Here is a 47355-nt window from a genome sequence, read left to right as displayed (position 1 = left end):
GCCGCCACCGGACCTGAGTCTCGACCACGTGGAGGGATGTCGGCGATGACATCGAAGATCCTGCTCGTCACCGGGGACGCCGCCGAGTCAGTGCGCGGCGAAGGCCGAGGAGATCTGCGCGGCGGCGTCAGCCGAGGCCTTGGCCACGTCCGCCTTGCCGGTGACGACCTGCTGGAGCATCGTCGGGATCACCGACTGGGCGTCGATCTGCGCCCACCCCTGGTCGAGCGGGACGAACTTGGTGCCGGCCGCGATGGTGTCGGTGAAGGGCTTCAGGAACGCGTCCTTCGCCGCGACCTTGCCGCTGACGGACGTCAGCGTCGGCAGGTTGCCCATCGCGTCGTACATCTGCTCCTGGTAGCCGGGGCTCGCCAGCAGCTCGGCGAACTCGACGGCCAGCGTGCGGTGCTTGGCCGCCTTCATCACGCCCAGGTTGTTGCCGCCGGCGAACGCCGGGGCGATCGAGCCGGGCTTCTCCCCGGGCAGCGGCACCACGCCGTACTTGCCCTTGGCGGCGCCCGCTTCGACCTTGCCGCGGTTGGAGTTGAGCAGCACCGCCATCGCGGACTTGCCGGCCGCGAACAGGTCGACGGTCTTGCCGCCGGTCAGGTCCGCGCACTGCTGGGCCGGACAGCCGTCCGCGCCGAAGAGGTCGGTGTAGCGCTTGATCCCGGCCTGCGAGGCGGGAGAGTCGATCGCCGCCTTGAACTTGGCGCCGTCCTTGGTGGCGATGTCGCCGCCCGCGTCCCAGACGAAGGGCAGCGCGGCGAAGGTGTACTTGCCGCCGACGGCGATGCCGAAGGTGTCCGGGTGCGCCGCGTGGATCTTCTGGTTGGCGGCGACCAGTTCGGCGTACGAGGTCGGCGGGGCGAGGCCCGCCTCGGTGAACAGGTCGGTGCGGTAGTACAGCGCGCGCACGCCGACCCACCAGGGCAGGCCGTAGGTCTTTCCGTCGACCACGGCGGTCTTGGCGATCGCAGGGTCGAGGTCGCCCTTGTCCTTCCACTTGTCCAGTTCGGCCGTGATGTCGGCGAGGCCTCCGGCGGCGACGTAGCCGGGCAGGTCGGTGTTGCCGAATTCGACCAGGTCGGGGGCGCTGTTCGGGTCGTTGAACGCGCCCTTCATCTTGGCCGCGCGGGCCGAGGCGTCGGTGTCGATGTAGCTGACGTTGACGGTGACGCCCTGGTGGGAGGCCTGGAACTCGGTCACGGCCTTGGCGATCACGGCCTCCTTGGCCGCGTTGCCCGCCTCGTTGTACAGCCAGACCTGCAGGGTGCCGGTCCGGTCGTCGGCGGCCTTGTCGCCGGCCGGCGAGGCGGTGCCGGGGGCGCAGGCGGTGGCGGCCAGGCAGCCGGCGGCGAGCACGACGGCTGCGGCGGTCCGTCCGATGAGTCGCATGGTGGAGACCTCCCCTCCCGACAGCTGCCGCCGAGACGTCCGCCGCCGGGGCGGGCACGTCGAAGCAGGCCCTGACCGGGGCCGATGGTGGGTGAAGTGGTGGGGGTACGGCAGGGCGCAGCGCTCGGGTGGGGCGACGTCGCCTGCTCGATGGCAGGGACGTTAGGCGGGGGCGATCGGCGCCAACAAGGGGGACTTGGGGAAAGTTTTGCACTGCACAACGTTGTATCGAAGATGCGGCGATCCGGCTTCGAACGGGTACGTTCTGACAACCGCCGCCGACCTGCGGGGGAACACCGGCAGAACAGGACCAGGGAACGGACCCATGACGGAGACGGCGCCCAAGAAACCCGCGACCGAACGCAACCAGTCCTCCTCTCTGCGCCGCGCACTCGCCGTCCTCGGCTACGTCCGCGACCACGGCGACGGACGCGGCGTGCCCCTCGCCCAACTCGCCGACGGCCTCGGCCTGAACAAGAGCACCGTGCTGCGGCTGGCCGGTCCCCTCCTGGACGAGCACCTCCTCGACCGGGACCGCGAGACCGGCTGGTTCCGGCTCGGCCACGGCTCACTGCGGCTCGGCCAGGCCTACCTGACCACCCTCGACCTGCGCAGCGTCGCCGCCGAGCACCTGCGCCGGCTCCAGCGCGAGGCGGGCGAGACCGTCCACCTGACCGTCTGGCAGGCCCCCGGGATCGTCTACCTGGACAAGGTCGAGGACGAGACCAACGTCCGGATGGCCTCCCGGGTCGGCAGCCGGGCACCCGCCTACTGCACCGCCACCGGGAAGGCGATCCTCGCCTGGCTCCCCGAGGAGGCCGTCACCGAGGTGGTCGCGGCCGGCCTGCGGCCGGTGACCGCCTGGACCATCGCCGACGAGCCCCGGCTCCGCGCCGACCTCGCCCGGATCCGCGCCCGCGGCTACTCGATCGACGACCGCGAGAACGAGCCCGAGGTCCGCTGCGTCGCCGCCCCGATCTTCGACCACACCGGCGAGGTCACCGCCGCCCTGTCCGTCTCCGGCCTCACCTCGCGGATGACCGCGGCCAGGGTCCGCGCGCTCGGCCCGGTGGTCGCCCAGGTCGGCCTGCGGATCTCCCGCGAACTGGGCTCCGACCGCCAGCCGTCCTGACCGTCCCCGGAAACGCGGAACGGGTCCGATGCCGTGTCGACGGCACCGGACCCGTTCCGGATCGGAGCGCCAGGCCCGGGTCGCACGGACTCTTCCTACTGAAAGTAGGACGTGCTCTGGTAGCACCACTGACGCGTGAGGAGGAATCACTCCCTCGCAACGGGAAGTACGGTACCAGCTTCGTGATCATCCGCCGAATCGGAGGGGAACCCCCGGTGACGCGCTATCGGCGCCGCACCGTCCGGAGCCGTTCCGCACACCGCCGGGCCTGCCGCGGTCACGGGCAGCGGAGCAGGGCCGGGCGATCCCTGGTACGGACGGCGGGGAGCCAGGCGGTGGCCGGACCCGGCAGGCGGACGCGGTACCAGAGCGTGGAGGTGAGGTCCTCCTCGTTGATGACCGGAAGGCCGGTGGGGAGCTGGCAGTCGGCGTCGAGGGTGTCGTTGTGCCAGACCCGCACGGGAACCACGTTGTCGGCGGTGTAGGGGCGCAGGGGGTCGACGGCGAGGCCGAGGCTGCACCGGGGGTCACGGTCGGTGCGGTCCTGGCAGCCGCGTTCGGCGTTGAAGACCCGGACGTGGGCGGGCTGCCCCGAGGCTCCCGGATGCGGCCAGAGCGCGGTGACGGTCACGGCGGCCGTGGCGCAGGAGGCCAGGGCCAGCAGGGCGGTCCGCGGGCGGGGACGCGGGTACGGGCGGCGCGGGCGCCGACCGGAGCGGTGGGCACGGATGCGGGCGAGCAGGCTCTCCGCGGTGTGCGGGGCGCGGGCGGCGTGGGTCGGGGCGAGGCAGTCCGCGGCCAGGGCGCGCCAGAACGGCGGGACGGCGGCGGCCAGCCGCAGAGCGGCGCGGCCCTCCGCGTACTGCTGGGCGGCGGCGCTGCGGGCGGTGGGGGTGGCGCCGGGGAACGGCCGGCTCCCGGCGGCGAAGACCTCGTGGATCACGATGCCGAGCGCCCAGATGTCGGCGGTGGTCCGGACCTTGACGCCGTGCCGCCCGAGCGGCTCCTTCCAGCGCTCCGGCGGGAGGTAGTCGGGGGTGCCCATCGGGGCGCAGTGGCCGTGGGTACCGGTGAGCTCGATGGCGAGGCCGAAGTCGGAGAGGCGGACCTCGCCGTCCGCGCCGATCAGGACGTTCTCCGGCTTGAGGTCGGTGTGGACCCAGCCGGAGCGGTGCAGGTGGGCCAGGCCCTCGCAGATGCCGGTGACGATCCGGGCGCCCTCGGCCTCGTCGACACCTGTGGCGAGCAGGTCGCGCAGGGTGCCCCGGGCGCGTTCCATCACCAGGACGATCGCGCCGTCGAGCGAGGGCTGGTCGGGGGCGGCCAGGACGAGGGTGTCGAGCAGCCTGACCAGCCGGGGGTGCGGGGCGGTCCGGCCCAACTCGGCCTCGCGCCGGGCGGCTTCGGCGACCTGACGGGCCTGGCGGGGGGCGAGTCCGGCGGTCGGCAGCACCTTGAGGGCGACCGTGCCGTCCGCTCCGTCCCCGTCCCCGGCCCCGTCCCCGTCCCCGGCCTCGGCCTCGGCCTCGGGCCGACCGCCCACCCGGACGTCGGCCCGTTCATCGACCTGGCCGTCGGCCCGGCGGGCGGCGTAGACCGTCGCCCAGCCACCCTCGCCGATCGGCCCGGTGACGGTCCACTCGCCGACCCGGTGGCCGGCCGGCAGCAGTTCCTCGCCGTCCCCGGGGAAGGCCTGGTCCTCCAGCGCCACCGGCCCTCCCTAGCGTCCGGACCGGCCGGGTCGGGGGCCCGGCAGGAGCGCGAGGTGCTCCTCGCGGACGATGCCGAACTTCAGGGCGAGCCCCACCACGGCCTCGCGCTTGCCGCCGCGGCGGTCGGCGCGGTCGCCGCCGGGCAGGTCGATGCGGAGCTTCTCGTCGGCGAGGTAGTCGAGGTGCGAGCTGACCGCGCGGGCGGTGAGCCGGGCACAGGCGGGGTGGCCGCGCAGCCGCTCCACCACCTGCGGGGTGGTCGGCACGGCGGCGGGCGAACGGTCGCGCAGCCACGGTTCGCAGAGCGCGACCAGGACCAGGAAGTAGGTCGCGGTCTCGTCCAGCGAGTACGCCGTCATGGTGCGGCTCTCCCGGGAACCGCCGCGGGCGTCCGGGTCCAGGTAGACGTGGTCGGGCGCGAACACCTGGAAGGACAGCGGGATTTCCCGCCGGGAGGGCAGCACCACCCGGGAGAACTCGAAGGGGATCGGCGCGCCGATCCGCCGCGGCGGGACCCGCAGGTACTCGCCCGCGCCCTCCGGATTCTCCACCAGGTAGGCGTGGGTGCCGCTGAGGTTGCTCAACTGCCAGTGGTCGTCCGTCGCGTGGATCTCACCGGCCAGCCGGGACACCGACTCGTCCCCGAGACGCAGCTCCACCGGGGTGCGGACCGAGCCGCGACCGAAGCGCACCCGCTCCCCCGGGCCGAGCCGCAAGGTCACCGTGTCGTCGCCGTTCCCCTCCGGCAGGTGGACGACAATCCCGCTCACCGCTCCTCCGTCCCGCGCACCGCTCCCCCGTCTCGCGCACCGGCTCTTGCCGGACGGACGAACGGTACCTCTTCGCGTACGACAGTAAACCGGATGCCGCACGGTACTTGACAAGGTGGCGGTGCAGGGTACAGGCGTTCGGTGGGAGCGCCGGCGTGCCCGGACGCGGCGACGACACGGGCGGGGCGGCCGGTGAACGGGAGTAGTCGTGCTCCCGCTCGCCGGCCGCCCCGCCCGCCGCAGGCGCGGTCAGCCGGACGAGGGCCCGGGGGTGGCGTTCAGCCAGGCCCACTCCGACCAGGTGGAGAACCCGGTCTGCCAACGGTGGTGCACACCATCGGTGTTGGAACCGAACACCTCGATCCGCCCGTCCGCGTTGGCGGCGGCGGCGATCTCGCTACCGCCGCCGCCGAAGGTGTCCCACTGGCCGTACGGGGCGTTCAGGCCGGTCTGCCAGATGTGCTGCGCCGTACTGCCGTTGATGGCGAAGACCTCGGCCCGGCCGTCCGCGGTCATCTGGCTGGTCAGCCGGGAGTCGGCGGGCCCTCCGGTAGCCTCCCAACCGGACCAACCGGTGGGACTGGTCTGGTACTTGTGGTAGACACCGGCCGGCCCGGACGCGAAGACCTCGAGGCGGCCGTCCTGGTTGTGGCTGACGGTGACATCGTGCCCGCCACCACCGAAGTCCTCCCAGCCGGACCAGCCCCCGTTGACCGCCGTCTGCCACTGGTGCCGGAACGTCGCACCGTTGAGCGCGAACACCTCCAACCGGCCGTCCGATGCCTTTCCGAGCTCGATCTCACTGCCGGCAGGACCACCACCGGTGGCCTCCCACCCGGACCAACCGCCATTGGCCGCGGTCTGGTACCGGTGGAAGACCGCGGCGGGCCCCGAAGCGAAGACCTCCAGACGACCGTCCTGGTTCGCACCGACGGCGATGTCATGACCCCCACCGCCGAAGTCCTCCCAACCGGACCACCCGCCCGAAGGCTGAAGCTGGTAACGGTGCTGGAGCGTAACGCCGTTGATCGCGAACACCTCCAAGCGGCCGTCCGCATCCGACCCGATCGCCAACTCCGCACCACCCGCACCACCCGGACCACCCGGACCACCGAGACTCTCCCACTCGGACCAGGCACCGTTCACCACCGTCTGCCACGCATGGGAGACCCCGCCCGCCCCGGCCGCGAACACCTCCAGACGACCGTCCGCCGACCGTGCCGACACCACCCGCCCCGACTCCGCCGGATACACCAACGGGGCGGGACGGGGGCCGCTTCCGGGGACGCAGGGCACGATGACGCCGCGCTCCGCCAGGTAGGGCTCCGGGTCGGTGCGCACGGACGCGTTCGGGTCGGCCCAGACCCGTAGGTGCAGGTGCGGACCGGTGGAGTTGCCCTCGCTGCCCATCAGCGCGATCTGTTGGCCCGCCGTCACGTCCTCGCCCTCGAAGACGTCCCGCCGCTGCATGTGCCCGTACTCGGTGATGCTCCCGTCCGGGTGCAGGATGCGGATCCACTGGCCGTATCCGGGCTCCGTTCCGGAGAGGATGACCCTGCCGTCGCCGACCGCGTGGATCGGGGTGCCGTAGTCGTTGGCGATGTCGATGCCGTTGTGCTCCGCCGAGTAGTGCTGGGAGACCTGGCCGCGGGCCGGGCAGGCCGCCGCGAACCCGGCGGCCTGGGCGGGAGCGGTCACAGTGGGAGCGGCCACGGCGGGGGCGGCCACGGCGGGGGCGGCGGGCACGGTGACCGGCAGCAGCAGGGCGACCACCGCCAGGGCCGACCGCGAGACGCGGCGGACCACCCGGGCGCCCCTCACGCCTTGCGGAGGCGGTCGATGATGCCGTCGATGTCGCGCTGCATCATGTCGGGCCGGATGAAGTGGCCGCCCGACTCCTCGTGGGCCTCGTACGGGATGCCGGCGCCGTCGAGCAGGGAGCGGAACTCCCGCTGCTCGGCCAGCACTTCGGACTCGTTGAACTGGTCGAAGGGGTTGGTCGGGTCGGGGCTGGTGCCGGCGACCAGGAAGATCCGCTTGTTGCGGTAGCTCTCCAGGCGCTCGACCGGGTTGTCCGCGGTGACCCGGGCCTGGTCCCACAGGGGCGCGCCGTAGATCGTGCCGCCGGCCAGGTCCTTGACCGCGGAGGAGACGTTGGCCCAGTGCACGACCGCGCCGTTGTTGTGGCGGATGCTGGCCGGGCCGGAGTGGGCGCTGACGGAGGCGAAGTGGCCCCAGTACTTGGCGGCGTACTTCAGGGCGCCGAAGCCGCCCATGGAGAAACCGGAGACCGCGCGGCCCTCGGGCTCGGCGTAGGTGCGGAAGTTGGCGTCGACCCAGGGGATCAGCTGGTTGATGTGGAAGGTCTCCCAGTTGCGGGGGCCGACGTTGGTGCTGACCGGGTTGGAGTACCAGCCGGCCTGGCCACCGTCGGGCATGACGACGATCAGCGGCTTGCCGATCGTCCACTCCCGGACGCCCCGGCGGTCGAACTCGATGAAGTCCTGGAGGCCGCCGTGCAGGAGGTAGAGGACGGGGTAGGTGCGACCGCTGGTGTGGTAGTCGTCGGGGAGCAGCACGTTGACGGCCGGGTCCCAGCCGATCTCGGCGGTCCGGAAGCGGTAGTACCACATCCGGGCGTCGCCCTCGTTGCGGTCGGTGATGTGCAGCCCGAAGCCGTCGTCGGCGGCACGGGCGGCCGAGGCCGTCGCGAGGATGCTCGCGCCGCCGAGCGCCAGCGCGGCGCCGAGCCCGCCGGCGGACTTGAGGATGCTCCTGCGGGTGGGGTGGTTCGCGGTCACCGTGACCTCCGGAAGGCGCGTGGCGGCGGCCCCGTCCGGACCGCCGGATGTCCGACGGTTCGGACGGTAGCCACCCGCCGCGGGGCGCGGAATCCGGAACCATACGGACTGACAGCAGCCGGGCCGGGCGCGGAGACTGATGCGTTTGCGACACCTCCGACGCTCCCGACACCTCCGACGCTTCCGGCCTCGGCCGGTGGCGGTGGCGGTGGCGGTGACGATGGCCGCTGGGCATGCGCGACTGGGGCGGACTGGTCCGGTCGGCCCGGCACGGGACAGGACGGGACAGGACGGGACAGGCTCAGCTGCCGCTGCCCGCCGCCGGCCCGCACAGCCCGACGCCCCGCTCCAGGGCCTCCAGGTCGCGCTGCAGCGGTGGCCGCGGGACGGCCAGGACGGGGCAGGTGGCGTGCCGGACGCAGTAGGCGGCGACCGAGGGGTGCACCAGACGGGCGAGTCGGCCGCGTTCCCGTCCGGCGCCGAGGACGAGCAGGTCGCCGGGCCGGTCGGCGCAGCGCACCAGGGTGTGGCCGGTGTCGCCGCGTACGGTCTGGCAGCGCAGCCGGACGCCCGCGTAGCGGCCGGCGAAGGCCTCGTCGAGGGCTTGCCTCAGCCGGGCCACGGCGGCGTCACGGCCGGCGTCGATCACCGGCGGGCAGGGGGTCCTGCGGTAGCCGAGCTCGTCGCCGGGCGGGGTCCAGCAGAGCACCGCGAGCACCTCGACGTCCGTCCGGCGGGCCTCGGCGACCGCGTGGTGCAGTGCGGCGAGGCTGCCGAGCGAGCCGCTGACGCCGACCACGATCCGGCCCTCGTCCGCACCACTGTCCGTCATGGTCCCGCCCCTGCCTCTCCGTCCGCCCGCGGTCCCCGGTGCCGGCGCACCGGACCGGTGCCGATTCCACCTCAGCAAAGCGGCCCGTACCCGGACGGCCCGCTCCCGTTGACGCGGTTCTGACGCGGAGCCCGTCCTTCCGTACGCGCCCCTGATACCGCGCCCGCGGACGGGGGTGCGCGGGGCGCGGGACGCACGGGCGCGGGGAGGCACGGCGCGGGGACGCACGGCGCGGGGACGGCGTTCGACGCGGGCGGACCGCTCAGCTCTGCGGTGGCTCCGCCTCCCAGAGGTCCGCGAACATCCGGTCCAGGTGCTCCTCCCCGATCGGGGGGACCGGCAGCGGGTGGGCGGCCCGGGCCCGGAAGCCGTCGAGCAGCAGGGCGAGGTAGCGCCGCCAGAGGTCGGGGCGCAGCTCGGTGGCGGCCGGCAGGGCGCGGCAGAGCGGGCCGAGCAGGAAGAGCAGGTCCATGGTGGCCACGTCGCGGCGCATGGTGCCCTGTTCCTGGGCGCGGGCGATCAGGGCTCCCACGGTGGCGGCGTGCCGACGGCTGATCTCGATCATGCCGGGGATGGTCGGGATGGCCTGGGTGACCAGGTCGTTGATGCCCCGGTCGGCGGCGACCAGTTCGAAGATACGCTCGAAGTACCGTTCGAGGCCGCTCCAGGCGTCGTCGGCGGCGAGCGCCTCGTCGCCCGCGGTGGCCAGGCCGTTCCCGGCGTCCGCGAACACCTCGCCGATCAGCGCCTCGCGGGTCGGGAAGTGCCGGTAGAGGGTGGCGTTGCCGACGCCGGCTTCCTTGGCGATCTGGTCCAGCGGCACGTCCAGGCCCTGCCGGGAGTACATGTCGCGGGCGGCGGCGAGCAGGAGGTCGCGATTGCGCTGCGCGTCCCGCCGGAGCCGTCCAGGGGGGTTCGCGCTGCTCGATGGTGCCATGCCCTCGACCCTAGCAAGCGCCGGCGGTCTCCACCCGGCGCCGCCCTCCGGTCCGGTCGGTGCGCTCAACCACACTGCGGGGCGGGCGAGATGGGCGACGCGTGGGCACGCGAACGGTTCGGCCGCGTCCGGCGGGGCGACGGGGACGTGGCCGCCGCGGCCGCACGGCGGTGGCCTCGGCGGGGAAGCGTGCCGGGGTCACCGTCGTGTGGGGAGCGCCCCCGGGGTGGTCCCGGGGTGGCCTGCGGACGCCGGCCTGCGGACGCTCAGCGGGTGGTCAGGGGGCGGTCAGGGGCGGTCAGGGGCGGTCAGCAGGTCTGGTCGATGAGGGAGAACGTGGCGTAGTGGTCGCCGGTGTAGTAGTCCTCCTGGTAGGCCTGCCCGGTCACGATCCGGCGCGCGCCGCGGGTCGGGGAGCCCGGGGTGATGACGGTGTACTCGTGGTAGTAGCCGTAGGACTCACTGGGCAGGACGCCTTCCCGGTTCTGGAAGACCACGCCGTCCTGGGAGTAGGGGAACGGCCCTCCGGAGGCGATCAGGCCGAGGGTGTCGGAGGCCTGGGGCGGGAGGGCGGAGAGGCAGACCGAGCCGCTCACCTCGGCGTGCGCCTCGGTGGCGACGGCGACCGGGGCGAGGGTCATCAGGGCGACGGCGGTGGCGGCGGCAGCGCGGGACTTCCACGCGCGTAGAGTGCGAGTCATGTCCACCAGTGTGACGAGACGCCGTCAACTCCGGAAGCCTCCCGGGAAAGTATTAACCAGTGAGTAACTCCCCTTTACCTGCGACGACTTGAGCCGTACGCAGCACCCCGCACCGCTCCGCCGGAGCCTCCGGCGCCACGTCCACGAACCGCCCGTCCGGAGCAAGGGTCGACCGTCATCGAACTCATGTCGGAACTGTCCCGCCCGCACCGTGCCGCATAGAGTGCCGCGTAGCCGCACGGCGCCGGCGGCGGATCACCGCGAGGCCGGAACGATCTCTGACGGGGTGGGCATGGGTACGGGCTCGAGCACAGCACTGACGGCCCACCAGCTGATCGGCCTGCTGGTCGATCCGGGCGGCTTCCGCAGCTGGGACGAACCGCCCGCCGTCGACCGGCCCGACCCCGGCTACCGCGCATCCCTCGACCGCGCCCGCGAACGCACCGGCCTGGACGAGGCCGTCCTCACCGGCGCCGGCCGGGTCGACGGCCGTCCGGTCGCCCTGATCGCCTCCGAGTTCGGCTTCCTCGGCGGCTCGATCGGCGTCGCCACCGCCGAACGGATCACCCGCGCCGTCGAGCGCGCCACCGCCGAACGGCTGCCGCTGCTGGCCCTGCCGGTCTCCGGCGGGACGCGGATGCAGGAGGGGTCGGCGGCCTTCCTCTGCATGCTGCGGATCACCGCCGCCGTCCAGGCCCACCGCGCGGCCGGCCTCCCCTATCTCACCTATCTGCGCAACCCCACCATGGGCGGGGTCTTCGCCTCCTGGGGCACGCTCGGCCAACTCGTCCTCGCCGAGCCGGGCGCCAGGCTCGGCTTCCTCGGCCCGCGCGTGTACGAGGAGCTGCGCGGCGTGGAGCTGCCGCCGGACGTCCAGCGGGCCGAGACGCTCGCCGGTCAGGGGCTGGTGGACGCCGTCGTGCCGCCGGGGGAACTGCGCGAACTGCTCCGCCGCACCCTCACCGTCCTCGCCACGACACCGCCACCCTCCTCCACTACGGGGACCGCCTTTCCCCCGGACCCCGCCGCGCCCGTCGGAACCGCCGCGCCCACCGGGTCCGCCGCGCCCACGAGGTCCGCCTCGCCCGCCGAGCCCACCCCGGCCGTTCCCGGGCACCCCGACGCCTGGGACTCCGTCCGCCGCACCCGCCGCCCGGACCGCCCGGGCGCCCGCGAGCTGCTGCGCCGCACCGCCGAGGAGCTGGTGCTGCTGGACGCCCCCGGCGGGCGCGGCGGGGCACTGGTCCGGGCACTGGCCGTGCTCGGCGGGCACCCCGTCCTGGTCGTCGGCCAGCAGCGGCAGACCCCCGAGCACGAGCGCCCCTTCACCGCCGCCGACCTGCGGGCCGTACGGCGCACCGCCCGCCTGGCCGAGCAGCTCGGGCTGCCCCTGGTCACCGTGGTGGACACGGCCGGCGCCGAGTTGTCCGCCCGGGCCGAGCTGGACGGCATCGCGGTGGAGATCGCCCACTGCCTGACCACCCTGCTCGCGCTGCGCACCCCCGTCCTGGCCGTCCTGCTCGGCCAGGGCTCGGGCGGCGGGGCTCTCGCGCTGCTCCCGGCGGACCGGGTGATCGCCGCCGAGCACGCCTGGCTGGCACCGCTGCCGCCGGAGGGCGCCTCGGCGATCGTCCACCGGGACGGCGCGCACGCCGCCGAGCTGGCCCGCTCCCAGGGGATCGGGGCGCACCACCTGGCCGGGGTCGGGCTGGTCGACGAGGTGGTCCCGGAACTGCCGGACGCCGCCGAGGAGCCGGAGGCCTTCTGCGCCCGGCTCGGGCGGGCGGTCGGCGCGGCGCTCGGCGACCTGTCCGCGGCCACCCCGCCGGACCTCCTCGCGGCCCGGGCCCTCCGGCACCGGCGGTTGGGCGACCTCCGCTAGCCGCCGACCCAGTGATGCGGCCCCGGTCTCACGGTCACCGTGTGGCGCCGGTCTCAGCACGGGGTTGATCGTCTGTACCCACCGTGCCGCGCCCGGGCCGGCGCGTGACACCCACCAGGGCCCGCACGGTGAGTGCGCTCACACGTGATCAACCACAACGACGGACGGTAGTAGACGATCCCGGACCGCCTTCGCCGTCCCCGTGCTCCCCGCGTTCGCGCAGTTCACACCCGGTCGGCGCGCTCCGGGCGGCCACTCCTTCGAATCCACGGCAGCCCGCTCCGTACGACCGGGAGTCGTACCGAGGGGGGCTTGGCGACGGCCGATCCGGTCTGCCAACAATGGCTCAGTCGTCAGCCGCACCGGCTCCTGTCCCTCCGGTGAACGGCTTGCCGCCGAAGTCACTCCCCGCGACCGTTCCGGCCCCTGTCCGGCCGTGGTCCTGGGCGGGGAGTGACCCGGCCCAACCCGATTGAGGTCCTGTTCTTCATGCCCGCTTTCAAGCTCCGCATGCGTACTTCCGCCGCGATCCTCGCCGGCACCGCCGGTCTGACCGCCCTGGGCGCGGGTGTCCTGCCCGCCACCGCGAACGCCGCCAGTGCCTCCCCGCAGGCCATCGCCGCCCAGATCGTCCCGGCCAACCAGCTGGCGTCCTTCAGCCAGATCATCTCCCACGAGTCCAGCTGGAACGTGACCGCGACCAACGCGAGCTCGGGTGCGTACGGCCTGGCCCAGGCGCTGCCGGGCTCCAAGATGGCCTCCGCGGGTGCGGACTGGAAGACCAACCCGGCCACCCAGATCAAGTGGGCGCTGGACTACATGAACACCCGCTACGGCAGCCCGAACGCCGCCTGGACCTTCTGGCAGGCCAACCACTGGTACTAAGCCGACCCCATCGGCCCAGCAGGCTCCGTCCGTCACCTGACCACTCCCCCCTCACCCCGGGGGTCGGACAGGGACCACCGGGGTGCCCGAGAGGGCCCGGACCCGCGCGATCCGCGTGGTCCGGGCCCTCTCCTGGTTCTCCCGGGCCGGCTGCCGGCTCGCAGACCGCCACGTGGTTCTCCGGCCGGCGCCGTCGCGCACGGCCCGCGGCCCACGGCCCTCGATCTACGGTCTACGGTCTACGGTCTACGGTCTACGGTCTACGGTCTACGGCTCGCCGATGAGCCCGAGCAGCTCGCGCATCCGCGCGTACTTGGCGGCCAGCCGCTCGGCGGTGGGCCGGTCCAGCGCGGCGAGGCGGGCCGGGTCGGAGTTGTGCGCCAGGTCCGCGCGCTTGACCAGCAGCGCGCCCGGCGTGGCCAGGATGCGCGCGGTGTACTCCTCGACCGGCTCGTCCGGACGCCGGGTGAGCGCGTCCACGATCGCCTTGGTCTCCGCCGGCAGCGCGGCCCCGGCCAGCCACTCCCGGCTCAGCCGGTCGTCCTCGACGGTGTCGTGCAGCCAGCCCGCCGCGATCTGGGCCGAGCTGCCGCCGCGGGCCGCCGTTCCGCGGGCGACCGCCGCGATGTGCTCGGCGTAGGGGTGGCCGTTCTTGTCGACCTGCCCCCGGTGGGCCCGGCGCGCGATCGCCTCCACCTCGGACAGGCTCAGGTACTGGTCCTCCATCGGCTCATCCATCGGCTCATCGTAGGCCCCGGGTGATCGGCCGCGCTCCGGACGGCCGGGCGGGCTCGGGACGGTCGGCCGCGCTCCGGACGGCCGGGTGGGCTCCGGACGGTCGGCCGCGCTCCGGACGGCCGGGTGCGCGCAGGTGTGCGGGTGCGCGCAGGCGCGCGGGTGTGCCCGTCACGGCCGGGTGCGGTCATGACAGGCCCGTCGTCCGCCCCGCCGATGGCCGCTGGTTTACTGCCCCGGGGGTTCATGGGCTTCGGGGGGTCACCGCGCTCGGGAGTCGACGCCCCCGACGGGAGACCCCCGTCGCACCGGCAGATCCACCCGAGCGATCCGAGGAACCATGCCAGCCCTGCACCCCCTCCTGTCCGCCTTCGCGCCGATCTGGGCGCTCACCGGCGTCGGCTACGTCGTCGGCCGTACCGGGCTGCTCGGGCCGCAGGCCGAGACGGTGCTCAACCGGTTCGTCTTCCACGTGGCGATGCCGGCCTCACTGTTCCTGATGATCTCCCGCACCCCTCTGGACCGCTTCGCCAACGCCTCGATGCTCGCCTTCGCGGCGGGCACCGTGGTCACGATCGGTCTCGGGCTGCTCGCCGGGCGGCTGCTGTTCCACCGCGGACCCGGCGAGCTGGCCGTCGGCGCGATGGCCTCCGGCTACGTCAACTCCGCGAACCTCGGCATCCCGGTGACCATGCAGGTCCTCGGCGACGCCTCCTTCGTGGCACCCGTGGTGCTGTTCCAGATCCTGGTGGTCACCCCCGCCGTGCTGGCCGTCCTGGACGGCGGCGCGGCCGGCCGGCGGGCGCTGCTGACCCTGCCCGTCCGCAACCCGATCCTGCTGGCCACCGCGCTGGGGGCCGTCGTCTCGGCGACCGGCGCACATCTGCCCGCCGAGCTGAATCGTTCCTGCGAACTGCTCGGCGGCGCCGGCGTGCCGACCGCGCTGATCGCCCTCGGCATGTCGCTGCACAACCGCCCTCCGGCGGACGCCCGTCCGCGCCGCACCGAGGTCGGGCTGACCGTCGCACTCAAGACCCTGGTCCAGCCGCTGGTGGCACTCGCCGTGGCCGGCCCGGTGCTCCACCTGCCCGCGCACCAGCTGCTCACCGTGGTGCTGTTCTCCGCGCTCCCCACCGCGCAGAACGTGTACACCTACGCCCGCGAGTACCGGCAGGGCACCGCCCTCGCCCGGGACGCGGTGCTCTGGTCGACCCTGGTGTCGATGGCGACGCTCTCGGTGATCAGCTGGAGCCTCGGCCCCGCGTAGGCCCGGCCGTTCACTTCTCCCTGGCGGCCGCGACCACCCCGGCCATCGCCGCCAGGAAGCGCTGTGCCGTGTCCAGTTCCTCCGGCCCGAACTGCCGCATCGCCGCGAGCAGATCGCCGATCAGCCCGCCGAAGAAGCCCTCGCCCAGCTCCATCGCCCGGTCCTCCACCAGCAGCCGTACCCGGCGCCGGTCCCGCGGGTCCCGCTCGCGCCGGATCAGCCCGAGCCGCTCCAGCCGGTCCACCAGCCCGGTGGTGCCCGCCGAGTTCAACCCCAGCGCACCGCCGAGCCGGCCCGGAGTGACGACTTCCCCGGCCCTGGCCGCGTCCAGCAGGTGGATCAGCGCCCGGAGATCGGTCGGATGCAGACCGTTGCGGGCCGCGAACTCGGCACCGAACAGGTCGAGTTCGACCGTCAGACCACGCAGCAGATGGACCAGCCGGATCGGCTCGGCAAGCTCGGACACCCTGTCGTCCCTCCTCGGGCAAGCATGTGCGACGCTGTTCTCTCGCTGAGCGAGATACTTGCTCGGCGAGTGGTTCAGTCGCACCCGGCCGCCATCACACCACACCCGCGGAGGCCCTCATGCCCGCCCGCACCACCCCCTCCCTCACCCCCTTCCTCACCGCCTACGACGCCCTCCTCGCCCGCTGGCCCGTCCCGGTCGAGGCACTCACCGTCCGCACCGCCCACGGCACCACCCGGATCAACGCCTGCGGACCCGCCGACGGCCGCCCGCTCATCCTGCTCCACGGCGGCGGAGCCACCTCCACCATGTGGTTCGCCAACGCCCGCGCCCTGACCGAGGCCGGCCACCGCGTCCTCGCCGTCGACCTCATCGGCGACCCCGGCCGCAGCGTCCACGACGGCACCCCCCTCCACGGCGTCCCCGGCCTGCTCGGCTGGCTCGACGCCGTCCTCGATGAACTCGGGATCCGGGAAGCCGACTTCTGCGGCCACTCCTACGGCGGCTGGATCGCCCTCGAGTACGGCCTCCACGCCCCCGCCCGGGTCGGCCGGCTCGCCCTGCTCGACCCCACCCAGTGCTTCGCCGGTTACCGCCCCCACTACCTGCTGCGCGCCGTCCCCCTCTTCCTCCCCCACCGCACCCCGGCCCGCGCCCGCACCTTCCTCGACTGGGAGAACGGCGGCACCTCACCCCTCGACCCCGACTGGCGCGAGCTGTACGCCCTCGGCTACGCCGACTTCCCCGCCTCCCCCGTCGTCACCGGCCCCCGCCCCACCCCCGAACGCCTCCGCACCCTCACCGCCCCCGTGCTCACCCTCCTCGCCGCCCAGACCCGCGCCCACGACCCCCACCACGTCGCCCGAACCGCCCGCCGCCTCCTCCCCGACGCGGAAGCCGCCATCCTCCCCGGCGCCTCCCACCACGACTTCCCCATGGCCGCCGCCCCCGACCTCAACCCCCGCCTCACCACCTTCCTCGCCCCCACCCGCCACCCCTGACGGGCCGCCCCGCCTCCGCGAGAAGTCGACCCGTCCGACTTCTCACGCCTCATGAAGTCGGCCGGGCCGCACGGCCGCGAAGGGCCGAGCCCGGGATGTCTCAACCGACCACACGATCGCCCGAGCGGCGGGACGGCGGGGCGGCGGGGCGGCCACGAGGAACACCACACCGTGGATCGCGGGGTCAAACCGGATCAAGCGCCTCCGCGTGAGTGGCGGTACGAGGAGCTGCCGGAGGGGCATCGCGCCCATGTCTGCTCGTCCGGCTGCTCGTCGAGTGAGCCCGCCGTGGCTGGTGTCGGACAGCGTGTGGGACCGGACCGAGCCGCCGCTGCCGGCGCGGCAGCAGCGGCTTCGCGAGTTCGGCCGCCGGGGCTGACGTCAGGGCACCCTGTTCGTGCCGCACACGGGCATCCTGGGAGTGGCTGCCGCAGGCGCTCGGCTGCTGCTCGGGCATGGGCCCGTCGTGGCTGCCCGGGACAGGACCGAGCCCGGTCGACCGCACTCGACCGCGGTTCGGGTCTCGGAGCGTACGGTGGATCCGTGGCTTCCGTCACCCGTGGATCCGCTGGGACATCCGCGACGACATCCACAAGGCCTTCCTCAGGCCGGGCCTTGTGTCAGCTCCCGTCCGAGTCACTCGCTACGGGAGGACGGGACTCCCGTCCTCGCCGAGCCTGGGATGCCAGCCGGGGATGCCGGCCGGCGATGGTGGCCGACGACTTGCCGGACGGCCTGTGCCGCAGCGGACCTCACGTCACCGGTGCCCGAATTCTGCCGGTACCGTGACGATCTCGACGACGGAGAGGCGCACGCGTGAGCACGTACCACGCGCCCTCCCGCGCCTCCTCCCGGATCCGTTGATCATCGGCGCGGCCGGCGTACGGCACGGCGCCGTAGAACCGGCCGCGCCACCCGAACACGGCGATACCGATGCGGACCTCCGGCCCCGCGGCCTCGGTTCCGTGCACGGCGACGGGGGCGAACCGTGCCCATCGACGCAGCCGGCGCAGCAGCCCGCACGTCCCCACCGGGCGGGCACGGACTGGTGAGGGCGTGTTAGCCCACGAGGCGCAGCGGGGGGTGTCGGACGCCCGGGGGCGCGCGGGGCGTGCTTAGCGTGGCCGGATGACGGAGACCACGCGGGGTGCCGGCACGGCGAAGGTGGGTGCGGCGCATGTGATGGCGCCGGCGGTGGTGTTCGCCGTTCCGGTGCTGAAGCTGGCGTGGACGCTCGGGGGTGGGGATGCGGCCCGGGACGCGCTGTTGGCGATGGGGCCGGCGAACTGGGTGGACGTCGTCATCGGGATGTTCTTCGCCGAGCCGGTGCTGGCGGTCGTGCTGGCGGCGGTGCTCTCGTACATCGGCTACGCCTACCGGGCCGCGCACGGCGGCGCCGCCCGGCACCAGGGGCGCGCGCTGGCGGAGACGACGGCCCGGGCGGCGATCGTACCGGGGGCGCTCGGGGTCGTGGTCGGGGCGTTCAACGGGCTGTGGTGGGGTGTGGCGGCGGGCGTCCTGGGCTACCTGCTGCGGCTCGGTGTGGTGGCCGAGTACCGGACGGGCGCGCGTTCGGCCGTCACCGGGCACCGTACCGGGCGGGCGGCCGCGACCTTTCGGGATCGGGCCGTCGAGGCCGTCCGGGTCGCGGCGCTGGTGCTCTCCGTGGTGGTGCTTCCGGTGTTCTCGGTGGTCGCCGCCCTCGACGGCCGGTCCTGGACGAGCGTGTTGCGGTGCGACATCGACACCGGCTCTGGCCCCCGGCGCGCCCGGCTGGTCGAGCTGGACCGACAGGCCCCGGGCGTCGTCGGGTGGGACGTCCCGGCCCACGAGGTGGTCAGCGGCACCAACTGCGCCGCCGATCCGGACGACGTCCTGCGCGCCCCCTGGTGGCGACGGTAGGACCGCCGACAGGGCGCACCCGTCGCCGGCGGTCTCGGCGGTCGCGGTGGCGCCCGGTCGGCGCGGCGGTCGGCGGGCTCAGCAGATCGGGCTCAGTACGGGCTCAGTAGATGAGATAGCCCGGGCGGTGCCCTTCGTCGTCGATCTCCCCGGTGGCCTGGGTCCGCAGTTTGTGGGCCAGTTCCTCCAGGGCACGGGAGGCCGCGACCTCCTCGCCGATCCTGGCGAGCGGGCGGTCGTCGGCGCTCTTCGTGGATTCGCCGCGCGCGCTCAGGCCGGGCGCCCTGGCGCCGGTCAGCCTGGCCTCGCACGCGGTGTGCACGCCGTCTTCCTCGAAGCTCAGCTCCACGTCCCACTGGTTGTGCATGCCACACCTCCTGGCGCCGGCCCCCGTCGCGCCTGTCGGGGCCGGCACGGGACGGTGCCCCGTGGCGGCCGCTCACACCAGCGTGCGCCTGCCCCGCCGGTGGCGGCAAGCGCTGCCGGAGCCGCCCGGTGTCCGCCGCGCCGCGCGCGTGTCGTGCGACCGGCCCGGGCAGCGGCCCGGCGGTAGGCTGACGGGAGCGGCCGCGACGCCCGACCCATCTCCCGGACTCGTCGGCGCGGCGCGGGCAGCGACAACCTGGTGGTCCCTCCGTGGCGGTCTTCCTCCTCGCTCTCAGTGCGGCCTGCTTCCTGGGGCTCGGCTTCGTCCTCCAGCAGCACGCGGCGCAGCAAGCCCCGCGTTCCGATCTGCTGCGCTGGAGGCTGCTGCTGGACCTGATGCGGATGCCGCAGTGGCTGCTCGGTACCGGGTTCATGGTCAGCGGGCTGATCCTGTCGGCGCTGGCGCTCAATCAGGGAGAAGTGTCGCTGGTCGAGCCGTTGCTGGCCACCAATCTGATCTTCGCCATGGCACTGGCTCGGGTGCTGACCCGTCAGACCCTGGGCCGCTCCGGCTGGGCCGGGGTGCTGCTGCTGGCCCTCGGGGTGACGGCCTTCATCGTGGCCGGGCAGCCGACCGGGGGCGGGCCGGCCGCCGGGGAGCTGCGGCACTGGCTGGTGGTGGGCACGGTGGTCGGGCTGGTCGTGCTGCTGGTCTCGTTGGCGCGGCGGCTGCCGCTGTTCGAGGAGGCGACCCTGCTGGCGCTCGCCGCCGGACTGCTCTACGGCCTCCAGGACGCGCTGACCCGGACCACCACCCAGCGTCTCGACCACGAGGGCCTGGCCGCGGTGCTGCGCAGCTGGCAGCCGTACGCGGTGGTGGTGGCGGGGGTGGTCGGGCTGCTGCTGGTGCAGAGCGCCTTCGAGGCCGCGCCGCTGCGGATGTCCCTGCCGGCGCTGACCGCCGCCCAGCCGCTGTCCGGGATCGCCTGCGCGGTGGGTTTCCTCGGCGACCGGTTGCGGGTGACCCCGGCGGCGTTGGCCTGGCAGTCGGTCGGGCTGTTGGCGATCGTGATCGGGGTGATCGTGATCGGCCGCCATCCGGCGATGCCCGGGACCGTCCGCGACACCCTGGAGAGCATCGGGGCGCCACCGGAGGAGGGGCCGGAGGACCGGGCGGCGGAGGAGACGACGGAGGAGCCGCGGGAGGAGCCGACCGAGAAGTCGCAGGGTGAGTCCGGTGGGGGCGGATCCGGGGACGGCAGGTGCGGGGACGGCGGATCCGGGGACGAGCCGGAGGGCGGGTCCGCGCGGGGCGACCGCCCCGGGAGCACCGGCTAGGCCGCGATGTGCTGGAGCGCGCGGGCGGACGCCATGGCCGGTGGGCTGGTCGCGGCAGCGGGGGTGGCCTGCTTGGTCCGTGCCCACCGGGCCGGTCGGCCCGAGCGTCTGCCGCTCGCCGCGCTCCCCCTGGTGCTGGGCGCGCACCAGCTGATCGAGGCACTCGTCTGGCTCGGTACGGACGGCGGACTGCCGGACGGCCTCGCCGGGGCGGCCCGCACCGCTTGGGCCGTGATCGCCCTGCCACTGCTGCCCGTGTTCGTCCCAGCCGCTGTGTGGTGCGCGGCCGACGGACCGCGCCGGCGGGTGCTCGCCGCACTCGCCCTGCTCGGTGCGGCGGTCGCCGCTCCGCTGGCGGTCGCCGTCGGCTCCCGTCCGGTGACGGCCACCGCGCACGGCCGCACCCTCGGCTACGCGGTCGGTGTCCCGTACCCGGCCCTCCTGCTGACCGGCTATCTCCTCGCCACCCTGGGCTCCCTCCTGCTGAGCGGCGACCGGCTGCTCCGCCGCCTCGGTCTCCTCACCGGCGTGGGCGCCGCCGTCTGTGCCCTGCTCTGGCACCTCGCCTTCATCTCGACCTGGTGCGCCCTCGCCGCCCTGGTCAGCCTGCTTCTGCTGCCGTGGGCGGGTCGCCGGCCGATGGGCGAGACCGCCCGCGCCACCGGGCGAAACCGCTAGGCGGCCCGGAGGAGCGGCCGGCGTTCAGCGGGCCGGCTCCGGCTCGACGGCCGCACGGCCCTCGTGCCCCCGGAGGCGGTCCATCTCGCGCCACTCGGGCCGGAAGCCGGCCAGGGTCGTGGTCAGGAAGTAGACGGCACCGGCCACGAGCAGGGTGGGTATCAGACCGACCATCGCGACCGAGGCACCCGCGGCCAGGCCTCCGAGCGGGATGCCGGCCCAGGCGAGGGAGCCGGTGAGGGCCTGCACACGGCCGAGCAGGTGGCGGGGCACCCGCTCGAAGAGCACCGCGCCGAGGATCGGGTTGAGGAACCCGGAGCCGAAGCCGCCGATCACGAGGACCGTGAGGACCAGCCACATCGGCGCGCCGAGGGCGAGCACCAGGAAGCGCGGCGCACCACACAGCAGGAAGCCGGTGAAGAAGACCGTGCGGCGGGGCAGCCGGGAGGCGACGGCCGCGGCTATCAGGCTGCCGACGACCGCCGTGGCACCCGTGACGGCCCCGATCAGACCGATGGCCGCCGGCCCGTTGCCCGACTCCCGTGCCCAGACCGGGACGAGCACGGTGACGAACCCGGCATCGATCAGGTTGGTGATGCCGATCATGACCGTCACGACGAGCAGCAGCGGCTCCGAGCGCAGGAAGGTGAAGCCCTCGCGGAACATCCGCCAGTAGCCGGCGGGCTGCTCGTCGTCGGCCGGACCAGCGGCCGGACCAGCGGCCGGACCAGCGGCCGGACCAGCGGCCGGCTCGGTGGCCGGGCCGGCGGCCACGGCGGCCACGGCGGGCACCGCGGGACGCCCCATGCCGCGCGGCAGCGCGAGCGCGATGATCAGCGACCCGAGTGCGAAGGTGCCCGCGTTGATCGCCAGACCGGCCAGCGGGCCCATCAGGGCGACGAGTCCGCCCCCGGCCGCCGGGCCAATCGTGGAGGCCAGCCGCTCGATGACGCCGGACAGTCCGGTGGCGCGCTCCATCGGCACTCGCGCGCGGTCGGCCGCTTCCGGGACCATGACGGACTTGGCCAAGTCCCCCGGGCCGCGCATCGCCCCGATCACCGCGACCATCACCAGCAGCACCCAGAACGGGAGCAGCCCCCGCGCGTGCAGCAGCGGGACCAGCCCGGCCGCGGTGGCGCTGACCGCGTCCGTCGTCCAGGACACCACGCGCGGCCCGAGCCGGTCGACCAGCGGCCCGGTCAGTGCCTTGACCAGCACGTACGGCGCCATCTCGGCGAAGGCGACCAGGCCCGTCATGGTGGCGCTGCCGGTGGTCGCCAGGACGAACCAGGGCAGGGCGATGGCCGAGACACGGGTGCCCGTCACCGAGACCGCGGACGCGGCCAGCACCCCGACCAGTGGCCGGTAGCTGCGCCCGGGCCCGTCGGCGGCGGCTCCCGTGGTGGTGGCCGTGGTGGTGCTCATGGTGGTTGTGGCGGTTGTGGTGCTGGTCATGTCGTCCCCCTGTCGTCGGTGTCGTCGCGCACGTCCGGCAGGACGTGGACGACGACGGATACCTGCTCCGATCCCTCCGGGACCGGCCCCTCGGCGCCCACCCAGCGGTAGCGCCTGATCACCTCGCTCAGCTCACCGGACAGCCGCTCGGCATCGGCGGGCGTCAGCTGGAGCGCCAAGTCGCTCAGGTTCACCGCCTTGCGCCAGTCCCGCGGCATCGTCTCGAAGGCGTCCAGCGTGCGCTGGGCCGCCAGGGTGTGCGCGGCCAGGACGGACCGCAGGTAGCCGGCGGCGTCGCCCAGCTCCTCGTCCGGCACGTCGTCGACGCTCCAGACCGTGAGGCGGTGGGCCGAACGCCACCAGCGCTCACGGGCGTTGCCGCGCCCCTCGTCCTCCTCGACGAAGCCCGCGGCGGCGAGCTGACGCAGGTGGTAGCTGGTCGCGCCGGAGTTGATCCCCAGCTCCGCGGCGAGCCGCGTGGCGGTGGAGGGGCCGTACTTGCGCAGCAGCCCCACCACCCGCAGGCGCACCGGGTGCGCCATCGCCCGCATGGTCTCGGCGGTGAGGGCGACGGCCCGCTGGTCCTCGCTGTGCTTCCAGCCCTGCTCTTCGGTCATGGCAGGAGACTAGAACCGCAAAGGGTTCTTTGCAAAGGCTTTTTTGCGAAGAGTTCTTTGCGGTTCCCCGGGAGGCCCCCGTCCTGGTCGCCCCGCCGGACGGCGGGTGCCCGGTCGGCCGCTCGGCGGGGGGGCTCCCGGGCGGAGCGCGGACCGGAGCGGGATTGTCACCCGGGCGGCCGAGGCGCAGGCTGGCAGGAAGGGCCCGGAAGCCGGCCCGCCGCGGTCGGCCGCGGATTCGGTGACGGCCGCCGGGGAGCACGAGGGGCAGGGCGATGGCACGCGGGAGGCTCTGGGGCTACGTGGCGTCGGGGGCCCGGGCGCTCAGCGCGTTCGGCGGCACCGTCGGCGCGGTGGGCACCGGGCGCAGGGGCCGGTACGGCCGGGCGGGCGGGTCGGCGGTCGCGGCCGAGGAGGGGCCGGACCCGTCCTCGCGCGGCGCGATGGCCGCGCCCCGGGCGCTCACCGGCCCGGAGCTGGAGCGGCTGCGGTGGACCGGCCGGCAGGACGGCTGCGAGCCGATGGCCCGGCACGTCCAGGTGGCCGAGGTGGTCCGCCGGGTGGTGCGCGGCGGCGGCCGGGCGGCGGCCGTCACCCTCCGGGTGGCGCCCGGGCTCCCGGTGGTGGCCGGGGACGCCCGGCGGCTGGAGGCCGCCGTCGCCGGGCTGGTCGACCAGGCGGTCCGGCGCAGCCCACCGGGCGGCCGGGTGCTGGTCCGGGCCGACGTGGCGGGCGGAGCCTCCGCGCTGCGGGCGCCCGGCCGGACGGCGGCGGCCCTCGGCCGGGTGGAGATCAGGGTCTCCGACCAGGGCGCCTTCGAGCCGACCGGGGCGGGCGGGCGGTCGCTCGCGGGCGCCCGGGCGGAGGGTCCGGTGGGGCCGGCCCTGCGCAGCCTGGTGGTGGCCGCCGGCGCCCGGCTCGTGGTGGAGCCCACCCCCGGCGGCGGGCTGACCGTCGTCCTGCTGCTGACCGTCGCGTACGGCTGAGCCCGGACGGCCGACCACGCGCGACCACCCGCGACCACGCAAGACCGCCCCGGGGGACCGGCAGCGTACGACGGGCGGAGTACCGCGCGAACCACCGACGCCCTGCGGAGTACACACACCACAGAGCGCGCGCCCGGCGAACCCGCCCCGCCGAACCTAGACTTGCCCCATGCCCCGGCTCAACGACCAGGTCAGGGAGCTGCTCCAGGAGTACGCCGACCTGATCAACATCACCGGCGGGGACGCCTTCCGGGCCCGCGCCTACGAGAAGGCGGCCCGCGCGGTCGGCGGCCACCCCGAGGACCTGGCCGGCCTGGACGCCAAGGGTCTGCAGCAGATCCCCGGCGTCGGGAAGTCCACCGCCGTGAAGATCGCCGAGTACCTCGCCACCGGAACCATCCCCGCCCTGGAGGCGCTGCGCGCCGAGATCCCGTCCGGCGTGCGGGAGATGATGGCCGTGCCCAGCGTCGGGCCCAAGCGCGCCCTGGCCCTCTACCGCGACCTCGGGATCGACTCGGTGGACGCGCTCGCCGCGGCCGCCCGCGCCGAGAGGCTCGCCGACCTGCCCGGCTTCGGCGAGCGCAGCGGTGAGAAGATCCTGCACGGCATCGAGCTGATGCGGCAGTCCGGCGGTCGCGCCCTGCTGGACACCGCCACCGAACTGGCCGAGCAGCTGGTCGCCGCGATCTCCGCCGTCCCCGGCTGCACCCGCTGCGCGTACGCGGGCTCGCTGCGCCGGATGCGCGAGACGGTGGGCGACGTCGACGTGCTCGCGACCGCCGAGGACTCCGCCCCGCTGATGGCCGCGCTCACCGGGCTCCCGTACGTCGCCGAGGTGATCGGCAGCGGGAGTACCAAGACCTCGGTCCGTACCACCCAGGGCGTACAGGTGGATCTGCGGGTCGTCCCGGAGGAGGACTGGGGGGCGGCGCTGGTCTACTTCACCGGTTCGAAGGCACACAACATCAAGCTGCGCACGATGGCCGTCCGGGCCGGACTGAAGCTCTCCGAGTACGGGCTGTTCGAGGTGGACGGCGGTGCGAAGGTGGTCTCGGAGACGGAGGACGAGGTGTACGCGGCGCTCGGCCTGCCGTGGATCCCGCCACCGCTGCGCGAGGACCGGGGCGAGATCGAGGCCGCGCTGGAGGGCGGACTGCCGGACCTGGTCCAGGAGTCCGACCTGCGCGGCGACCTCCACACCCACACCGACCTGACCGACGGGCTGGCCACCCTGGAGGAGATGATCGACACCGCGGCCGCCCGCGGCTACTCCTACTTCGCCGTCACCGACCACGCCCCGGACCTGGTGATGCAGCGGATGACGGACGAGAAGATGCTCGCCCAGCGCGAACGACTGCGCCGACTCACCGACCGGCACAAGAAGTTGCGCCTGCTGCACGGCACCGAGCTGAACATCGGCCCGGACGGCGGGGTGGACTGGCCGCCCGAGTTCCTGGCCGGATTCGACGTCTGCGTGGCCTCCGTGCACTCGCACTTCACCCTCGACCGGGCCGCCCAGACCCGTCGGCTGATCCGCGCCTGCGAGAACCCGTACGTGCACGTCATCGGGCACCTCACCACGCGCCGGATCGGCCGGCGCGGGCCGATCGACGTCGACCTGGACGCCGTGTTCGAAGCCGCCGCGCGCACCGGCACCGCGATCGAGATCAACGGCTCCCCGCAACGGCTCGACCTGCGCGACGAGGACGTCCTGCGGGCCCGGCGGCACGGGGTGCGCTTCACGATCGACAGCGACGCGCACGCCACCGGCCAACTCGCCTACCCGCGCTACGGCATCGGCACGGCGCAGCGCGGCTGGCTCACCGCCGAGGACGTGGTCAACACCTGGACCTGGCAGAAGCTGAAGCACTTCCTCCGCAAGGACGCGGTGCCCAGGTAGCCCCGTGCGCCCGGGTAGCGCCGCGCGCCCCGGCATCCAGGCGCGCCCCGGTATCCAGGCGTGCCCGGGCGGTCCGGTACCGGAGCGGCCCGGCACCCGAGCGGCCCCGTCCGGGAGAAGCCCGCCGGAGCCTCACTCGCCGCCGCAGGAGGCCCCGGGCGAGGCCAGCACCCGGGCCGCGCTGCGGTGTCCGAGCCCGGCCGCCCGCCCGAGGTCCCCGGTGTCCAGGAACCCGGCCAGGAACCCCGCCGCGAAGGCGTCCCCGGCCCCGGTGAGGTCGCGCACCTCGGCCACCGGCGGCACCGGCACCATGACCAGCGGCTCACCGGGCTCGTCGACGGCGGTCGCCTCGGCGCCCGCCTTGGTGACCACCGTGGTGACCGCCAGCCGGCCGCGCTCGGGCCCGGGCAGGCCGCCCGCCAGCAGTCCGAGGAACTCCGACTCGGAGCGGTTGGCGAACACGAACGTCGGCGCCAACCGGGCCAGCAGGGCGAGGAACCGCTCCCGGCCGAACCGCTCCAGCATGCCGGTCGAGGAGGCGTCCACCGAGGTGGTGCCGCCCGCCCGGCGGACCCGGACGAGCGCGTCCACCGCCGTGCTGCCGACCGGCTCGCCGTCGAAGGAGTAGGCCGGCACGTGCAGGTGGGTCAGCCCGGTCAGCCACGCGTCCGGGACCCGTTCCAGCAGGGTGGCGGCGCCCCGGTCGGGCAGCATGGTCCGCTCGCCGTCCTGGTCGATCAGCACCACGACGCTGCCGGTGCGGCCGCGCCGCGAGACCCGTACGTCGACGCCGTGGCCGGCCAGTTCGGCGACGACGCCGTCCCCGACCGCGTCCTCGCCGACGCAGCCGAGGAAGCGGGCCGGGTGCTGCCCGGCGGCGAAGCAGGCGACGTTCGCCGCGCTGCCGCCGCGCCGCCGGAAGACCCGGGCCCCGGAGTCGGTGCCGTGCCGCAGCGGGCCGTCGGCCCAGACCACGATGTCCTCGACGAGGTCGCCGAGCACCCCCAGCACGGCTCAGGCCCTGCTCTCGGCGACGCGGGCCGAGGCCGCGCCACCGCCACCGCCACCGCCACCGCCACCGCGTTCACCGTCACCCGACGCCGCACCACCGACACCACCCGCACCACCCGCACCAACGGCCAGCGCCGTCGCGATCTCCCCGCCGAGCCGGACGTTGCCCCGGTACACCTCGACGTTGACCTCCAGGCTGCGCCCGCCGGTGTCCCGCTGGATGAAGTCGAGCAGGAACGGCGTGGTGGCGTTGCCGGTGACGCCCCGGCGTTCGGCCGCGGCCCACGCGCGGGCCAGGATGCCGTCCAGCTCCTCCGGCGGCAGCTGCTTGGCCGGGTCGACCGGGTTGGCGATCAGCACGGCCTGCGGGAGGCCGAGCCGGTCACGGGCCTCGATGACCCGGGCGGCCTGCTCGGGCGATTCCACGCTGTGGTTGACGGTGTGGCCGGAGTCGGTGACGTAGAAGCCGGGGTACTTGCGGGTGCGGTAGCCGAGGACCGGGATGCTGTGGGTCTCGAAGCGTTCCAGGGTGGCCCGGATGTCGAGGATGGACTTCACGCCCGCGCTGATCACGGTGACCGGGGTGGCGGCCAGGGTGGTCGTGTCGGCCGACTCGTCGAAGCTCTCCGAGGCCCCGAAGTGCACGCCGCCGAGCCCGCCGGTGGCGAAGACCCGGATGCCCGCCCGGTGGGCGAGGAAGGCGGTGGCGGCGACGGTGGTGCCGCCGTGCCGGCCGAGCGCGGCGACCACCGGGAGGTCGCGCAGGCTGACCTTGTCCAGGCCGTCGACGGCGGCCAGTTCGGTGATCTGCTCGACGCCCAGACCGACCGTGGGCACGCCGGCGTGCACGCCGATCGTGGCCGGTACGACGCCCGCCGCGCGCAGGTGCCGCTCCGCCTCCAGCGCGACGGCCAGGTTGCGCGGCCGCGGCAGGCCGTGGGTGAAGATGGTCGACTCCAGGGCGACCACCGGCCGGCCGTCGGCGAGGGCCCGGGCGACCTCCCCGGAGAGCGCGACGGCCGGCGCAGCGGCGGGTGCGGCGGCCGCAGAGGTGGCAGGAGAGGCGGTGCGGGAGGCGGCGGGTGCGGCGGAGGACAGTTCGGTCATGGCGCGAACTCTCTGTGAGGCGACCACTGCGGTAGGCGACGTGCTGCTCAGCGTAGGGACGGCCCGCACCGGAATCCAGAAGGAGTCCTGGGGTTTCCGATAGGCCCTCAGCTATGGCTCGCCTACCCTGAGTTCCATGGCATTCACCCTGCGTCAGATCCAGGTCTTCCTGACCGTCGCCGAGACGCTGCACTTCGGGCGGGCCGCCGAGCGGCTGCACATCTCGCAGCCGACGGTCAGCCAGGAGGTCGCCCGGCTGGAACGGACCGTCGGCGTCGAGCTGTTCGACCGCAGCCGCCGCTCGGTCGCGCTCACCGAGGCCGGCGAGGTGATGGCCGCCGAGAGCACCCGGTTGCTCCGGCAGGCCGAGGCCCTGCTGACCCGGGTGCGGCTGCACGAGGAGTCCCGGCTGGGCACCGCCCGGATCGTCGCCTCGCCGAGCGTGGTGAACCGGCTGCTGCCCGCCGTGGTCAGCCGGGCCGAGCAGGAGCTGCCCGCCCTCGACACCGCCGAACTCGCCGTGGACACCGGCCAGGTCTCCGCCACCCTGGCCGCCGAACTGGCCGACATCGGGCTCGGCCGCTTCCTGGAGGAGGTGGACGGCTACCGGCTGGAGCGGCTCGCCGACGAGCCGGTGCTGGTCGCGCTCGGCCGGGGCCATCCGCTGGCCGGCCGGGGCAGCCTGCACCTGGCCGAACTGCGCGACCTGCCGCTGCTGCTGTGGCCGCGCGAGCAGCACCCCCGCTACTACGACCACGTGCTCGGGCTCTGCGCGGACCACGGCGTCGACCCGCCGGTGCTGGTCAGCCCGCCGCGGATCGTCGGCTCCCGGCTCTACCTGCTCGCCCGCAACCGCGCCTTCTCGCTGGTGCCGGGCTCGATGGCCGGCCACCTCACCGAGGAGGTGACCACCGTACGGCTGGCGGGACGGGCCGCCCTGCCGCTGGAGATGCAGTGGCGGGTGGACGACCGGCGGCCCCGGCTGGCCTCGCTGCGGGACCTCATCCGGCAGGAGGCCGCGGCGCTGGAGAGCGACTGACCCGCCGGACACGGCGGGCACGCGGGCACGACCAACCCGCCGGGCACGCAGGCACGACCGACCCGCCGGGCGCAGCGGGCGCGCACCCGACCGGAAGCCTTGACGCTGGCATGCCACCCCCGGAAGGATTCCCGGATCATCCGACCGGCCCGCGGCACCCGCCCGCGAGCCGCCCGACCCCGGGAACCCGCCTTGGCCCTGCGCCCGTTGCTCCGCCGCGCCGCCGGTCTGGTCGGCGCCGCCGTCCTCACCCTGGCCGGCACCCTCACCGCCGCCGGCCCGGCCCACGCCGACTTCGGCACCGACTACCACGACCCGGTCACCGCCACCAAGCCGCTCACCCGGCCCGACACCCGCTCCTGCACCGTCGAGGTGATGCACGAGCGCGAGTTCCGCGACGGGTACGGCAGCCCGCCGGACACCCCGTACAACGCCACCCTCACCCCGCCCGCCGACTGCGGCGGCCCCTGGTCGGCGGTGGTCCTGGACCTCCACGGACAGGTCGCCGGGCGGCAGTTCGACCGGATCTTCAGCGTCCGCGTCGGCGGCGTCCAGGTGCTGCTCTCCTCCACCCCGGAGCCGTCCAAGGACGGCATCGCCTGGAACGTCGAGCACGACGTCACCCGCTACGCCCCGCTGTTCTCGGGCGGCCCCCAGGAGTTCTCCTTCGACCTCGCCAACGTCACCGACGCCACCTACACGGGCGTCTTCACGATCAGCGCGAGCCTGACCTTCCACACCGCGAACGACCGCTGGCCGGCCGCCCGCACCGCCGACCGGCTGCTCACCACCGGGCCGTTCGGGCTCACCCGGGCCGCGCCCGCCACCGGGCGCGAACTCACCTTCCCGCAGAACCTCGAACGCCTCACCGCCGAGGTCTACGCCCGGGGCGGCGGCGCCTGCGAGGAGTTCGCCTACGCCTCCGCGCCGGACGCCTTCGCCGCCGCCAACCCGGGCACCGGCATCTGCGGCAAGGGCCCGTTCCGCGAGCTGCGGCTCACCGTGGACGGCCGGGTGGCCGGCGCGGTCTGGCCGTACCCGGTGATCTACACCGGCGGCTGGGACCCGCTGCTCTGGCGCCCCGTGCCGGGCGTCTTCGCCTTCGACCTGCCCGCCTACCGGCTCGACCTCACGCCGTACGTCGGGCTGCTGCTGGACGGCCGGCCGCACACCGTGGGCGTCACCCTGAACGCCGCCGAGGCACAGAGCAACGACGTCTGGACGGGCCAGGTCAATCTCTTCGCCGAGACCGACCACGGCGCCGCCCGCACCACCGGGCAGCTCACCGACTACGCCGTCGCGCCGGAGGCCACCGTCGCCACCGACCTCGCCGACCACGGCGCCGGCAGCGGCGACTGGACGGTCACCGCCGCCCGCGACGACCTCGCCCGGGGCTGGGTGCAGACCTCGCACGGCCGGATCACCACCGAGGTCCGCGACGAACTCGCCTTCCGCTCCGCCCAGCAGCTGCGCGACGGCGGCAACGACCTCACGCTGCACAACGGCACCGACCTCACCCGCACCACCGCCACCTGGGGCGGCGGCCCGCACCGCACCACCACCGTGCACGAGGGCGAACCGCTGGACGTCCGCTACCGGGTGAGCCGCGACGCGGCCGGCAACACCGACCAGACCACCGCCATGGAGCTGGGCTACCACCGCGAGAGCACCGGGGCCACCGGCGGCCACGTCACCGAGCGCTCCACCGTCGACCACACCCTGCGACCCACCGCCCGGCGGCACGACGGGGACCGCACCGTCCGGACCGGCAGCAGCACCGAGGAGTACCGCAGCACCGGGCCCGAGGGGCCGTACCGGCGGACGCTGAGCTTCACGGACGGCTGGCCGAGCTCCTGACGCCCTCAGGGCGTGCCCACACCGCCCGGTTCACGAAAATTGCCCGGATTCATACCGTTCACCCCTGGTGCACGGCGGGTGGGAGGCGCATGATGGGAGATGGACCTGCGAGGTAGCTGAAGGAAGTTCGACCGCAGGAGGCAGTGGCGACGGATCGAGACGGATCAGGGTCCGGCGCTGTTTGACTACCTCGGTCGACGATCGAACTCTCGGCCGGAGGACATCACGTCCGGAGGCCACCCCCGCCTCGTAGGTTCAGCGCGTCCACGGAGCATCCCCTCGGCCCCGTGGACGCGCCCCCGTCTCCGGCCGCCCCACCTCACCGCGGCCCCGCCCCGCCCCGCGCGGCGGCTACCGCGTGCCCGCCCAGCCCATCTCCCAGGCGTGCACCGCGATCCCGACCCGGTTCGCCACCCCGAGCTTGCGCTGGATGCTGGCGACGTGGGTCTTCACCGTCCCCGGCGAGATGAACAGCTCCGCGGCGATGTCCGCGTTGGTGCCGCCGGCCGCGACGTGCCCGGCGATCTCCACCTCCCGCTCGGTCAGCGGCACCACCGGCGCCGGCCGGCCGCGCTCGGGGTGCCGCTCCGAACGCCGCTCCGGGCGGCTCGGCTCCGTCACGTGCCGCAGCAGCCGGACGGTGACCGACGGGCTGATCAGGCTCTCCCCGTCCGCCGCCGCCCGCACCGCCTCGGCCAGCAGCGACGGGCCGGAACGCTTCAGCAGGAAGCCCGACGCCCCGTGCCGCAGCGCCGGGTACACGTACTCGTCCAGGTCGAAGGTGGTCAGCACCACCACCCGCACCGGCTCCGCCACCCCCGGCCCGGCCAGCCGCCGGGTCAGCTCCAGCCCGTCCATCCGCGGCATCCGGATGTCCACCAGGGCGACGTCCGGCCGCAGTTCGGCCGCCAGCTCCAACGCGGCGAGCCCGTCCGCCGCCTCGCCCACCACCTCGATGGCCGGCTGAGCCGTCAGGATCCGCCGCACCCCGCGTCGTACGGCCTCCTGGTCGTCCGCGATCAGGGTGCGGATCACCCGCGGGCCCTCGCCGTTCGCACTCGTCACGTCCAGCAGTGTGGCGCACGGGTGACGGGCGGCAAAGTTCACGCGGCGGACCCGGCGCGGTTCACCTTCGTCCGGTGGGCTGGCCGCCATGAACGATTCCAGTGGACGTCTCCCCGTCAGCAGGCGCGGACTCCTGGCCGGTGCGACCGGCGTCGGCCTCGGCGGTGCCGTGTCCCTCTCCGGCATCGCGGCCACGCCCGCCGCCGCCTCCCCCGTGCTGTGGCAGCGGCCGGACCGCTCCGGCGCGCCGCGGGTGGCCGGCCTGCACCTCCAGTTCGGCTCGGACGCCTCGCGTGAGGTGGTGGTCTCCTGGCACACCACCCGGTTCGTCGGCAACCCGCGCGTGATGTACGGGACTTCGAACAACGGCTTCGGCCGGACCGTCCAGGCCGCGACCCGCGCCTACCGGGACGCCGCCTCCGGCACCGAGGTCCAGGTGCACCACGCCCGGCTGACCGGCCTGCGCGCCGACACGGACTACGTCTACGCCGCCGTCCACGACGGCACCACCCCCGAGCTCGGCACCGTCCGCACCGCCCCGCGCGGCCGGTCCGCCTTCACCTTCACCAGCTTCGGCGACCAGGGCACCCCCACCCTCGGCAAGAAGACCGCCAACGGCTACGTGAACGACAACCTCGGCAGCCCCGCCGCCGGCGACACCACCGCCGGGGTCGAGCGGATCGCCCCGCTGTTCCACCTGCTCAACGGCGACCTCTGCTACGCGAACATCGCCACCGACCGGGTCCGCACCTGGTCCGACTGGTTCGAGAACAACAGCCGTTCGGCCCGCCACCGCCCCTGGATGCCCGCGGCCGGCAACCACGAGAACGAGAAGGGCAACGGCCCGATCGGCTTCGGCGCCTACCAGGCGTACTTCGAGCTGCCAGACGCCCGCTCCGACGCGGAGACGCGCGGCCTGTGGTACTCGTTCACGGCCGGCTCGGTGCGCGTGATCAGCCTCAACAACGACGACGTGGCCTACCAGGACGGCGGCAACAGCTACGTCCACGGCTACTCCGGCGGCGCCCAGCAGCGCTGGCTGGAGAAGGAGTTGATCGCGGCCAACGCGGACCCGGGGATCGACTGGATCGTGGTCTGCATGCACCAGGTGGTGATCTCCACCGCCGACAAGTTCAACGGCGCCGACCTCGGGGTCCGCGAGTCCTGGGTGCCGCTGTTCGACAAGTACGGCGTGGACCTGGTGGTGTGCGGCCACGAGCACCACTACGAGCGCTCGCACCCGATCCGCGGCCAGCAGCCGACCGACACCCGCACGCCGATCCCGGTCGCCACCGGCACCGAGACCATCGACACCACCAAGGGCACCGTCCACATGGTCATCGGCGGTGGCGGCACCTCGGCCCCGTCCAACCAGCTCTTCTTCGAACCCGCCAAGGCCCGGGTGATCACCGGCGTCGGCGCCGTCGACCCGGCCACCGGCAAGCGCCCGCCGGTGTACGTGATCGAGGACGCCCCCTGGTCCGCCTTCCGGGACGCCCGGAACCCGTACGGCTTCGCTTCCTTCGACGTCGACCCGGGCGGCCGCGACGGGCAGACCACCATCGGCGTCACCTACTACTCCGTCAGCGGACCGTACGGGGACCTCGTCCCGGTCGACCGCTTCACCCTGACCCGCCCGCGCGGCACCCGGGGCGGCGGCCGGGGCCACTGAGCCCGCGGAACGCGGCCGGGCGGCCCGGCGGCCCGGCGGCCCGGCGGCTGGGGACCCGAGACTGCGGACCCAACCGGGCCGCCGGGGGCCTGAGCCTCCGGACGCACCCGCGGGCGACACCGCTCGGCGCCGCCCGCTCCACCCCGCCTCAGCGCCCGGCCCCAGCACCCCGCCTCAGCGCCCCGGCAGGGAGCAGCTGACCCGCCAGCCCGCGGCCGCGCCCGGGCCGGCGGTCAGCGAGCCCCCGTGGGCGGCCGCCCGGGCGGTGAGTCCCGCCAGTCCGGTGCCACCGGCGCCGGGCCGGCGGCGCAGCAGCGGCCCGCGGGCGGGACCGCCCTCGTCGGTGACGGTCAGCTCGACGCCGCCGTCCGCGCCGGGGGCCACTCGGACGGTGACCTCACCGGCCTGCGGGGCGTGCCGGCGGATGTTGGTGAGGGCCTCCAGGACGACGGCGTACGCGGTCGCCTCGGCCTCGGCGGAGAGCCGGCCGGCGGTGCCGGGCGCCAGGTCGACGGTGGCGCGCACGGCACCGGTGGTCCCGAAGCGTGCGACCAGCTCGGGGAGGTCGGCCAGGCCCAACCGGCGCGTGGTCGCCGTGGCGGCCCGCTCCTCCGGTCCGGGCCCGCCGGCCGGCCCGCTCGGCTCGCGCAGGGCGCCGACCATCTCGTCCATCGAGTCCAGTGCCCGCAGCCCCGCCTCCTCCAGGCGCCGCAGCAGCTCGGTGGTCTCCTCGGCGTCCTGGCCCGGGAGTCGGCCGGCCTGGGCCTCCAACACGATGCCGGTGATCTCGTGGGCGACGAAGTCGTGCAGCCCCCGGGCCACCTCCAGCCGCTGTTCGCGCCGGGCCGCGTCGACCGCCCGCTCCCGTCGGACGTCCAGGACGCGCAGGTAGAGCGCCGCCCCCGCGACGCCGAGCAGCGGCAGCAGCGAGAGCACCACCCCGACCACCGCCGCGGTCACGCCGCTCTGCGGTGTCCGCAGGACGAACCGCAGCGGCAGCAGCACCGCCGCGAGCCCGACCAGTGCGCCGACCGCGCCGGCCTGCCGGTCCGGCAGCCGGCGGACCACCCGGAACATCAGCCCCAGCAGGGCCGTCCATTCGAAGGGCAGCCAGAACGCGGGCAGCCGGTACGGGCCCGGGTAGAGCGCGTCGACCAGCAGCGAGGCCCCGGCCGCCGCCCCGGCGGCCGCGACGAGCGGGATCCGCCCGACGGGCCACGGCGCCAGCGCGACCACCGCGACGACCACCGCCGTCAGGGCGAGCAGCGCGGCCGACCCGCGAGCGCCCGGATGCGCCATCAGGACGGGCGCCGACAGCGCGAGCGCGGAGACGGCGGCGAACACCCGGCGGGCCCGGGGCGAGCGGGATCTGGCTTCGGTACGCACACCGCCGAGCCTAAGGGCAGCTCTCCCGGGGGACACGGGCTCCTCCTCGGGAGGGATCGGTCCGCCGTCAACTCCCCTCCGCAGCGGGAGGAACGGCGGCCCGGGCCGGAGCAGACTCGGTGCCGCCGGAACAACCGCACCGAGGGAGAGACCGACCGCCATGAACCGACGCCTCGCCACCGCCGCAGCCGCCTGCCTCCTGCTGGCCGCGACCGCCGCCGCACCGGCTGCCGCCGCCGTCCCCGTCCCCGCCGCCGCACCGGCCGTCGCGGCCCCCGCCGCGCCCACGGCCGCCGCGGAACCTTCCGCCGCCGCGGGCGACTTCGGGCCGGTGAGCGTGCACGGCACCGGCGACACCGTCCTCACCTCCGCGTTCCAGGGGTTCGAGGGCGACCCGGTGCGGATCTCGGTGGACGCCCGCACCGCCACCAACACCGATCCGCGCGCCACCGCCGGCCACTTCCACGTCCGCCACGTGCACACCGACGGCCGACTGGTCGCCGACTTCGAGGGGGACATCACCTGCCTGGCCGTCGGCGGCCGGGAGGCGATCGCCACCGGGGTGATCACCAAGGGCGAGGCGCCGTGGTTCCCGGGCCTGGAGCTGACCGGCCAGAAGGTCTCGCTCTCGGTGGAGGACACCGGCCGGCGCGGGGACAGGATGGGCTGGGTCTGGGGCGTGTTCGGCCAGCCGGTGTCGGACTGCCAGGGCACGGTACCGTTCATCCGCACGACCAGTGGTGACTTCTCCGTGCGCGGCTGACACCCGGCCGACCGGGCCTGCCGGGGACCGTCCGGCGACGAACCGGCGACGGACCCGGCCACGAACCGGCGACGGGCGGGCACGGGTGGGCGGCGAGCGGGGCCGCACACCACCACCCGAACGCCCGCAGACCCGGAGGCCCCGTTGCCCCTCGACCGACCGACCACCCCGACACCAGCGGGCGCGGGGTTCAACGACCGCACAGGGGAGGGCCGTTGAACCCCGCGCCGACCAGCCCACCGCCCGACTACGCCCGACTCGCCGCCGTCGGGCCGTACTTCGCGCTGGGCACCTCGCCCGCCGGGCGGCCCCCGGAGGGCTTCCGCCCGCTGGCCGAGCTGTACGGCACCGGGCCGGACGCGCCGCTGGCGGCGCGGCTGCGGGTGGTGGCACGGCGGCTCGGCACCGGTGAACCCCGGGTCGCCGCCTCGATCCTGCACCTGGGGCTGGCCGCCCGCTTCTGGTCCGTGGGGCTGGGCTCGGCCGTCCTGCTGGGGACGGTCCCGACCCTGGAGGACGCCTGGATGCGGATCCCGGACCAGGGCCCGCTCGACCTGTGGACCCCGCCGGAGCCCGCCCGCACGGATCCCATCCGCACAGAGCCCGCCCGCGCAGAGTCCGCCCGGCCGGAGCCCGCCCGGCCGGACGCCGCCACGCTCGCCGACCGACTCCACGAGACCGTCCTGCTGGGCCAGTTGGAGCCGCTGGCCGCAACCGTCCGGGCCGCCGCCCCGCTCTCCCCGCGCCTGCTGCTCGGCAACGCCGCCTCCGCGCTCGCCGAGACGCTGCGAGTGCTGGACGCCCACGCGCCGGGCGCCGCGCGGCCCCTGGTGGCGGAGCTGCTGGACCGTGAACCGCTCGCCGGTTCGGGCACCCTGCACACCGGTCCGTACGGCACGGCGTTCCGGCGGAACAGCTGCTGCCTCTACTACCGGGTGGGTCCGGGTGCCGGGCTCTGCGGGGACTGCTGCTTCAGCACGCCGCCCAGCCGCGGAAGGCGCGCCGGGTAATACCTTCACACCTGAAGGTCATGTCGGCTCGCCGTCGGCCCGTCCGACCGCCGGGTCCGCGAGCGGCCCGCCGCCGTCCGCCAACTCCAGGTGCTGCCGGACGAGATGGCGCACACAGGCCACCGTGTGCGACTCGGCCGCGGCCCGGGCCCCGGCCGCGTCACCGGCCAGCACGGCGACCAGGATCTCCCGGTGCTGCTCAGCGAAGCGCTCCCGGTCCGGCCCGTACGGGGCGGGCAGCCAGAGCAGCGGGCCGAGCTCGGCCTGCAGCCGGACGGCGAGCCGGGCGAGCCGCACCGACTGGGCGGCGACGGCGAGTTCGATGTGGAAGCGGGCGTCGGCCCGGCACTGCTCGGCGGTCCCGGTGGCGTCGCGCAGGTCGTGCACCAGCCGGGTGAGCCTCGGGCCGAGGTCGGCCTGGGCGCGTTCGGCGGCCAGCCGGGCGGCGGTGCCGAAGACGGCCAGTTCCTCGTCGCCGAGGTCGCGCAGGTCGGCGGCGGCGAGGTCGCGCAGCCGGGCGAGCCGCAGGCGTTCGGAGCCCTCGGCGGGGGTGCGGACGAAGCTTCCGCCGTTGCGGCCGCGCCGGGTCTCGACCAGTCCGGCTTCGCGGAGCAGGGCGAGGGCCTCGCGGACGGTGCCGTTGGCGACGCCGAGCCGGTCGGAGAGGTCGTTCTCGCTGGGCAGTTGGTCCCCGTCGGCGACCAGCCCGAGGGCGATGGCCTCGGCGATCCGGCGGGCCACCGCATCGGCGCGCCCGTGGTCGGCGAGTGGCGCGAGGACGGCGCTGAGCAGCGGGGTCGTCCTGCCGATGGTGGTCACGCGGACCCTCCTCGATCGCCGCCTCGGACCAGTCCCCGGGCAGATCCCCGGGCCGGTCCCCGCCTCCGGACCAGTCCCCGGACCGGTCCCCCGGCTCCGGGTGGGGAGTCCGCTTCGGATCCCCCTCCGACCGGATGTTTCCCGCAGGGTACCCCCCGGTCGAGCGCGCACCCTTGCCGCTGGAAACCCAAGCTCGTATGTTTTCCCGCAGCCCCGGCCCGAGCAGCACCCCGTAGCGCTCCCCACGCATCACGACACGTTCCCAGGAGCAGGTCATGACCGATGCCAGTGCCCGTGCCACCGTCCGCTCCCCCGACCCGGACGCCGAACGGCTGGCCGCCCTCGGGTACACCTCCGAGTTCAAACGCGACATGAGCCTGTGGGCGAACTTCTCCCTCGGCTTCACCTACCTCTCCCCCGTCGTCGGCGTGTACACCCTCTTCGCCTCCTCCCTCCGGACCGCCGGGCCGCCGATGGTCTGGAGCTTCCTGATCGCGGGCCTGGGCCAGCTGCTGGTGGCACTGGTGTTCAGCGAGGTGGTCGCCCAGTTCCCGGTGGCCGGCGGGGTGTACCCGTGGGCGCGCCGGCTCTGGGGCCGCACCTGGGGCTGGCTGACCGGCTGGGTCTACCTGCTGGCGCTGATGTCCACCATCGCCGCCGTCTCCTACGGCGCCGGACCGTACGTGGCCGCCCTGCTGGGCGTCGAGCCGAGCACCGCGACGACCGTCTGGTGCGCGCTGGGCCTGCTGGCGCTCGCCACCGTGATCAACCTGGGCGGCACCCGGGTGCTGTCGGCGGCGGCCATGTTCGGCTTCGCCGCCGAGCTGCTCGGTGCCCTCGCGGTGGGCGCCTGGCTGCTGCTGACGCACCGCTACCACGGCCTCGGCGTGCTCTTCGACCGGTTCGGCGCGGGCGGTGACGGCGACTACACCGACGCCTTCCTGGCCGCCGGGCTGATCGCGGTCTTCCTCTTCTTCGGTTTCGAGGCCTGCGGCGACGTCGCCGAGGAGGTGCCCGACCCGGGTCGACAGATCCCCAAGTCGATGCGGCGCACCATCTATGTCGGCGGCGCGGCGGCCATCGGGGTCAGCCTGGCCCTGGTGATGTCGATCCAGGACATCGGCGCGGTGGTCTCCGGCGACGACACGGACCCGGTGGCGAAGGTGCTGCACGACGCCTTCGGGGCGGCCGGCGCCCGGGTGGTGATCGGCGTGGTACTGATCTCCTTCCTGTCCTGCGTGCTGAGCCTGCAGGCGGCGGCGAGCCGGCTCGCGTACTCCTTCGCCCGGGACCGGATGATCGTGGGCAGCCGGCTGCTGGCCACCGTCTCGGGCCGGCTGCGGGTGCCGCCGTACGCGCTGCTGCTCGCCGCCGCGCTGCCCGGAGTGATCATCGTGGGTGCCTCGACGCTCTCCGAGGGAGCCCTCACGAAGATCATCTCCTTCTCCAGCATCGGCATCTACCTCGCGTTCCAGATGGTGGTGCTGGCCGCCCTGCGGGCCCGGCTGCGCGGCTGGCGCCCGAGCGGGGACTTCCGGCTCGGCCGCTGGGGCCTGGCGGTGAACGTCGGCGCGCTGGTCTACGGCGTCGCCGCGATCGTCAACATCTGCTGGGGCCGCACCCCGGACGCCGCCTGGTACGACAACTACCTGGTGCTGCTGTCGGCCGTGGTCGTGCTCGCGGCCGGCGGCCTCTACCTCCTGCTGGCCCGCCCCCACCTGCGCGGCGACGCCCCCTCCGGCGACGCGACGGCCGGACCCGCCCCGGCCGCGGCGGCCGGCACGCCCGGCAGCATGCCCGACGCATCCGGGACGCCCGGGGGCCGGGCATGAGCGGGATCCCGCTGGACGGCGTCCTGGTCGCCGACTTCGGCCGGGTCCTCGCCGCGCCGTACCTGACCATGCTGCTGGCCGACCTCGGCGCCGACGTGATCAAGGTCGAGCAGCCCGGCACCGGCGACGACACCCGCGCCTGGGGGCCGCCGCACGCCCAGGGCGAGGCCACCTACTTCCTCTCCGTCAACCGCAACAAGCGCTCCGTCACCCTCGACCTGCGCGACCCGGCCGACCACGCCCGCGCCGTCGAACTCGTCCGCCGCGCCGACGTCCTGGTGGAGAACTTCCGCCCCGGCACGATGGCCCGCCACGGCCTCGGCCCGGACCGCGCCCAGGCCCTCAACCCGCGGCTGGTCTACTGCTCGATCACCGGCTTCGGCTCCGGCAAGGGCGCCGAACTGCCCGGCTACGACCTGCTGGTGCAGGCCGTCGGCGGCCTGATGTCGGTGACCGGCCCGGCCCCCGGCGAACCGGTGAAGACCGGCGTCGCCCTGGTGGACGTGCTGACCGGGCTGCACGCGGCGGTCGGCGTGCTCGCCGCGCTGCGCGAGCGCGAGGCCACCGGCCGGGGCCAGCTGGTGGAACTGAACCTGCTCTCCACGCTGCTCTCCGGCCTGGTCAACCAGTCCGCCGGCTACACCCTGGCCGGCGCCGTGCCGGGCATCCTCGGCAACCGCCACCCGTCCATCGCCCCGTACGAGGTGTTCACCGCCGCCGACCGCCCGCTGGTCGTCGCGGTCGGCAACGACCGGCAGTTCGCCGCGCTCTGCCGGGGCGTGGGCGCCCCCGAACTGGCCGCCGACCCGCGTTTCGCCACCAACTCCGACCGGGTCGCGCACGTGACCGAGCTGGCCCGCGAACTCACCGCCCGGCTCGAACGCCGCACCGCCGCCGAGTGGTTCGCGCTCCTCACCCCGCTCGGGGTGCCCTGCGGCCCGGTCAACGACCTGGCCGAGGCCTTCGGCCTCGCCGACTCGCTCGGCCTGCACCCCCGGGCGCCGCTGCCCGGCCCGGACGGCCACCCGCTGGACCTGGTCGCCAACCCGATCGGCCTCTCCCGCACCCCGCCCCGCTACCACCTGCCCCCGCCGCGGCTCGGCGAGCACACCGCCGAGCTGACCGCCTGGCTGGACGCCCCGCCCGAGCGGCACCGGGACGGCACGGACGACGGGGGCACGGACGACGGGGGCCCGAGTGCCTCCGACCCCGGGCACCGCCCCTGAGCACCGCGCACACCACCGGTCCGGCAACGCGCCGAGGCCCGCGTCCGGCTTGTCCAGAGCCGGGCGCGGGCCTCCGATCCCCACCTACGGTGCCGATGCCCGTGGCACCGGGTGAAGCTCCTCCGGGGCGCGGTCAGACCGCGACCGCTTCCTCCATCTCCTCCTCGGCCTCCTCCGGCGTCTCCGCCGGGCGGCGTCCGCGGCCCTCGTACATCGCCGCGGCCACCAGGGCCGCCCCGCCGAGCAGCAGCCAGACCAGCAGGGTCACCACGTGCCCGCCGAGGCCCGCGCCGCCGTCGAAGTACAGGATGCTGCGCGCGCCCTCCAGGAAGCCGGCGCCGGTCCAGAAGCCGTGCAGACCGCCGAAGAACCCGTTCTGCAGCTCGGGCCGGTAGACGCCGCCGGAGGAGGTGAAGTTCAGCATCACGAACAGCACCATCAGGGCCAGCGTGGTCCACTTCTTCAGGAAGCTGTGCAGGCCGATGCCGATCAGCACGACGCCCGCGGAGTAGAGCCAGCCGAGCGCCCAGATCGCCGCCTGGTCGTGGTCGACCACGTGGAAGACCGGTCCGGCGGTGACGATGCCGATCACACTGACCGCCAGCGAGACGGCCACTCCGACCAGCGCCCGGACCGCCATGCTCAGCCCCGCACCGGCGGCGCCGATCACCGCGACACTGGCGTAGGAGCCTATGCTCAGCGCGACCAGCAGGAAGAACAGGCCCTGTCCGGTCGGGTCGCCCTCGGCCGGGGTGGTCAGGTCGGTGACGTGCAGCGGCACGCCCTGCTGGTCGGTGACGTTGGTGAACACCGCCGTCGCGGCCACCACCGAGGTGTCCGAGTTCCCCTTGGCGACGATCAGTTCGGGGCTCCTGGCGTCCGGCACGAAGGCGCCGACCAGGTCCCGGTCGCGCAGCTGCTGCTCGGCGGCGGCCCGGTCGTCCACGGTCCGGACGTCGAGCGCGTCCCCGGCCTTGCCCTGGATCGCCTGCGCCAGGCCGTGCGCCTGCGGCGTGGTGCCGACCACGGCCACCTCGAGGTGGTGCGGCTCGGGCTGGTGGAAGGCGCCCTGGTAGGCGAGCGCCATGCCCAGGCACATCAGCAGCGGGGTGATCAGGTGGACGGCCAGGTGTTTGAGCGAGTGCCCCAGGGTGGGCGCCGCGGCAGGGTTCCGGGGTGTGCTCATGGTGTTCGTACCGTCCTCCGGTGGTGTCTCTCGATGATCAAGAAGGTGGTAAATGCAACCAATGAGGGTGGCAAATGCAACCATCTATGGATGTAGCTTACAACTGTCCGACACCGATCGGAAGCCGAGCCCCGCGGGCGACCCCGCGCGGCCCGCTCCCCCGCCACTCCTCGACGCCCCCGATCGACGCCCCCCGCACCCCGCGCTCAGCCCAGGTCGAACACCCCGTACGAGAACCCGTCCGCCCGCAGCTCCCCGTCCGACACCCGCACACCCTGGACCTCGAGCGGCCGGACGCCCCGCGTCCGCCACGCACCCTCCGGCAGGCCCGCCGCCGGCACCGAGGCCGGCTCCCGGCGCGGGTTGACCGCCACCAGGTACCGCCCGGCCCGGGTGTACACCAGCGGGTAGCCGGCGCCGTGGACCTCCACCCCGCCGGCCGCGCCCAGCCCCGGGTGCGCCCGGCGCAGCGCGATCAGCCGCCGGACGGTGTGCAGCAGCGAGGTCGGGTCGGCGCGCTGGGAGAGCACGTCCGGACGGTGCAGGTCCGGGTCCACCGGCAGGTAGAGCCGCTCGGGCGGGGCGCTGGAGAACCCGGCGCTCGGGCCGGGCGTCCACTGCATCGGGGTGCGGGAGCCGGCCCGGTTGAACCGCGGACCGAGGACGCTGCCCTCCGTGTCGGGCAGTCCCGGCAAGTAGCGCATGCCGATCTCGTCGCCGTAGTAGACGGCGGGGAGGGTGGGCCAGGTGAGCAGGAAGGCGAAGGCGGAGGCGAGTTGCTCCGCGGTGCGCGGGCCGGTGGCCAGCCGGGAGAAGTCGTGGTTGGCGGTGGGCAGCACGATGTGCCCGCTGCCCTCGGTGAGTTCGGCGGCGGAGCGCCAGGCGTCCAGGAAGGGCCGCGGGGTGCCCCGGCCCTCGGCCTCGAAGAAGCAGGACTCCTGGTGCCAGAACTCCTCGACCGTCCCGCCGTTGTTGTTCCACAGGGACCGCAGCGGCAGGCCGTCGTCCTCCCCGCCGAAGTGCAGGAAGAAGTCCGCGTGGAAGCCGGCCGCGACGGCGGCGGCCGGGTCGCCCCACTCCGCGAGCAGGGCGGCCTCGGGGTGGGCGCGGTCCAACCAGTCGCGCAGCTCGGTCCAGAGCTTCGCCGTCTCCACCGTGCCCGGGTCCTCCTTGACCAGCGAGTACGCCATGTCCACCCGGAAGCCGGACACTCCGAGAGCGAGCCAGTGGGCCATGATCCCGCGCAGGGCCGCCCGGTTGGCGCGCGGGCCGTCCGCGTCCACCGGCTGCCGCCAGGGCTCCCGCGGATCGGTGCGCGCGTAGCCGAAGTTGAGCGCCGGCTGGCAGTCGAAGAAGTTCGGCCGGTACCAGCCGGGGCGGCCGCCGGGCGAGGCGACGAAGCCGTCCACCGGGCGGTCGGACCAGATGTACCGGTGGTCCGCCGGGTCCTCGGCGGAGGCCAGGAACCAGGGGTGGCGGTCGGAGGTGTGCCCGGCCACCAGGTCCAGCAGGATCCGGATGCCCCGGCGGCGGGCGGCCTCGACCAGCGCCGCCAGGCCCTCCGTGCTGCCGTAGCGCGGCGCCGGGGTGAGGTAGTCGGTGACGTCGTACCCGGCGTCGCGGAACGGCGAGGCGAAACAGGGGTTGAGCCAGACGGTGTCGACGCCGAGCCAGGCGAGGTGGTCCAGGTGCTCGGCGATGCCGGCGAAGTCGCCGATGCCGTCGCCGTCGGAGTCGGCGAAGCTCTGCGGGTAGATCTGGTACAGCACGGCGGTGGCGAGCCACTCGGGGCCGGGGCGGGTCGAGGTCATGGGCGGTTCCTCCTGCCGGGTCCGGAGCCCGGGCCGGGCCCGGCGGGAAGCCGGGTCCGGGGCCCGGGCGGGAGCTGAGCCGGGACGGGCTCGGCCGGGGCCGAGCCGGGTGCCCCCGATTCTCGTCCGATCCCGGCCGTCCCGACAGCCCGCCTCGCCCCGCCTTCACGGGGCCCGCACCCCGCGGCGGGAGCACCCCTTACGGGACCGTCCTCGCACAGGCCGCCGTGAACGCCCGGGCCCGCCGGGTGATCTCCGCCCAGTCCCCCGCCGCGACGGCGTCCGGCGGCACCACGTCCGTCCCCGCGCAGACCGCGAGCGCGCCGTGCGCCAGGAACTCGGCGGCGTTGCCCGCGTTCACCCCGCCGGAGGCCACCAGCGGCACGTCCGGGTACGGGCCGCGCAGGTCCTTGAAGTAGCCGGGGCCGAACGACCGGGCCGGGAAGATCTTGACGGCGGCGGCGCCGAGGTCCACCGCGTGGGCGACCTCGGTCGGGGTGAGCGCCCCGAGCACCACCGGCACCTCCGCGTCGGCCGCCGCCTCGGCCACCTCGGGACGGCAGCCGGGGGTGACCAGGAAGGAGGCGCCCGCCCCGACCCCGAGCCGCGCCTGTTCGGCGGTCAGCACCGTGCCGACGCCGACCCGCCAGCCGGCCTTCGACGCCCGGAGCAGATGATCCGTCACATTCGGTGTGGTGTAGGTGAATTCGGTCAGATTGATGCCGCCCTCGGCGAGCGCGGCACAGAGTGCGGCGGCGTCCGGGATCCGGGGGGCGCGGACCACCGCGATGACCGGTTCGTCGCGCAGCACGGAGGGACCGCGCCGGCCTGAGAGGCCGGTCGGGCCGGTCCGGCCGTTCGGGTCGGTCGGGTCGGTCGGGTCGGAGGGATCGGTCGGAGCGGAGAGCTCGGTCATATGGCCAGGGTTCCTCGGTCGGTTCGACGCAGGGCGCGGCCGGGACGGGCGCCCGTGGTGCGGCCCTGCCGGACGACGGCGGTGCCGTTGACGTACACGTACTCGATGCCCTCGGCGGGCAGCCGGGGGTGCTCGAAGGTGGCGGCGTCCCGGACCTTCCCGGGGTCGAGCAGCACCAGGTCGGCGTGGTGGCCGGGGGCGATCCGGCCGCGCCGGTCAAGCCCCAGCCGGGCGGCGGGTCGGCCGGTCATCCGGGCGATCGTCTCCTCCAGCGTCAGTACCCCCAACTCCCGGCTGTAGTGGCCGAGGTAGCGCGGGAAGGTGCCCCAGGCGCGCGGGTGCGGCCGGGCGCCGACCAGCAGTCCGTCGCTGCCGACGGTGTGCGCGCGGTGGCGCATGATCGCGCGGACGTTCTCCTCGTGCCCGACGTGCTGGAGGATCGTGGTGGCCAACTCGTCCCGGCGCAGCAGGTCCAGGAACACCTCGGTGCCGGTCCGCCGCTCCTCGGCGGCCAGTTCGGCGACGGTGCGGCCGACCGCCCCGGCGAGCGAGTCCGAGCGGACGCCGGAGATCTGGATGGTCGTCCAGTCGGTGACCACGCCGTGGCAGCCGTCGCTGCCCTTCTCCTCCACCTCGTAGCGGATCCGCGCGCACTGCGCCGGGTCGCCGAGCCGCGCCAGGGTCGCGGCCGGTCCGCCCTCGGTGGCCCAACTCGGCAGCAGGGCGGCCAGGGTGGTGGAGCCGGGCAGGTAGGGGTAGCTGTCCAGGGTGAGGTCGACGCCGTCGGCGAGCGCCCGGTCGAGGAGTGCCAGCAGTTCACCGGCCCGGCCCCGGTTCACCCCGAAGTTCATCGTGGCGTGGGTCAGGTGCAGCGCGCAGCCGCTCTGCCGGGCGATCTCCACCATCTCCGCGTAGCCCTCCAACGCACCTTCGCCGTACGAGCGTTGGTGCGGCGCGTGGAAGCCGCCGTAGGCCGCGACGACGGTGCACAGCTCGACCAGCTCGGCGGTGTCCGCGTACATCCCGGGGGTGTAGCTGAGGCCGCTGGACATGCCGACCGCACCGTCCAGCAGGCTCTTCGCCAGCACCTGCCGCATCCGGTCGAGTTCGGCCGGGGCGGGTCGGCGGTCGGCCCATCCCATGACGAGCATCCGCAGCGTGCCGTGCGGGACGAGGTAGCAGGCGTTGACGGCCACACCGGTGCGGTCGATCCGGTCCAGGTAGTCGGCGACGCTCCGCCAGTCCCAGTCGAAACCGTCCGGATCGCCGTTCCAGCCCGCGAGTTGGCGGCGCAGCGCGGGCAGCGTGACGTCGTCCACCGGGGCGTAGGACAGGCCGTCCTGGCCGAGCACCTCGCAGGTGACGCCCTGGGTGACCTTGGCCGGGTGCTCGGGTTCGAGCAGCAGCGCGAGGTCGGAGTGGGCGTGCATGTCGATGAAGCCGGGGGCCAGTACCAGCCCGTCGGCGTCCACCACCTCGGGCGCGTCGAGGCCCTCGCCGATCTCGGCGATCAGGCCGTCGGCGATCCGGACGTCCGCCCGGTAGCGCTCCGCACCGGTGCCGTCCACCACGGTGGCACCGCGGAAGACCGTGGCACCGTGGAGGACCGTCCCGCCCCTGCGGGCCCTCCGGCCGGGGGCCGTCCCCCCGGCGGGTCCGCCGACGGCCTGCCCCCCGGGGGCCGCTCTCTCCCCGGGCATCAGAAGAACGTCCTGACCAGGCCGGTGACCTTCGGCTCCGCCGCGTCCGCGGAGTCCAGCACCGGGATCGCTGTCCACTTGTCGAAGGCCGTGCACGGGTGCGAGACGCCCAGCCGCAGCACCGCGCCGATCGGCGCGAGGTCGCCCGCGTCCCGCAGGAAGGCGTGCTGGTCGTTGAGCGCGGTGATCCGGGCCGCCGTGCCGGTCAGCTCGGCTCCGCCGCGCACCCGCTGCGGCTCGGGCAGGCCCTCGTCGAAGGGCAGGTCGCGCTTGCCGACGTCGAGCAGCGCGAGCTGTGGCTCGGGCCGGGAGACCACCCGGCCCCAGCCGTGCAGCGCGCCGCGGAAGGGGGCCTGCCCGCCGTCCCGGGCCAGCGGCGAGATGCCCCGGTAGAAGCCGTCGTCGTGGGCGATGTACGCGCCCGAGCGCAGCACCACGAACGCCTCCGGCAGGTCGGCGAGTTCCTCGACCACCAGGTCGAAGTAGGCGCTGCCGCCGGCCGAGACCACGGGCCGGGTGCCGTCCGGGTAGGCGCTCGCCAGGCGTCCGTGCAGCGTTCCGAGCTCGCGCAGGTAGTCGCGGACGGCGGCCAGTCCGTCGGCCGAGGCGTCATGGGCGAGCGCGCCCTCGTACCCGCCGACGCCCGCCAGGCGCAGGGTGGGGGCGCGCAGCACGGCGGCGGCGATCTCGACGGCGGCGTCGAGGCCGCGGGCGCCGGTGCGCCCGCCGGGTCCGCCGAGCTCGACCAGCACCTCGACCGGCCGCTCGGCGCCCGCGGCGCGGAGTGCCTCGTCCATCAGCCGCACGCTCTCGACGGAGTCGACCCAGGAGAGCAGGGCGAAGTCGGGGTCGACGGCGAGCTCGTCGGCGAGCCAGGCCAGTCCGGCCGGGTCGAGCAGGGTGTTGGCGAGCAGGATGCGCTGCACCCCGAAGGCCCGAGCGACCCGCACCTGGGGCAGGTTGGCGAGGGTGATGCCGTGGCTTCCGGCGTCGAGCTGCGCCTGCCAGAGGGCGGGTGCCATGGTGGTCTTGCCGTGCGGGGCGAGCGCGACGCCCGCCTTGGCGCACCAGTCGGCCATGGTGCGGACGTTGTGGTCGAGGGCGGCGCCGTCCAGGGTGAGCAGCGGGGTGCCGAGCGAGGAGAGGGTGGGGCCGGTGGCGAGCCACTCCCGGGTGCTGCGGCCCCACGACTGC

The 47355-nt window shown here is 74.7% G+C and carries 39 protein-coding genes and 1 pseudogene (1 of these 40 only partly in view); 17 read left to right on the top strand and 23 right to left on the bottom strand.

The window, feature by feature from the left end; translation table 11 throughout:
- Window positions 1-87: 87 nt before the first annotated feature.
- Window positions 88-1398, bottom strand: a complete 1311-nt coding sequence (locus ACWD4P_RS10310) for an extracellular solute-binding protein (protein WP_359825294.1) — start codon at window positions 1396-1398, stop codon at window positions 88-90.
- Window positions 1399-1723: 325 nt separating this feature from the next.
- On the opposite strand from ACWD4P_RS10310, the gene ACWD4P_RS10305 reads away from it, so the two are divergent.
- Entirely contained in the window at window positions 1724-2530 is an 807-nt protein-coding gene (locus ACWD4P_RS10305; RefSeq protein WP_359825291.1) for an IclR family transcriptional regulator, read from the top strand.
- Between the two features lie 277 nt (window positions 2531-2807).
- On the opposite strand, the gene ACWD4P_RS10300 is transcribed toward ACWD4P_RS10305, so the two are convergent.
- From ACWD4P_RS10300 to ACWD4P_RS10270, 7 genes are all read right to left on the bottom strand, one after another.
- Window positions 2808-4241 carry a serine/threonine-protein kinase gene (locus tag ACWD4P_RS10300; protein WP_449779310.1) on the bottom strand — a complete coding sequence of 478 codons (1434 nt, stop codon included), beginning with the start codon at window positions 4239-4241 and terminating at the stop codon, window positions 2808-2810.
- 9 nt (window positions 4242-4250) lie between these two features.
- The gene (locus tag ACWD4P_RS10295) at window positions 4251-5012 is read right to left on the bottom strand and encodes a serine/threonine protein kinase (RefSeq protein WP_449779309.1); all 762 of its coding nucleotides are present in this window, start codon (window positions 5010-5012) and stop codon (window positions 4251-4253) included.
- A 249-nt stretch (window positions 5013-5261) separates the two neighbouring features.
- Window positions 5262-6818, bottom strand: coding sequence for a peptidoglycan DD-metalloendopeptidase family protein (locus ACWD4P_RS10290; protein ID WP_449779308.1), 1557 nt, complete (start codon window positions 6816-6818; stop codon window positions 5262-5264).
- A gap of 11 nt (window positions 6819-6829) precedes the next feature.
- Entirely contained in the window at window positions 6830-7813 is a 984-nt protein-coding gene (locus ACWD4P_RS10285; protein ID WP_449779307.1) for an alpha/beta hydrolase, read from the bottom strand.
- A gap of 301 nt (window positions 7814-8114) precedes the next feature.
- Window positions 8115-8645 (bottom strand): universal stress protein, encoded by a 531-nt coding sequence (locus ACWD4P_RS10280; RefSeq protein WP_359825281.1) that lies wholly within the window; start codon window positions 8643-8645, stop codon window positions 8115-8117.
- Window positions 8646-8907: 262 nt separating this feature from the next.
- Window positions 8908-9582, bottom strand: a complete 675-nt coding sequence (locus ACWD4P_RS10275) for a TetR/AcrR family transcriptional regulator (protein ID WP_449779306.1) — start codon at window positions 9580-9582, stop codon at window positions 8908-8910.
- 308 nt (window positions 9583-9890) lie between these two features.
- Complete coding sequence (locus tag ACWD4P_RS10270) at window positions 9891-10283, bottom strand: ribonuclease (RefSeq protein WP_449779305.1); 393 nt, start codon at window positions 10281-10283, stop codon at window positions 9891-9893.
- Window positions 10284-10575: 292 nt separating this feature from the next.
- On the opposite strand from ACWD4P_RS10270, the gene ACWD4P_RS10265 reads away from it, so the two are divergent.
- Both ACWD4P_RS10265 and ACWD4P_RS10260 read left to right on the top strand, forming a co-directional pair.
- The gene (locus ACWD4P_RS10265; protein ID WP_449779304.1) at window positions 10576-12165 is read left to right on the top strand and encodes a carboxyl transferase domain-containing protein; all 1590 of its coding nucleotides are present in this window, start codon (window positions 10576-10578) and stop codon (window positions 12163-12165) included.
- Window positions 12166-12675: 510 nt separating this feature from the next.
- Window positions 12676-13050 (top strand): aggregation-promoting factor C-terminal-like domain-containing protein, encoded by a 375-nt coding sequence (locus ACWD4P_RS10260; RefSeq protein ID WP_359825274.1) that lies wholly within the window; start codon window positions 12676-12678, stop codon window positions 13048-13050.
- A gap of 267 nt (window positions 13051-13317) precedes the next feature.
- Here ACWD4P_RS10260 and ACWD4P_RS10255 read toward each other — a convergent pair whose 3' ends face one another.
- On the bottom strand, window positions 13318-13788 hold the full coding sequence (locus ACWD4P_RS10255) for an HD domain-containing protein (RefSeq protein WP_449779303.1): 471 nt from the start codon (window positions 13786-13788) through the stop codon (window positions 13318-13320).
- 337 nt (window positions 13789-14125) lie between these two features.
- Here ACWD4P_RS10255 and ACWD4P_RS10250 point away from each other — a divergent pair, with 337 nt between their 5' ends.
- Window positions 14126-15052: an AEC family transporter gene (locus tag ACWD4P_RS10250; protein WP_359825270.1), complete on the top strand. Its 927-nt coding sequence runs from the start codon at window positions 14126-14128 to the stop codon at window positions 15050-15052.
- A gap of 10 nt (window positions 15053-15062) precedes the next feature.
- Here ACWD4P_RS10250 and ACWD4P_RS10245 read toward each other — a convergent pair whose 3' ends face one another.
- On the bottom strand, window positions 15063-15518 hold the full coding sequence (locus ACWD4P_RS10245) for a MarR family transcriptional regulator (RefSeq protein WP_359825269.1): 456 nt from the start codon (window positions 15516-15518) through the stop codon (window positions 15063-15065).
- 119 nt (window positions 15519-15637) lie between these two features.
- Here ACWD4P_RS10245 and ACWD4P_RS10240 point away from each other — a divergent pair, with 119 nt between their 5' ends.
- Together ACWD4P_RS10240 and ACWD4P_RS10235 are read left to right on the top strand one after the other, a co-directional pair.
- Window positions 15638-16519 carry an alpha/beta fold hydrolase gene (locus tag ACWD4P_RS10240; protein ID WP_449779302.1) on the top strand — a complete coding sequence of 294 codons (882 nt, stop codon included), beginning with the start codon at window positions 15638-15640 and terminating at the stop codon, window positions 16517-16519.
- A 1128-nt stretch (window positions 16520-17647) separates the two neighbouring features.
- Window positions 17648-18421 carry a hypothetical protein gene (locus ACWD4P_RS10235; protein ID WP_449779301.1) on the top strand — a complete coding sequence of 258 codons (774 nt, stop codon included), beginning with the start codon at window positions 17648-17650 and terminating at the stop codon, window positions 18419-18421.
- A 103-nt stretch (window positions 18422-18524) separates the two neighbouring features.
- Here the strand turns inward: ACWD4P_RS10235 and ACWD4P_RS10230 are convergent, their stop codons facing one another.
- Window positions 18525-18788, bottom strand: coding sequence for a dsRBD fold-containing protein (locus tag ACWD4P_RS10230; protein ID WP_359825262.1), 264 nt, complete (start codon window positions 18786-18788; stop codon window positions 18525-18527).
- 269 nt (window positions 18789-19057) lie between these two features.
- On the opposite strand from ACWD4P_RS10230, the pseudogene ACWD4P_RS10225 reads away from it, so the two are divergent.
- Both ACWD4P_RS10225 and ACWD4P_RS10220 read left to right on the top strand, forming a co-directional pair.
- A pseudogene (locus ACWD4P_RS10225) lies at window positions 19058-19897 on the top strand (DMT family transporter); the annotation flags it as partial.
- A gap of 234 nt (window positions 19898-20131) precedes the next feature.
- The gene (locus ACWD4P_RS10220; protein WP_449779300.1) at window positions 20132-20803 is read left to right on the top strand and encodes a DUF6629 family protein; all 672 of its coding nucleotides are present in this window, start codon (window positions 20132-20134) and stop codon (window positions 20801-20803) included.
- Window positions 20804-20827: 24 nt separating this feature from the next.
- Here ACWD4P_RS10220 and ACWD4P_RS10215 read toward each other — a convergent pair whose 3' ends face one another.
- Together ACWD4P_RS10215 and ACWD4P_RS10210 are read right to left on the bottom strand one after the other, a co-directional pair.
- A complete protein-coding gene (locus ACWD4P_RS10215; RefSeq protein WP_449779313.1) occupies window positions 20828-22228 on the bottom strand; it encodes an MFS transporter in 1401 nt (466 codons plus the stop codon).
- Window positions 22229-22254: 26 nt separating this feature from the next.
- A complete protein-coding gene (locus ACWD4P_RS10210; protein ID WP_449779299.1) occupies window positions 22255-22875 on the bottom strand; it encodes an ArsR/SmtB family transcription factor in 621 nt (206 codons plus the stop codon).
- Window positions 22876-23150: 275 nt separating this feature from the next.
- Here ACWD4P_RS10210 and ACWD4P_RS10205 point away from each other — a divergent pair, with 275 nt between their 5' ends.
- Complete coding sequence (locus tag ACWD4P_RS10205; RefSeq protein ID WP_449779298.1) at window positions 23151-23861, top strand: hypothetical protein; 711 nt, start codon at window positions 23151-23153, stop codon at window positions 23859-23861.
- Between the two features lie 169 nt (window positions 23862-24030).
- A complete protein-coding gene (gene polX / locus ACWD4P_RS10200) occupies window positions 24031-25761 on the top strand; it encodes a DNA polymerase/3'-5' exonuclease PolX (RefSeq protein ID WP_449779297.1) in 1731 nt (576 codons plus the stop codon).
- 132 nt (window positions 25762-25893) lie between these two features.
- Here the strand turns inward: polX and ACWD4P_RS10195 are convergent, their stop codons facing one another.
- Together ACWD4P_RS10195 and ACWD4P_RS10190 are read right to left on the bottom strand one after the other, a co-directional pair.
- Complete coding sequence (locus ACWD4P_RS10195) at window positions 25894-26772, bottom strand: carbohydrate kinase family protein (RefSeq protein WP_359829409.1); 879 nt, start codon at window positions 26770-26772, stop codon at window positions 25894-25896.
- Between the two features lie 3 nt (window positions 26773-26775).
- Window positions 26776-27879 (bottom strand): pseudouridine-5'-phosphate glycosidase, encoded by a 1104-nt coding sequence (locus tag ACWD4P_RS10190; protein ID WP_449779296.1) that lies wholly within the window; start codon window positions 27877-27879, stop codon window positions 26776-26778.
- A 136-nt stretch (window positions 27880-28015) separates the two neighbouring features.
- On the opposite strand from ACWD4P_RS10190, the gene ACWD4P_RS10185 reads away from it, so the two are divergent.
- Window positions 28016-28918, top strand: coding sequence for a LysR family transcriptional regulator (locus tag ACWD4P_RS10185; RefSeq protein WP_449779295.1), 903 nt, complete (start codon window positions 28016-28018; stop codon window positions 28916-28918).
- A gap of 192 nt (window positions 28919-29110) precedes the next feature.
- Complete coding sequence (locus ACWD4P_RS10180; RefSeq protein ID WP_449779294.1) at window positions 29111-30775, top strand: peptide-N4-asparagine amidase; 1665 nt, start codon at window positions 29111-29113, stop codon at window positions 30773-30775.
- Window positions 30776-31126: 351 nt separating this feature from the next.
- Here ACWD4P_RS10180 and ACWD4P_RS10175 read toward each other — a convergent pair whose 3' ends face one another.
- Window positions 31127-31840 carry a response regulator gene (locus ACWD4P_RS10175; RefSeq protein WP_449779293.1) on the bottom strand — a complete coding sequence of 238 codons (714 nt, stop codon included), beginning with the start codon at window positions 31838-31840 and terminating at the stop codon, window positions 31127-31129.
- Window positions 31841-31928: 88 nt separating this feature from the next.
- Here ACWD4P_RS10175 and ACWD4P_RS10170 point away from each other — a divergent pair, with 88 nt between their 5' ends.
- A complete protein-coding gene (locus tag ACWD4P_RS10170; RefSeq protein WP_449779292.1) occupies window positions 31929-33512 on the top strand; it encodes a purple acid phosphatase family protein in 1584 nt (527 codons plus the stop codon).
- Window positions 33513-33686: 174 nt separating this feature from the next.
- On the opposite strand, the gene ACWD4P_RS10165 is transcribed toward ACWD4P_RS10170, so the two are convergent.
- Window positions 33687-34898, bottom strand: coding sequence for a sensor histidine kinase (locus ACWD4P_RS10165; RefSeq protein WP_449779291.1), 1212 nt, complete (start codon window positions 34896-34898; stop codon window positions 33687-33689).
- A gap of 160 nt (window positions 34899-35058) precedes the next feature.
- Here ACWD4P_RS10165 and ACWD4P_RS10160 point away from each other — a divergent pair, with 160 nt between their 5' ends.
- A complete protein-coding gene (locus ACWD4P_RS10160) occupies window positions 35059-35661 on the top strand; it encodes a hypothetical protein (RefSeq protein ID WP_449779290.1) in 603 nt (200 codons plus the stop codon).
- A 215-nt stretch (window positions 35662-35876) separates the two neighbouring features.
- Entirely contained in the window at window positions 35877-36671 is a 795-nt protein-coding gene (locus tag ACWD4P_RS10155; protein WP_449779289.1) for a (2Fe-2S)-binding protein, read from the top strand.
- Window positions 36672-36689: 18 nt separating this feature from the next.
- Here the strand turns inward: ACWD4P_RS10155 and ACWD4P_RS10150 are convergent, their stop codons facing one another.
- Window positions 36690-37490: a FadR/GntR family transcriptional regulator gene (locus tag ACWD4P_RS10150; RefSeq protein WP_449779288.1), complete on the bottom strand. Its 801-nt coding sequence runs from the start codon at window positions 37488-37490 to the stop codon at window positions 36690-36692.
- Between the two features lie 275 nt (window positions 37491-37765).
- Between ACWD4P_RS10150 and ACWD4P_RS10145 the strand changes: the two genes are divergently transcribed.
- Both ACWD4P_RS10145 and ACWD4P_RS10140 read left to right on the top strand, forming a co-directional pair.
- On the top strand, window positions 37766-39322 hold the full coding sequence (locus ACWD4P_RS10145; RefSeq protein ID WP_449779287.1) for an APC family permease: 1557 nt from the start codon (window positions 37766-37768) through the stop codon (window positions 39320-39322).
- Entirely contained in the window at window positions 39319-40548 is a 1230-nt protein-coding gene (locus ACWD4P_RS10140) for a CaiB/BaiF CoA transferase family protein (protein ID WP_449779286.1), read from the top strand. The genes ACWD4P_RS10145 and ACWD4P_RS10140 overlap by 4 nt, the downstream gene beginning before the upstream one ends.
- A gap of 133 nt (window positions 40549-40681) precedes the next feature.
- On the opposite strand, the gene ACWD4P_RS10135 is transcribed toward ACWD4P_RS10140, so the two are convergent.
- From ACWD4P_RS10135 to ACWD4P_RS10115, 5 genes are all read right to left on the bottom strand, one after another.
- A complete protein-coding gene (locus ACWD4P_RS10135) occupies window positions 40682-41734 on the bottom strand; it encodes an ABC transporter permease (protein ID WP_359823082.1) in 1053 nt (350 codons plus the stop codon).
- Window positions 41735-41940: 206 nt separating this feature from the next.
- Complete coding sequence (locus ACWD4P_RS10130) at window positions 41941-43545, bottom strand: alpha-amylase family glycosyl hydrolase (RefSeq protein WP_449779285.1); 1605 nt, start codon at window positions 43543-43545, stop codon at window positions 41941-41943.
- 199 nt (window positions 43546-43744) lie between these two features.
- The gene (locus ACWD4P_RS10125) at window positions 43745-44461 is read right to left on the bottom strand and encodes a bifunctional 4-hydroxy-2-oxoglutarate aldolase/2-dehydro-3-deoxy-phosphogluconate aldolase (protein ID WP_449779284.1); all 717 of its coding nucleotides are present in this window, start codon (window positions 44459-44461) and stop codon (window positions 43745-43747) included.
- Window positions 44458-46032, bottom strand: a complete 1575-nt coding sequence (locus ACWD4P_RS10120; protein ID WP_449779283.1) for an N-acyl-D-amino-acid deacylase family protein — start codon at window positions 46030-46032, stop codon at window positions 44458-44460. The genes ACWD4P_RS10125 and ACWD4P_RS10120 overlap by 4 nt, the downstream gene beginning before the upstream one ends.
- Before the next feature lie 128 nt (window positions 46033-46160).
- Window positions 46161-47355: the 3' portion of an amino acid deaminase gene (locus tag ACWD4P_RS10115; RefSeq protein WP_449779282.1), read on the bottom strand. It continues 110 nt past the right edge of the window; 1195 of the gene's 1305 nt are visible here — the last part of the coding sequence; its start codon lies off the right edge, out of view — the gene reads right to left on this strand; the stop codon is at window positions 46161-46163.

Source organism: Kitasatospora sp. NPDC002543, from assembly GCF_053594915.1.
Note: the sequence above shows the minus strand (reverse complement) of the source record. Positions and strands in the feature narration are given on the sequence as shown.

Excerpts from the sequence above, each read along its gene's own strand:
- ACWD4P_RS10310 (WP_359825294.1), bottom strand. The coding sequence starts at position 1,398 with ATGCGACTCATCGGACGGACCGCCGCAGCCGTCGTGCTCGCCGCCGGC.
- ACWD4P_RS10305 (WP_359825291.1), top strand. The coding sequence starts at position 1,724 with ATGACGGAGACGGCGCCCAAGAAACCCGCGACCGAACGCAACCAGTCC.
- ACWD4P_RS10280 (WP_359825281.1), bottom strand. The coding sequence starts at position 8,645 with ATGACGGACAGTGGTGCGGACGAGGGCCGGATCGTGGTCGGCGTCAGC.
- ACWD4P_RS10275 (WP_449779306.1), bottom strand. The coding sequence starts at position 9,582 with ATGGCACCATCGAGCAGCGCGAACCCCCCTGGACGGCTCCGGCGGGAC.
- ACWD4P_RS10270 (WP_449779305.1), bottom strand. The coding sequence starts at position 10,283 with ATGACTCGCACTCTACGCGCGTGGAAGTCCCGCGCTGCCGCCGCCACC.
- ACWD4P_RS10265 (WP_449779304.1), top strand. The coding sequence starts at position 10,576 with ATGGGTACGGGCTCGAGCACAGCACTGACGGCCCACCAGCTGATCGGC.
- ACWD4P_RS10260 (WP_359825274.1), top strand. The coding sequence starts at position 12,676 with ATGCGTACTTCCGCCGCGATCCTCGCCGGCACCGCCGGTCTGACCGCC.
- ACWD4P_RS10255 (WP_449779303.1), bottom strand. The coding sequence starts at position 13,788 with ATGGATGAGCCGATGGAGGACCAGTACCTGAGCCTGTCCGAGGTGGAG.
- ACWD4P_RS10250 (WP_359825270.1), top strand. The coding sequence starts at position 14,126 with ATGCCAGCCCTGCACCCCCTCCTGTCCGCCTTCGCGCCGATCTGGGCG.
- ACWD4P_RS10240 (WP_449779302.1), top strand. The coding sequence starts at position 15,638 with ATGCCCGCCCGCACCACCCCCTCCCTCACCCCCTTCCTCACCGCCTAC.
- ACWD4P_RS10235 (WP_449779301.1), top strand. The coding sequence starts at position 17,648 with ATGACGGAGACCACGCGGGGTGCCGGCACGGCGAAGGTGGGTGCGGCG.
- ACWD4P_RS10230 (WP_359825262.1), bottom strand. The coding sequence starts at position 18,788 with ATGCACAACCAGTGGGACGTGGAGCTGAGCTTCGAGGAAGACGGCGTG.
- ACWD4P_RS10220 (WP_449779300.1), top strand. The coding sequence starts at position 20,132 with ATGTGCTGGAGCGCGCGGGCGGACGCCATGGCCGGTGGGCTGGTCGCG.
- ACWD4P_RS10215 (WP_449779313.1), bottom strand. The coding sequence starts at position 22,228 with ATGAGCACCACCACGGCCACCACCACGGGAGCCGCCGCCGACGGGCCC.
- ACWD4P_RS10210 (WP_449779299.1), bottom strand. The coding sequence starts at position 22,875 with ATGACCGAAGAGCAGGGCTGGAAGCACAGCGAGGACCAGCGGGCCGTC.
- ACWD4P_RS10205 (WP_449779298.1), top strand. The coding sequence starts at position 23,151 with ATGGCACGCGGGAGGCTCTGGGGCTACGTGGCGTCGGGGGCCCGGGCG.
- polX (WP_449779297.1), top strand. The coding sequence starts at position 24,031 with ATGCCCCGGCTCAACGACCAGGTCAGGGAGCTGCTCCAGGAGTACGCC.
- ACWD4P_RS10190 (WP_449779296.1), bottom strand. The coding sequence starts at position 27,879 with ATGACCGAACTGTCCTCCGCCGCACCCGCCGCCTCCCGCACCGCCTCT.
- ACWD4P_RS10185 (WP_449779295.1), top strand. The coding sequence starts at position 28,016 with ATGGCATTCACCCTGCGTCAGATCCAGGTCTTCCTGACCGTCGCCGAG.
- ACWD4P_RS10170 (WP_449779292.1), top strand. The coding sequence starts at position 31,929 with ATGAACGATTCCAGTGGACGTCTCCCCGTCAGCAGGCGCGGACTCCTG.
- ACWD4P_RS10160 (WP_449779290.1), top strand. The coding sequence starts at position 35,059 with ATGAACCGACGCCTCGCCACCGCCGCAGCCGCCTGCCTCCTGCTGGCC.
- ACWD4P_RS10145 (WP_449779287.1), top strand. The coding sequence starts at position 37,766 with ATGACCGATGCCAGTGCCCGTGCCACCGTCCGCTCCCCCGACCCGGAC.
- ACWD4P_RS10140 (WP_449779286.1), top strand. The coding sequence starts at position 39,319 with ATGAGCGGGATCCCGCTGGACGGCGTCCTGGTCGCCGACTTCGGCCGG.
- ACWD4P_RS10135 (WP_359823082.1), bottom strand. The coding sequence starts at position 41,734 with ATGAGCACACCCCGGAACCCTGCCGCGGCGCCCACCCTGGGGCACTCG.
- ACWD4P_RS10130 (WP_449779285.1), bottom strand. The coding sequence starts at position 43,545 with ATGACCTCGACCCGCCCCGGCCCCGAGTGGCTCGCCACCGCCGTGCTG.
- ACWD4P_RS10125 (WP_449779284.1), bottom strand. The coding sequence starts at position 44,461 with ATGACCGAGCTCTCCGCTCCGACCGATCCCTCCGACCCGACCGACCCG.